The following is a 57,671-nucleotide window of genomic DNA, read 5'->3' on the forward strand; positions in this document are numbered from 1 at the left end:
CTCGGGCTGGTGCTGATGCTGCTGGAACTGCCGGAGCGGCGCCTCGGCGTCAGCGAGGTGCTGGACGCGCTGGATGTCGCCGCCTTCCGGCGTCGTTTCGCCATCGAGGAGGGTGAGCTCGAGCGTCTGCGGCGCTGGCTGGCCGACAGCGGCGTGCGCTGGGGACTCTCCGGCGAGCACCGTGAGCAGCTCGGCTTCATGCCCCTCGACGAGAACAGCTGGCGCTTCGGGCTCGAGCGCATGCTGCTGGGCTACGCCACCGGCTCCCCGGCGGCCGGCTCCCCGGAGGCCGGCGGTCCCGCGCAGGGGGAACTTGGAGATGAGCAAAATGGCGCTCCGATGGACGATCTGATGGACGGCCTTGTCGACATGAACGGCCTGAGCTTCGACGGCGTGGTGCCTTTCGATGAAGTGGCCGGTCTCGAGGCCGAGCTGGCAGGCAAGGTCGGCGAGCTGATCGAGAGCCTGGATCGCTGGCGGCGCTGGCTGGATACCTCGCGCACGCCAGCGGATTGGGCCACCACGCTGCAGCGGCTGTGGGAGGAGAGCCTCAGCCCGGACAGCGCCGAGGAATTCGACATTCTGGCGCGCCTGCAGGCGGCGCTCTCACGCCTCGACAAGGGCTGGCAGCAGGCCGGTTTCGAGGGCTGCCTGTCGCTCAAGGTGGTGCGCGAGGCACTACGCGGCGAGCTGGACAGCGGCGGTCTCGCCCAGCGCTTCCTCGCCGGGCGGGTCAACTTCGCCACCCTGATGCCGATGCGTGCGATCCCCTTCCGCGAAGTGCACCTGCTGGGCATGAACGATGGCGACTACCCGCGGGTGCGCATGCCGCAGGATTTCGACCTGATGGCCAGCCGCCCGCAGGCGGGCGACCGTTCACGCCGCGACGATGATCGCTACCTGTTCCTGGAGGCGCTGCTGGCGGCGCGGGACCGCCTGTCGATCTCGTGGGTCGGGCGTGACCAGCGCGACAACGGCGAGCGGCCGCCCTCGGTTTTGGTCGGTGAACTGCTCGATTACATCGAGCTGGGCTGGGAGCCCGAGCAGCCGCACTCCGCCAAGCGTTCGCGGGAGGCGGCGCTGCGTGAGCGTCTGATCATCGAGCACCCGCTGCAGCCGTTCTCGCGGCGCTATTTCCATGCCTCCCAGGCGGCGGCCGTCGATCTGTTCAGCTATGACGCCAGCTGGTCGAGCCTGTATCGCGCGGCGGGTCAGGCTCAAGTAACTGAAAAGAATCAGGAAAACCCCAGTGAGACCGAGGCGAATTCGGCGGCAGCGACTGCCTTGAGGCAGCTGGTGGAGCAGGCGCCGGAGTCCCATCTGCGCCTCGGTGCCGATTCACTGGCGCGCTTCCTGCGCCGCCCCTGGCAGCTGGGGCTGGACCGCGTCGGCGTGCGCTTCCGCGATGCCGAGGTGCCGGATGAAGACAACGAACCCTTCGCCCCCGACGGGCTGGAGAACTTCACCCTGACCCGCGAGCTGCTGGACGCCGCGCTTGCCGGGCAGTCACTGCCGCTGGCCGCCGAACGTCTGCGCCGGGCCGGGCGGCTGCCGGCGCTAGGCTTTGCCGATGCCTTGATCGAACCGCGCCTCAAGCGCCTCGATCAGCAGTTGGCCAGCTGGCGTGACCAGCTCAGCGATGCCATCTCGCTGCCGCCGCGCACCCTCGAGGTACCGCTGATCATGCAGGATGAGGGCGGTGAGATGCTGCGCGTGACCCTCACCACGCGTCTGGTCAGCCGTCAGCAGCTGCGCGATGACGCCGAGGGCGAAAGCCGCCTGCTGGCCACGCTGGAGGCGACCCACTTCGGTACCCTCAAGCCCGGCAAGGAAGGGCGCTACAAGAAGCTCGGCAAGCCGCATCGGCTGCTGGCCGGCTATCTGGACTGGCTGATGGCCAACGTGCGTCCCGGCCTCGGGGAAGTGGCAGGTGATCAGGGCGCAAGCCGTGAAGGCTATCAGTGGCTTGCGGTGTTCGAGGACCGCTGGCTGCTGTTTCCCGCGCTGCGCATCGAGCAGGCCGAGGCCGCGCTGCGCCATCTCGTCAAGGCCTATGCCCAGGGCTGGCAGGCGCCGCTGGCGGCCGCGCTGGAACTGGCGACCACGCTCTGGGAGGTGGTGGGCGAGGAGGATCGCAATGCCCTGTTCGGTGCGCTCAAGGCGCAGGCCGCTGACGGCAGCGCAAACCTTGAGACGGCGCTCGGGGCCATTCACAAGCCCTGGCTTGGTGAGAGTCTGACGCGCGCCATGGAAACCCGCTTCAGCGAAGACATCTTCAAGGGCCCCCAGGCGCTCAGGCGTCAGGAAGGCGCGCTGGGCGAGCTGTGGCCGGAGTTCGAGGCCTTTGCACAGGCCGGCGGCGTGCTCAACAGCGTGCAGCTCTATCAGCCACTGATCGAGAGCATGATCGGTGTGCGGCAGGGCATTCTCGGCGAACGCGCGGTGGAGCTTGCCACCGGGAAGGCGACGTCATGAGCGATACCAGAGTGGAAGACATGCGCGGTGTGGAGAGTGGCGTGAGGAGTGGCATCGCTCAGGACAAGGAAGCGGCAATGAGTGACGAGATGGATCAAGGCGTGCAGGGCCAGGCCCTCGATATTCCGACGCTGCCGCTGCTCGGTCAGCACCTGATCGAGGCGAGTGCCGGCACCGGCAAGACCTTCACCCTCGCCGCGCTCTACGTGCGGCTGGTGCTCGGGCCCTTGCCCGGCCAGGACGCGGGCGTCTGCTATCCGCGCCCGCTGACGCCGCCGGAGATACTGGTGGTGACCTTCACCGAAGCCGCCACCGCAGAGCTTAGAGACCGCATTCGGGCGCGCCTCAAGCAGGCGCGTGAGGCGCTGCTGGAGCGTGCCAGTCCTGATCCGGTGCTGGCCAAGTTGCTCGCGCCGCTGCTGACACCATCACCCGCCGAGGACGCAGCGCGCCTCAAGGCTGCCGCGGCACGGCGCCTCGATCAGGCCGCGCGCCTGATGGATGACGCCGCCATCTTCACCATCCACGGCTTCTGTCAGCGCATGCTCAGTCGACATGCCTTCGATGCCGGCGGGCGCTTCGGCGCCGAGCTGTTGCAGGACGGCCAGTCGCTGCTGGCGCGCTGCGTCGAGGATTACTGGCGCTGCGAGTTCTATCCGCTGGCCCGCGAATGGCAGGCGTTGATCCGTGGGCGTTGGGCCGGGCCTGACGCTTTGGGAGAAGAGCTGCGTGGCCTGCTGCGGGATGGCACGCCGCGCCCGCTGTACCGCGACGGCGAATGTCTTGAGGCCCCGCATGACCTGAGCGAGCTGCTCGGCAATGCCGAACAGTGGCGTCAGCAGCAGGAGGCCGCTCGGCGCGCCGTCGAGGAAAGTTTCGATGAGGCGGCCATCCGCGCGGTGATGGGTGAGGCCTTCGCCAGCAAGGCCCTCAACGGCAACAGCTACAAGGAGGCCGAACTCGAGCCTCGCCTGGCGGCGACGGCCGCCTGGCTTGCCAGCGGCGAGCACGACTTCGCCGCTGACATGCTCGACAGCAAGAAGCTGTGCTGGCTGAGTCAGGCCAAGCTCGAGAAGGGCACCAAGAAGAACTGCCATACGCCGCGCCATCCCTTCTTCGCGGCGCTGGACATGCTGGCCGAGGTGCCCGCCCCGGACGCCGTGCTGCTGGATCAGGTCGCCGTGCATGCGCGTGACAGCGTCGCCCGCGCCCTGATCTGCGAGAAGCGCCGCCTCGGGCTGTGGGAATTCTCGGACCTGCTCAATGATCTCGATCACGCGCTGGACCCGACGCTCAATGGCGAGGCCAGCCAGCGTCTGGCGCGCCAGATCCGTCAGGAGCTGCCGGTGGCGATGATCGACGAATTCCAGGACACCGACCCGGTCCAGTACCGCATCTTCCGGCGCATCTATCCGCAGACGGCGGGCGATGGCCCGACCGACGACGATGCCTTCAGCAGTGATGTCGGCAACGATGCTGGCGAGGCGCCAAGCACGCTGTTGATGATCGGTGACCCCAAGCAGGCCATCTATGCCTTCCGCGGCGCCGATATCGACACCTATCTGGCGGCGCGCAAGGTCACCAGCTCGCGCTTCACCCTGCCGCGCAACTTCCGCTCCAGCGCCGCGATGGTGTCCGCGGTGAATGCCCTGTTCGCCCAGCATCAGGCGCCCTTCGGCAGTGAGGACATTCCCTTCCAGCCGGTCGAGGCCCAGGGCACGCGCACCCGGCTGGTGCTGCGTCATCCGGATGGCCGCGAAGAGGCCACCTGCGCGCTGAATCTGTGGTGGGCCAGCGGTGAGCGTCTGAGCGCCGATGACCACCGCCGTGCCATGAGTGGTGCCTGTCGCGCCCAGATCCAGGCCTTGCTCGAAGGACAGCAGCGTCTGGCGGCGGGCGAGCCGGGGCTGGTGTTCATGGACGGAGGCGATGCGACGCCACGTGGCGTGGCCGCCAGCGATATCGCCGTGCTGGTGCGCAACGGCCGCGAGGCTGCGGCGGTGCGTGGCGCGCTGGCCGAAGGCGGCATTCGCAGCGTCTATCTGAGCGAGAAGAGCTCGGTATTCGACACGCCGGAGGCCTTCGAACTGCTGCAGCTGTTCGAGGCCGTGGCCCATCCGCGTGATGACCGCCGTCTGCGCGCGGCGCTGGCGACGCGGCTGCTGGCCGAGGATCTCTCGCTGGTCGAACGCCTCGCGGTGGATGAGCTGGCCTGGGAGCGTGAAGTCGAGCGCTTCGATGGCTATCACCGCGACTGGCAGCGGCGCGGCGTGTTGCCGATGCTGCGCGGCGTGATGCGCGACTTCCGGGTCGGGGAGCGGTTGGCGGCGCGTGCCGGGGGCGAGCGCGCCCTGACGGATGTGCTGCACCTTGGCGAGCTGGCCCAGAATGCTGCCCAGCGCCTCGATGGCGAGCAGGCGTTGCTGCGCTGGTGGCATCAGGCGCTGGAATCCGGCCATGAAGCGCTGGACAGCGACAGCCTCAGTCAGCGGCTGGAAAGTGACGAGGGGCTGGTGCGTGTCGTCACCATCCACAAGTCCAAGGGGCTTGAGTATCCCATCGTGCTGCTGCCGTTCATGGCCAGCTTCCGCGCGGCCGAGCCGGACAAAAATTTCGGCCTGCTGACCCTCAAGCAGCGCTGGCTGGCTTCGGCTGACGTGGAAGGTGATGACGAGGGAGGCGATGACGAGGAAGACGATAACGAGGAAGTGCCTGCTCGGAGAGTCGATCAGGAGGATGACGCTCTCGATGACAGTATTCTGGTCAAGAAGCCCTCCAGGGAGGCCATCGCGGCGGCCGATCATGCACGGCTGATGGAAGATGTGCGTCTGCTCTACGTGGCGCTGACGCGTCCCAAGTTCGCCTGCTGGCTGGGGCTGGCGCCCATCGGCAAGGGCGGTTTCAGCAAGCAGCTGAGCCTGCCGTCCACCGCCGTCGGCTACCTGCTCGGCCTGAGTGACACCCCGGATATCGAGGCCAGCGCCATCGAGGCCGCGCTGCACGGCTGGTGTGATCAGCAGTCTGCCGGCCTGGCGCGCGTTTCCGGCCTGCCCGCACCAGTAGGCCATGAATATCAGCCCCCGGCGGAGCGCGATCAGCACTTCCACGGCGCGCGCCACTTCGCGGGCGGTATCGAGGATGACTGGTGGATCGCCTCCTACACTGCCTTGCTCACCGATGCCCGTCAGGTGACGGCGGCGCTGGAAGACACCGCCGATGCCGCGGATGACCGCGTGCCCGAGGGCGCCACCGAGATCGCGCTGGAAGAGGGCGAGCAGGGTCTGACCCGCCCAGACCGCGAGGTGGCGGGGCAGTCCGGCCCGCTGCTGGCCGGTGGCCTGCCGATGACGGTGGGCGAGATCCATCTGCATGATTTCCCGCGCGGACCGCGCCCGGGGACCTTCCTGCATGGTCTGCTGGAGGCGGTGGATCTCGATCGCCTCGGCGCGGATGACTATCGCGGCGAGCTTGAACGGCTGGTGGGCTCACGGCTGCATTTCGGTGGCTTCGATGCCAGTTGGCAGCCGCGCCTCACCGACTGGCTGGAGCAGGCGCTGACCCGCCCGCTGCAGGGCTTCGAGGGCGAGCCTATCCTGCTCAACCGGCTGGAGGCCTGGCTGCCGGAGCTGGAATTCTGGCTGCCGGCCGTGCACGCACGCAGTCTGCCGCTGGATGCCGTGGTCACCGCGCTGGAACCGCTGCCGCGCTCGCGGCCCAGGCTCGCGCCACGCCGCATGCACGGCATGCTCAAGGGCTTCATCGATCTGACCTTCCAGTCCGGCGGCCGCTGGTACGTGCTGGACTGGAAGTCCAACTATCTGGGCGAGCGCCCCGAGGATTATCTTGGCGAGTCGCTGGCCCGCGCCATGGTCGAGCACCGCTACGACCTGCAATACGTGCTCTACACCCTCGCGCTGCATCGTCTGCTCAAGGCGCGCCTCGGTGAGGACTACGATTACGAGCGCTGCATGGGCGGGGTGCTGTATGTCTTCCTGCGTGGCCTGGATGCCGGCGGTGACTCACCCGCGCTTGCGGTGGATGAGGCACATGATCTGGGCAATATGGCGACGCCCGGTGTCTTCCAGCGCCGGCCATCACAGGCGCTGATCGAGGCGCTGGATCTCTGGCTGGGCGGCGACAGCTCCGCACTGGACAGCCTGCTCCTCAACACCACCGATACCTCGCCACTCACCCAAAGCGGCCAGCAGGGGGCCTTCGATGTCTGACACCATGTCTGTGCCAACGCAGCAGCTCAGCGCTGCCCCTGACGCCCCGACTGCCGACACCCTGCTCGCCACGCTCGGCCTGTGGGTGGAGCTGGGCTGGCTGCGGCGCGTCGATGCCCATCTGGTGCGCTTCATGGCGCGCCATGTGCCGGAGGCCCCGGCCAGCGTATTGCTGGCGGCCGCACTGGCCAGCCACCAGCTGGGGCGCGGGCATGTGTGCCTGTCGCTGTCGCGGGCACTGGCCGAGCCACGCGCGACCCTGTCGCTGCCGCCGCTGGAGCAGTCCGAGGCGCATCTGGCCGAGGTCAGCGTGGCCCTGCCGGAGGCCTTCCTGGCGGATCTCGATGCCGGCCGCTGGGCCGAGCAACTGGCGGCATCGCGGCTGGTCAGCGTACTGGCGCAGGCCGACTCCCCAGCAGGCCATCTGCCGCTGCGCCCGCTGGTGCTGGTGGGCGAGCGCCTCTACCTGCGCCGTTACTGGCAGGCCGAGCGTGAGGTCGCGGCGGGGTTGCGTGCGCGGATGGGGCCGAGCGAGGAGGGCGAGACGCGGGTCAGCGATGCGCTGGGCGAACGTCTGCGCGAGCTGTTCGCCAGCAATCAGCCGGACCCGCACGGCGAGCCGGACTGGCAGAAGCTGGCCTGCGCCCTGGCGTTGCGTCAGCGCCTGACGGTGATCTCCGGCGGCCCCGGCACCGGCAAGACCACCACCGTCACGCGCCTGTTGGCGCTGTTGCAGGCTCAGGCGCTGGCGGGTGGCGCTGACGATGCAGAGGGCGAGCTGGAGAGCGAAGAGACAGCCCAATCGCACGAGCGGCGGGCGCTGGATATCCGCCTGGTCGCCCCGACCGGCAAGGCGGCGGCGCGGCTGTCGGAGTCGATCCGGGGGGCGGTGGCGAAGCTCGAGGTGCCAGACGCGGTACGCGCCGCCATCCCGCGCGAGGCAAGCACCGTGCACCGCCTGCTGGGCGCACGGCCGGATTCGCGTCACTTCCGCCATCACGCCGGCAACCCGCTGGCGCTGGATCTGCTGGTGGTGGATGAGGCCTCGATGGTCGATCTCGACCTGATGGCCGCCCTGCTCGGCGCGCTGCCCGCCCACGCCCGCCTGATTCTGCTCGGCGACAAGGACCAGCTGGCCTCGGTGGAAGCCGGCGCCGTGCTGGGCGATCTCTGCGAGCATGCGTTGCCGCCGCGCTACTCACCGGCGCTGTGTGAAGATCTCACTCGCCTGACCGGCGAAACGCTGGAGCAGGCCATCGCCGTGCCTGATGGCCAGGACTTGGAGGAAACATCAGCGACGCGCGGCCGACTCGCCGATCACGTGGTGGTGCTGCAGAAGAGCTATCGCTTCTCTGCCGACAGTGGCATCGGCGCCCTGGCTCGCGCCAGCAACGCCGGGGATCGTCAGGCGCTGCGCGATGTCTGGAAGGCCGGTTATCGCGACATCGCCTGGCTCAAGCTCAGTGGCCCGGAGGACCGCGATCTCGAGAAGCTGGTAGTCAACGGCTACCGCCCGGCGCTGGAGGCCGTGCGTGAGCGGCGCCCGGCGCGTGAGGTGATCGACCTGCTGCTCGAGTTCCAGCTGCTGTGCGCGTTGCGCCGTGGCCCCTACGGCGTCGATGGCCTCAACCAGCGTGTGGCGCGGGTGCTGATGCGGCGCGGCCTGATCGCCGACGAGCGCGGCTGGTACGCCGGTCGCCCGGTGATGGTGACGCGCAACGACCGCGCGCTGGGGCTCTACAACGGCGATGTCGGCATCACCCTGCCGGACCCCGCCGCCGGGGAGCGTCTGCGCGTGTTCTTCCCGGTCGAGGAGGAGGCGACGCCAGACACCGAGCGTGATGGGCAGGACACCGACATCCAGCGCTTCCACCGTGGCGTGCGCGCGGTATTGCCGTCACGCCTCGAGGCGGTGGAGACGGTCTTCGCGATGACGGTCCACAAGTCGCAGGGTTCCGAGTTCCGCCATGTGTTATTCGTGTTGCCTGAGGGCGCCAACCCGATTCTGACCCGCGAGCTGGTCTACACCGGCATCACGCGGGCCAAGTCGCGGGTCACGCTGGCGGGAACCCGCCGCGAGACGCTGGAAGGCGCCATTGAACGACGCGTGGTGAGAGCCAGCGGGCTGGTGCTCTAGGCCGGACACCGACGGATGATCGTCATCTCCGGCTCCGCCGCGCTCGACGGGAGGAGGGGGCATGACGGATGTCAGCAGTCGCGTGAAGGAAAGGGCGCGGCCACAGAGCGAGATGCATGCCGTGGCGCTGGCCACGGCGGCCAGCCAGCTCAAGGACCCGCAGGCGGCGGTGGCTGAGCTTGCCCGAACGCTTGATCTGGCGCTGGGAAGTCGTGAGCGGCTCGGCGGGGTGCTGTTCTTCTGCTCGGCGGATTATCCGCTGGCGGCACTGGGCCAGGCGCTGGCCGCCACCTTCGCCGAGGTGCCGGTGAGCGGTTGCACCACCGCCGGCGAGATCACACCCGCGGGCTATGCGCGCGGCTCCATCACCGCCATCGGCCTTGCGCGCAGTGACTTCGCGCTGGCGCAGGTGCTGATCGATGATCTGAGCGGTTTCGATCTTCCGCGTGCCCAGGCGCTGAGTGATGAGTTGCTGGCGCGCTGTCGCGAGCAGGCCGTGGCGCCGGTGATGGGCAATAGCTTCGCGCTGACGCTGCTCGACGGGCTCTCGAGCAGCGAGGAGCAGGTGCTGGCGACGCTGGATGCGGCGTTAGGCAGCATTCCCGCCTTCGGTGGCTCCGCCGGGGATGACAATCGCCTGTCGCACACCTATGTCTACGCCGATGGTGTCTTCCATGATCAGGCGGCGGTCGTGGTGGTGGTCAATACGCGGCTGCCGTTCGAGGTCATCAGCACCCATCACCTCACGCCGCTGGCCGACAAGCTGGTGGTGACGGCGGTGGACCGTGATTCGCGCCGCGTGCTGGAGCTGAATGCCGAACCCGCCGCCGAGGAGTACGCCCGGCTGGCCGGCGTCGCGCCCGAGGCGCTGGAGGAGGCGGTCTTCGCACGTTGTCCGCTGGCGGTGCGCATCGGCGAGGCGCATTACGTGCGCTCCATCCAGCGCGTGAATGACGATGCCAGCCTGAGTTTCTACTGCGCGGTGGAGACCGGCATCGTGCTCACCGCCATGCAGGCCACGCCGATTCTCGAGCAGCTCGAGCAGCGACTGGCCGAGGTGGAGGCGCGCCTGGGGCCGCCCGCGCTGACCATCGGCTGCGACTGCTTCCTGCGGCGCATGGAGATCGAGGCGCTGGCACTGGAGGATGAGGCCTCGCGCATGCTCAGGCGGCACCGGGTGATCGGCTTCAATACCTACGGTGAGCAGCACCACGGCATGCACATCAACCAGACCTTCACCGGCGTGGTGATCGGCCAGCGCCGCTCGGTTGCCGACGGCACGGGAGGACAGGATGTCGCCTGATACGCCGCTGACCGAACAGGGCTTTCTGAGCGAGCCGGACGCTCTGACTCAGACGGACTCCCTGACTCAGACGGACACCTTGAGCGCCGAACTCGCCGCCCTCAAGGCGCGCAATCGCCAGCTGGAGAAGATCAACGCCGCCCTGATCGAGCGGGTCGAATCCAGCAGTCCTTCACCGAGCGCGCCCTACGCCGCCTTCGAACATGCGGTGCTGCTGGCGGATCAGGTGCGTGAGCGTACCGATGCCCTGCATCGCACCCTCGATGAGCTGGGGGCACTCAATCGACGCCTCACCGCCGCCAAGGCCGCCGCCGAGGCGGCCAACCACTCCAAGACCCGCTTTCTCGCCGCCATCAGCCATGACCTGCTGCAACCCCTGAATGCCGCTCGGCTGTTTGCCAGCGCCCTGGAAGAGCAACTGGCGCGGCTGGCGCTGGATGCTTCCCTGCCGGGTGATGCCATTTCTGACGTCATGCCGAATGATGCTTCGCAGGGCGTCTCCACGCCCGGCGAGCTGGTGGCGCGGCTGGGGCGCTCGCTGGCAGATGTCGAGAGTCTGCTGGGCACGCTGGTCGATATCTCGCGGCTGGATGCCGGCGTGCTGACGGCGGATGTCGCCGTCTTCCCGGTGCGTGAACTGCTGGATGTGCTCGCCGAGGAATATCGTCAGCTGGGCGCTGCCCGTGGGCTCGAGCTGCATTACGTGGCTACCCATTTGAGTATCGAGTCGGACCTGCAATTGCTGGCGCGGGTGGTGCGCAACTTTCTTAGCAATGCGCTGCGCCATGTGCCGGATGGCTCGACGCGCGGGCGGGTGCTGCTGGGGTGTCGGCGTCGCGGTGACTGGCTGGAGATCACCGTGGCCGACAACGGCCCCGGCATTGCCGAGCATCAGCGCGAGGTGGTCTTCCAGGAATTCCGACGCCTGGCGCCGCGCCAGGACAACGAGCAGCGCGGCCTCGGGCTGGGGCTGGCGATCGTCAAGCGCATCACCGGCCTGCTGGAGCACCCCCTGTCGTTGACCAGCACGCCGGGGCGCGGTGCCGCCTTCGCGGTCCGCGTGCCGATTCGACAGCCTGCCAGTGTGGTGGGCCCGGCGGCTGACGCCTCCTCTACTGGCCAGCCTTGCACGTCACCGCTCGCGCAGCCGCTGCTCGATACCGTTATCTGGGTGGTCGAGGATGATCGGGAGGTGTGCGCCGGCATGCAGTCATTGCTCGGGGGCTGGGGCGCGAGTGTTTACTGCGCCGATGATGCCGAGGTGCTGTTGCAGCAGGCCGTGGCCGCGCCGCAGGTCTTGATCGTCGATCATCAGCTGGGCGAAGGGCAGCCCGATGGCCTCAAGCAGGCGCAACGCCTGCGGCAACGCTGGCCGGGCCTGCCGGTGGTGGTGATCAGCGCGGACCACTCGGCGCCGCTCAAGGCCAGGACGCGTGCGCTCGGTTTCGGGTTTCTGCTCAAGCCGGTCAAGCCACTGCGCCTGCGCCAGTTGCTGGTCAATCGTCGCTAGCCGCGCGCAGAAGGGCTGGAAGAGATGCTGGAAGGGGGGAGGGAAAAGGAGCTGGAAACGGGCCTCAAGAAGAGACTGGAAAGGGGAGAAGGCAAGGACAGTGGCAAATAGGCGTCCGCCACGGGGGGGATTGAAGGAGCCTATCGGGCACCACGCTTATTTTTAATGAGAATCAATGGCATTTGGCGTGTATGCTGATCACATAGCCTCCCGCATATTTCTTTATCTGTTCGCGGGTCATTGATCTGGCAGGTTTTCCCCCCATGCTGAATGTCATGTCCGATAAATCCGTACGTCATGCCGCAAGCATGTCACTGGGCAGCGAAGGCGACGCCTCTGCTGCCGGTGGTATGCGCACAGCTTCCCCTGTCCGTCTTGCTGGCCGCCTGCGCCGCGCCTTGCCATTCCTCGGCCCGGCGATGATCGCCGCCGTCGCCTACATCGACCCGGGCAACTTCGCGACCAACATCGAGGCCGGCTCCCGCTATGGCTACACCCTGCTGTGGGTGGTGCTGTGGGCCAACCTGATGGCGATGCTGATCCAGACCCTGTCCGCGCGGCTGGGGCTGGCGACCGGCAAGAATCTGGCCGAGGTCATCCGTGAACGCTTCCCGCGTCCGGTGGTGTGGGCCTTCTGGGTGCAGGCGGAGATCGTCGCCATCGCGACAGATCTGGCCGAATTCCTGGGGGCGGCGCTGGCCTTCAATCTGCTGTTCGGGCTCAGCATGCTGGAAGGGGCGCTGCTGACCGGCGCCATCACCTATGCGGTGCTGGTGATGCAGCGTTTCGGCTTCCGCATGATGGAAATGATCATCGGCGCGATGATTCTGGCGGTCTCGGCGGGCTTCCTGCTCGAGATCATTCTGAGCCGCCCGCCGGTGGAGCCGATCATCTACGGTCTGCTGACCCCGAACTTCCCGGATAGCCACGCCATCTTCCTGGCGGCGGGCATCCTCGGTGCCACCGTGATGCCCCACGTCATCTACCTGCATTCCGCGCTGTCCCAGAATCGCATCCGGGTGCGTGACAGCGGTCAGCGTCGTCGCGTGATGGGCTACTACCGGCTGGATGTCATCATCGGCATGGCGCTGGCGGGGCTGATCAACATGGCGATGCTGGTGCTGGCCGCCAAGGTCTTCCACGGCAACGGCGAGACCGGCGTAGCCTCCATCACCGAGAGCTACAAGCTGCTGTCGCCGCTGATGGGTCAGGATGCGGCGAGTCTCATCTTCGGCTTCACGCTGCTGCTGGCGGGACTGTCCTCGTCCATCGTCGGCACCCTGTCCGGTCAGGTGGTGATGCAGGGCTTCGTCAACTTCCGCATTCCGATGTGGCTGCGCCGCGTGATCACCATGGCACCGGCCATCGCCATCATCCTGATGGAGTTGCCGGAGCAGCAGGTGCTGGTCGCAAGCCAGGTGGTACTCAGCTTCGGGATTCCCTTCGCGCTGGTGCCGCTGTTGATGTTCACCGCCAACCGCCGCCTGATGGGCGACCTGGTCAATCGTCACTGGGTGACGGCCATCGGGGGGCTGGTCGCGGCGATCATCATCCTGCTCAATGGCTATGTGCTGGTCGGCGAGCTGATGTAGGCCCCATGCTTTATGCCCCAGTTCCTATGCCCTTGTGAGAGGTAAAAGCCCTGCCGGTGGCAGGCCCTCGCAACGCCCCGCTGTGTGCCTCATTCGTGAGCGCCCCGGCGGGGCGTTGCGCGTTGTGGGGCGGCAGGGGGCGCGCTGGCGCCTGACACGGCAGGCAGGGCGTGGCTGGCCAGCAGGATCGCCTGTACCCGGCTGGCGACCCCCAGCTTGTGCAGGATGGCGGAGACATGCGACTTGATGGTGGTTTCCGCCACGCCCAGCTGCCAGGCGATCATCTTGTTGGATTCGCCCAGCACCATGCGCTCCAGCACGCCGCGCTGCTTGGTGGTGAGGGTCTGCCAGCGCTGCGCGAATTCCGCCTCGCTGAGGCTCGGCGCAAGTTGTGGCGCTGGCGATGGCACTGGTGCTGAGGCCGATGCCGAGGCTGATGAGGATGAGGAAGCCGCCTGGCTCGCCAGCGCCGGACGCGGAGCGGCGCGCATCAGCCGGGCGGGCACATAGACCTCACCGGCCAGCATGCGCGCGAGCGCCTCGCGCAATACCTCCGCTGAGCTCGACTTGGAGAGATAGCCCACCGCGCCGAGTGCCAAGGCTTCCAGCACCGTCTCGCGCGCTTCGTGGGCGGAGAGAATCGCCACCGGCAGCCAGTCTGCTTCCTGGCGCAAGCGCGTCAGGCCTTCCAGGCCGTGGCTGTCGGGCAGGTCGAGATCCAGCAGCAGCAGGTCGAGGCTATCGGCATGCGCGTCGATGAGGCTGAGCGTCTCGGCGAGACTGGCGGCCTGCAGCAGCTCGTAGGGCGGTGCCGGGGCGTCAGCGACGCTTAGACTCAGGGTACGACTGATGGCATCACGGAACAGCGGATGGTCATCCGCGATCAACAGACGGTACATGGAGGCTCCTGGCCGGTGGCGGGCGATATCCTGAGCATAACGTCATGGCGTGGTGTCGTGCCTTGCGGCCTTCGCGGTATGGCGGCCTTCGCCAGCCTGATTTCCTTCTTGCTCTCTTTTCGCTTTTCTCCTCCCAAGGGATGAGACGGTCTCCGCCCATGGGGGCATGTCGCGATTGGCGCCGGTGGTCAAGACTGTGAGAGTCGCCTGATCAAGTACCGCTTGATAGAGCGGGCAGCGGGTCAACGCCAACGGCGCCACTGCAGTAGAGCCAACACAGGCGTTTCGCTGACACGACAACGATTTTTCAGTAACGACAACGACTGCGCAGCAACGACAACAACAGGCCGTCGATCACGAGCGCCACTCGTGAATCCGGCCAACAGGAGTTCGCCATGATCTACGCCTCCCCGGGCAGCGCCGATGCGCTGGTCACGTTCAAGGACATCTACGGCAACTATATCGGCGGTCGCTTCGTCGAGCCGGTGAAGGGTGAGTACTTCGACAATGTCAGCCCGGTGACGGGCGAGGCCTTCTGCCGTATCCCGCGTTCGAGTGCGGAGGATATCGACCTCGCGCTGGACGCCGCCCACAAGGCAGCCGCTGCCTGGGGCAAGACCTCGGTGCAGGAGCGCTCCAACATCCTGCTCAAGATCGCGGATCGCATCGAGCAGAACCTCGAGATGCTGGCCGTTGCCGAGACCTGGGACAACGGCAAGGCGGTGCGCGAGACGCTGAACGCCGATATTCCGCTGGCGGCGGACCACTTCCGTTACTTCGCCGGTTGCCTGCGCTCCCAGGAAGGCACCGCGGCGGACATCGATGCCAATACCGTCTCCTATCACTTCCATGAGCCGCTGGGTGTGGTCGGGCAGATCATCCCGTGGAACTTCCCGATCCTGATGGCAGCCTGGAAGCTCGGCCCGGCGCTGGCGGCCGGCAACTGCGTGGTGCTCAAGCCGGCGGAACAGACCCCGGCCTCGATTCTGGTGCTCGCGGAGCTGGTCGGTGACCTGCTGCCGGCGGGCGTGCTCAATATCGTCAACGGCTATGGGGCCGAGGCCGGTCAGGCGCTGGCGACCAGCAAGCGCATCGCCAAGATCGCCTTCACCGGCTCCACTCCCGTGGGCTCGCACATTCTCAAGTGCGCCGCCGACAGCATCATCCCCTCCACGGTGGAGCTGGGCGGCAAGTCGCCCAACATCTACTTCGCCGACATCATGAATGCCGAACCCGAGTTCATCGACAAGGCCGCCGAAGGCCTGGTGCTGGCGTTCTTCAATCAGGGCGAGGTGTGCACCTGCCCGTCACGCGCCCTGATCCAGGAAAGCATCTACGACGACTTCATGGCCCGGGTGATGGAGCGCGTGAAGACCATCAAGCGCGGCAACCCGCTGGATACCGACGTGCAGGTCGGCGCCCAGGCTTCCCGCGAGCAGTTCGACAAGATCATGTCCTACATGGATGTCGCCCGCGAGGAAGGCGCCGAGGTGCTCACCGGCGGTAGCAGCGAGCAGCTGGAGAACGAGCTGGCCAACGGCTATTACATCCAGCCGACCCTGCTCAAGGGCAACAACTCGATGCGTGTCTTCCAGGAGGAGATCTTCGGGCCGGTGGTGGCCGTCACCACCTTCCGTGACGAGGCCGAGGCGCTGGCCATCGCCAATGACACTGAATTCGGTCTTGGCGCCGGTGTCTGGAGCCGCGACATGAACGTCGCCTTCCGCATGGGCCGTGGCATCCAGGCCGGCCGCGTGTGGACCAACTGCTACCACCAGTATCCCGCCCATGCCGCCTTCGGTGGCTACAAGAAATCCGGTGTCGGTCGCGAGACCCACAAGATGGCACTGGAGCACTACCAGCAGACCAAGAACCTGCTGGTCAGCTACGACATCAATCCGCTCGGCTTCTTCTAGGCCTGGCATGCAGCGCCACCGCGACCGGTGGTGCTGCATGCCTCCCGCGATTCTCGCTTGAGAAAATGACAACGATGCCCGCGCCAGATCCGATTGCTTGATCTGGCGCAGGGCAGGGAGCGCTGCGTCTGGTTTCAATGGAGAGGCAAGCTTTGCACTGGCTCGGGCGCTGGCGCATGCAGGCGCAAGCCCACACTCTCCGGCGCAACTCTCCGCCGCAACTCTGCTGGTTCGTCTGTCTTGAATGTCCGTCTTTCTTGAATGTTCGTCAGTCTTCAATGGATGAGGAGTAGGTCATGGATAGCAGCATGAAAGCCGCCGTGGTACGTGAATTCGGTGCACCGCTGGTGATCGAGGAGGTCGCGGTACCGCGTCCGGGGCGTGGCGAGATTCTGGTCGAGGTCGCTGCCTCCGGGGTCTGTCATACCGACCTGCACGCCGCGTATGGCGACTGGCCGGTGAAACCCAATCCGCCGTTCATTCCCGGCCATGAAGGCGTCGGCACCATCGCGGCGGTGGGCGAGGGCGTCACCCACGTCAAGGAAGGCGACCGTGTCGGGGTGCCCTGGCTCTACTCGGCCTGCGGCCACTGCGAGCATTGTCTGGGTGGCTGGGAGACGCTGTGCGAGAGCCAGCAGAATACCGGCTACTCGGTGAATGGCGGCTTTGCCCAGTTCACGCTGGCGGACGCAGGCTACGTCGGACGTCTGCCGGACAGCGTGGGCTTCGTGGAGATCGCGCCGGTGCTGTGCGCCGGGGTCACGGTCTACAAGGGCCTCAAGATGACCGACACCCGCCCCGGTCAGTGGGTGGTGATCTCGGGCATCGGCGGGCTGGGACACATGGCGGTGCAGTATGCGCGTGCCATGGGCCTGAACGTGGCGGCGGTGGATGTGGATGATGCCAAGCTGGAACTGGCCCGTCGTCTGGGCGCGACCGTGACCGTCAATGCCATGAAGGAAGACCCGGCGAGCGTCATCAAGCGCGAGATCGGCGGCGCGCATGGGGCGCTGGTGACGGCGGTATCACCCAAGGCCTTCGATCAGGCTCAGAACATGCTGCGCCGTGGCGGCACCCTGGTGCTCAACGGTCTGCCGCCGGGGGACTTCCCGCTGCCGATCTTCTCCACCGTGCTCAATGGCATCACGGTGCGTGGCTCCATCGTCGGCACGCGTCAGGACCTGCAGGAGGCGTTGGACTTCGCCGCGGAAGGCAAGGTCGCCGCCACCGTGCAGACCGGCAAGCTCGAGGACATCAACGACATCTTCGGGCGCATGATCGACGGCAAGATCGAGGGGCGCATCGTGCTCGACATGAAGGCCTGAGGTGTTCGCTGACCTGATCTTGAGCCTTCACCACCGATGACAGGCCTGCTGGAAACGGCAGGCTGCCAGACACGACAACGCCAGCCCGAGGGCTGGCGTTGTCGTGTCTGGCATGGCCGTGCGCGTTAGCTCTTACGCGGGCACTGCAAAGAGTTCTCTCTGACGAGCTTGGGCTTCTGCTTACACCGTGCCGAATTTCTCGTTCTCGCCCATGTCCGGGGTGTGGTCCTTGTCGAGGTTGGCGCGCGCCACCTCGTAGAGCTGATAGGCCTTGCTCTCCTTGGCCTTCCAGTGCTCGCCGGATTGCACCGAGATCTCCAGCAGGGTGACGTCGGGGTCATCCTTGCCTTCCGGGAACCAGGCGGCCACGAACGGATTCCAGAACTTGTCGATCAGGCCCTGATCGCGGTGCAGGTTGGCATGACCGCTCAGCGACACGTAGACGCCATCATCCTGATCGGAAAAGCTCAGGCAGACCTCGCTGTCCTTCCTGGCCTCAAACACCTTCTCGGCGCTGGCGCGGGTGAAGAACCACAGGGTGCCGTCGTAGTCATCCTGCACCAGATGCATCGGGCGGGCGTGGGGCATGCCGTCACCTTGCGTCACCAACATGCCGACCTTCACATCCTTGATCAGCTTCCAGATCTTCTGCTTGTGCTCCGGGCTCGACATCGTGTGTCACTCCTTTGCGTCATGCGAATGAAAATCCGGCTGGCTAGCCGTTGCACAAGACCTTGGAGCGACACCCCACAACTTCAAGGGATACTGGTGAAGCTTTCGCTTGATGAGCCAGCACTTGATGAGTCAGCACTTGATCAATCGGCGCTTGATTCAGGCGCCGAGGCGACTCACTGCGCTGCCGGTGCTTGCCAGGCGTCGCTGCCCCACAACGGCACGCTGCTCAGTGCATGCTTGAAGCTGCCGCTGGTTTCCTTGGTGCTGTAGGCGATATAGAGCAGGCTCTGGGAGTCGCGATCCAGAATGCGGCGAATCTTGAGGCTCTTGAGCAGCACGCTCTTGGACTTGCGATAGACCTCCTCGCCACTCTTGGAGGTGTCGATGTCGGCGATCATCTCCGCCGTGATCGGGCCGGTCTGGCGGCAGGCGATGCTCATGTCGGAGGGATCGGAGAAGTCGAGGTCCGCCTCGATGTTGCTCAGATGGCAGGTCACGCCCGGCACCTTGGGGTCGATCAGGCTCTCGATCTTGATGTCCTTGGTGGTGAACAGGCCCAGCGAGACATCCCCGACCTCGTTGTCATCACAGCCGGCCAGCAGCAGGCCTGAGGCCATCACACCCAGCAGGGCAGCACGAGGGGAAAGGCGGCGCAGTCGCGTCATGGGGGCATCCTTGAGTCAGTGGTGTCAGACGATGATAGCGTGTCAGACCTGCGGTGGGCGTCAACCATCGCCCGGGCATCAAAGCTTGCCGCGGCCTCAATGCTTGCCGCGGCCTCACTCGCTGGCGAAGGCAGCGAGATTCAGCGTATGCGAGTTGCCCAGCCACATCACGCCCTGGGTGTGATCGAAGAGGTCATCGCCGGTGCCGGCGTGCACGAAGATGTCCAGCGAGCCGCGGTTGAGTGCCAGCCATGGGATGATGCGCCCGAATTCCTCAGGCAGGAAGGACAGCTGACAGCTCCACAGCGGGTGCGGGCCGACCGGCTGCTGATGGAAGCGCCCGACCCGCAGCGTGAAGCGCTGCTCGGCCTGGGCCGCCAGTTCGCGAGCGGCGGCCAGGCTCTGCTCATCGGTGTAGTAGAGATGGGCGTGGTAGTAGTTGATGTGGTGTGTCATGGCGTTGTCTCGATCGTTCTCAAGGGGGCTTCCTGCGCTCGGCCTAAAGGGCCGTGGCGAGAGTTTTCAATGGCTGGCGGCAGTGGCCGTCAGGGCGTGATGGGCCTTGTGGCCGTCAGCCCCAGGCCTTGTAGATCAGCTGCACACCCACCAGCGCCATCGCGATGATGATCAGGCGGAAGAACAGCTTCTCGTTGACACGGGATTGCAGCCACAGGCCGCTTCTGACCCCCGCCCAGGCCACCGGCACCAGCAGCAGCGAGGTGGAGAGGCTGGTGAGGTTGATCTCGCCCAGCGCCACGTAGGGGCCCAGTTTCATCAGGTTCATGCCAGCGAAGATGATCACCGTGGTGGCGATGAAGGTCTCCTTGGGGTGCTGGCGCGGAATCATGTACAGGTTGTAGGGCGGGGCGCCGGCGTGGGCGAAGAAGCTGGTGAAACCGGCGGTGGCCCCGGCAGGAATGGCCAGCCAGCGGGGCAGCGGTTTCCTGGCTGTCGGTTTGAACAGCATATAGGCGGCGAACAGCAGCGAGATGACGCCCAGCAGGCCGCGAATCATGTTCTCGTCCAGCTCATCGAACAGCACCACGCCCACCGCGATGCCGATGGCGGCGCTGGACAGGATGATGCGCACCTCCGACCACAGCTGCTTGCCCCACCAGGCGCGGGAGCTCAGAAAGTCCATCACCAGCAACAGCGGCAGCAGGATACCGGCGGCTTCCAGCGGCCCGATGGCCAGCGCCATCAGCGGCACCGAGAGCGAGCCGAAGCCACCGGCGAAGCCGCCCTTGGAGATGCCGGTCAGGTAGGTCGAGAAGATGATCGCGCTCCAGGCCAGCGCAGAGTAATCGGGCAGTGTCAGCAGGGCATCGAGAAAATCGGTCACGGGCATCTCATGTCGAGAGGGCGGGCAAGGTGAGTCGTGAAGGCCCATTGTTGAACAATTCTGCCCGCGCTTCATCCCGACACGCTGCAATGAAGTCTTTCCCTTGGCGCACCAATGCGCTAAAAGGCGCATGTCGCACAGTGTTTTCTTTCGAGACACTGGGCGAGTAGCCTGATCTGGCGGGCATGTCGCAGTGCCTGCCGCTCGTTGGTCGAACAATCTCTGAGGTGGCGATGTCACGCGCTCCATTTGAAATCAGCGGTACCCGCATCGCGCCGGGAACGCGGGCCCAGGTCGATGTGCCTGTCGCCAAGCTCTACACCCATGCGCCGCTGCACATCCCCGTCGAGGTGGTGCATGGCCGTCAGCCCGGCCCGGTGCTGCTGGTGTGCGGTGCCATCCACGGTGACGAGATCAACGGCGTCGAGATCGTGCGGCGGCTGCTCAAGAGTTCCAGTCTGGCGCGGTTGCGCGGCACACTGATCGCGGTGCCCATCGTCAACGTGTTCGGTTTCGTGCAGCACACGCGCTACCTGCCGGACCGCCGTGACCTCAACCGCTGCTTCCCGGGCAGCGAGAGCGGCTCGCTGGGCTCGCGGGTGGCGGCGCTGTTCCGTGAGCAGATCGCCGATCAGGCCACCCACATCATCGACCTGCACACCGGCGCGATTCATCGCACCAACCTGCCGCAGATCCGCGCCACCATGACCGGCAGTGATGCCACGCGTCAGATGGCGGACGCCTTCGGCGCGCCGGTGCTGCTGAATGCCGAGCTGCGCGAGGGCAGTCTGCGTGCCTATGCCAGCGAGCGCGGCGTGCCGGTCATCACCTATGAGGCCGGTGAGGCGCTGCGCTTCGATGAGTGGGCGATTCGCCCCGGCGTCAGCGGCGTGAAGCGCGTGATGCGCTCCATCGGCATGCTGGCCAAGGACCGCGACCGCAAGCCCAGCTCGCGTGCGGTGGAGATGTCCAACGGCTCCAGCTGGGCGCGGGCCTCCATCGATGGCATCGTCCAGAGCCGAGTAGGCCTGGGGGACCGCGTCGAGAAGCATCAGGTGCTGGGCATCGTCGCCGACCCCTTCGGCAACAGCGAAAGTGAGGTGCTGTCACCCGCGGATGGCATCATCATCGGCATGGCCAACCTGCCGCTGGCCAATGAGGGCGAGGCGCTTTATCACGTGGCGCGTTTCCATGCGATCGACGATGCCGAGAGCGCCGTCGACAACTTCCAGCAGCTGTTCGTGCCGGATTCCATCTAGGCGTTTCACGCCCTTTTACGGCCCTGTTGCTGGCAGTGATAACGCAAACGCCCCGCTCATTGAGCGGGGCGTTTGCGTTGCAGCAGTCTGTCGTCTGGTCGATAGCGTCAGCGATAGTCACCGTCACAGAGCACTCAGCCGTGGCTGGTCTGGGTCTCGAGCGGGCCGTCATGACGCGCTTCAGCGCCGTGCATCCAGTCCACCAGCTTGCCGGCGAACACCAGCAACAGCAGGCCGCCGAGCACGCCGGTGATGGCGATGCCGCCGAACACGCTCATGGCACCGGCTTCGCCGACCAGCGAGCCGATCATGCCGGCCAGGTAGTTGGCCAGCGCCACGAAGGCGAACCAGGCGCCCATCATCAGCGCGCCCATGCGCACAGGTGACAGCTTGGTGACCATCGATAGCCCCACCGGCGACAGGCACAGCTCGCCGAGAGTGTGGAAGAAGAAGGCGCCGACCAGCCACATCATCGAGGCGCTGCCTGCGGCTTTCTGCTCCAGCACCGCGCCGATCATGCACACGAAGCCGATGCCGAGGGCGATCAGGCCGAAGGCGAACTTGACCGGCGAGCTGGGCTCACGGTTGTCCATGCGCGTCCACAGACCCGCCAGCAGCGGCGAGAGCAGGATGATGAACAGCGGATTGAGCGACTGGAACCAGGCCGCCGGCACTTCAAAGCCCATCAGCATGCGGTCGGTGTAGTCCTGCGCATACAGCGCCATCAGGCCGCCGCCCTGCTCGAAACCGGCCCAGAACAGGATGGTGAACAGGCCCAGCACCATGATGACCTTGATGCGGTCACGCTCTTCGCGGCTCAGCGGTGTCTTGCGGTTGTTGCTCTTGCTCAGGCGTGCCTCACGGCGGGCGCTGGGTTCGACCCCCAGGTCACCCAGATGGCGCGGCGCGAAGATGAGCTGGATGGCGACCGCCAGCAGCATGCCGATACCGGCCACCAGGAAGCCGGCGTTCCAGCCATAGCCTTCGGCCATGGAGCCCGCGACGATGCCTGACAGCAGCGCACCGATGTTGATGCCCATGTAGAAGATGGTGAAGGCGCCATCACGGCGGTGATCGCCCTGTTGATAGAGGTCGCCGACCATCGTGGAGATGTTGGGCTTGAACAGGCCGTTGCCGACGATCAGCAGGCCGAGACCGACATACAGCAGCATCTCGGGGTCGAGGCCGCTCATGGCCGGCGGCACGGCGAGCACGAATTGCCCGGCCGCCATGATCAGGCCCCCGATCAGGATCGCACGGCGGGCACCCAGCCAGTTGTCGGCCAGCGCTCCGCCGAACATCGGCGTGATGTACACCAGGCCCGTGAAGATGCCGTACAGCTGCAGGGCGTCGCCCTGATTCCAGCCCAGGCCGCCACTGGTGACGGCATCGGTGAGATAGAGCACCAGCAGGGCACGCATGGCGTAATAGGAGAAGCGTTCCCACAGTTCCGTGGAGAACAGCAGATAGAGTCCGGCCGGATGCCCGAACAGCTCACGGCTGTTGGCTCCGGTAGGGGAGTGTGTGGACATGGAACCTCGAAGGAAGTGTCAGCAGAAGCAGCGCAGCCCGGATGACGGGACTGCATGGACCGGCCCACAGGTCTGCAGAGGAGGACTGTGGAGGAATCGCCGATGACGGAGCAGTTGTGTGGCTGACCTCACGCGAGCATGGCGTGACGATGTCGAGACCGGTTGTTGTCCGTATGGTCAGCCATTCTGCGTGAGATGCCTTTGTCAGACAATCAAACGAAAGTCATGCATGTTGTTGGTATTTAAGGGGTTATTAGCTTAGATGGCGACGCAGGGTTGCGTCAGATATCACGCCTGCCAGTGCAGTGTCGTCACTTTGCTGACTGCCGAGACGACGACACCCGGCGCGAGGGCCGGGTGTCGGGGGACGGTCTCTTGAAAGCGCCGCTCTCAAGAGAGAGGGCAGAAGATAGGGGGATGAAGAGAGGGTAGAAGAGACAGGGCAGAAGCGGCGCGAGCAGGCCAGCTCGATCAGGCCTGCTCGACCTGTGCCTCGGGCCGATGCTCCGGCACGCGCGCCATGGCATCATCGATGACCTCGATGCCCGCGCCCGGCTTGTGGGCGTTCTCGGAGACATGACGGCGGAACTGGCGACCGCCCGGCTGACCCTGGAACAGCCCCAGCAGATGGCGGCTAATGTGGTTGAGGCGCACGCCCTCGGCGAGACGCTTCTCGATATAGGGGCGGAAGGCACGCAGCGCATCGTGGCGGCTGGTGTGCGGATTCTCGGCCTCGCCGTACAGCTCGCTGTCCACCGTCGCCAGCAACCAGGGGTTGTGGTACGCCTCACGGCCGACCATCACGCTATCGACGTGCTCCAGCTGCTCGTGCAGCTCGTCCATCAGCTTCAGGCCGCCATTGATACCGATATGCAAGGACGGGTGCGCCTGCTTGAGGCGGTGCACGCGGCCGTAGTTCAGCGGCGGCACATCGCGGTTCTCCTTCGGCGACAGGCCCTGCAGCCACGCCTTGCGCGCATGCACGCTGAAGGTGTCGCAGCCGGCATCGGCCACGGTGGTGATGAAGCGCTCGAGATCGGCGTCCTCATCCTGATCATCGATCCCGATGCGGCACTTCACCGTCACCGGAATCTTCACCTGCGCCTGCATCGCCGCCACGCACCTGGCCACCAGCTCCGGATGGCCCATCAGGCAGGCACCGATCATGTTGTTCTGCACGCGATCGCTCGGGCAGCCGACATTCAGGTTCACCTCGTCATAGCCCCAGCTCTCGGCGATCGCCGCACACTCGGCCAGCGCCTGCGGGTCGCTGCCACCCAGCTGCAACGCCAGCGGATGCTCCGTCTCGTCGTGACCGAGGAAGCGCTCGCGGTCCGGATTGAACAGCAATGCCCCGGTGGTCACCATCTCCGTGTACAGCAGCGTACGACGGCTCAACACGCGCGCGAAGGCGCGGTAGTCACGGGTCGTCCATTCCATCATCGGCGCAACGGAAAAGGTGCGGTCAATCGGTGTCATCGGCATGGCAGTCATATCGGCTGGTGTGGGAGCAGGGATCGGAGCATCAGGTGCAGGCGCTGTCGAGACAAGCGGGCGGTGATTCTAGCAGCTTGTGAGGCGAAGCGCCGAGTCAGAGAGAGCCGCGAGCCAATGTGCCGCTCATGGCTCAATGCGTGTTGTTGACCTTCAGTGCCTCGATATCCTGGGCGATGTCTTCAGCGAGCTGGCGGACGGCTTCGCTTTCGCCTTCACGCTGGGCGTAGGCGCGCAGGCCCATGACTTCGGCTTGCAGGCGACGGCCGAGGCGTTCCGGCTGGTGCGCGGGGCGCTCGGGGTCGATGAGTTCACCGGCGTCGCGGGCGTCCACGAAGGCCTGGCGGAAGCGGGCTTCCATGTTGGCGAGCAGCATCTCGACCTTGTCGCGGGCGGCCTGTTCACGCTCGCCGAGTTCCAGCAGGCTCTTGGCCAGCATGCAGGCGCGGGACGGCACCTCGCAGTCGCGCAGTCCGCCGAGCTTGCGGATATAGGTGGCGAGGGCAGTCAATGGCGAGTCGTGGCTGGCCATCAGGCTTTCCATCTCGCGCAGGCTGCGCGCGGAGTAGCAGTCCAGCGCTTCCTGGAAGAGGCCATCCTTGCTGCCGAAGGTGGCGTAGATGCTGCCGGGACGCATGTCGAGCGCGTGCTCGATATCCTTCAGCGAAGTGGCATGAAAGCCCTTCTGCCAGAAGAGATTGAGCGCCCGTTCGAGGGAATCCTGGCGGTTGTGCAAGGTCGCGCGTGGCATGGCTGTCCTGACGATGGGGCTCGCGAGTGACGCCTGTCTTCACGCAGTATGGCGAAGCGGGCGGTCTGCAAGGAGCAAGGTGTTGAGTGAGTACTCAAGTTTAACTTGAATGATCGCTCAAATCCAGCTAGTGTGTTCCCCGACAACGCAGTGCAGCGGATGGTCAGGCGTTATTTTGAGCGTTTGCTCATATCTTGCCCTGCATCCTCAGGGGCGCTGCTCAAGGCTTCATGCTACTGACTGGCAGCCCGCCCCTGAGACTCCGCGCATCTCGCTCATCATTCCGAAGGAGTTCTCATGACTGATTTCACACTCTATACCGCCGACAATGCCCCGCAGGACAGCAAGCCGCTGCTCGGCAAGTCCGTCGAAGCCTTCGGCATGGTGCCGGGCCTGCACGCCGTGATGGCGGAAGCGCCGGGGCTGCTGGAGGGCTACCAGGTGCTGCACCAGCTGTTCCTCGACAGCAGCTTCGATGATGAAGAGACCACCGTCGTGTGGCAGACCATCAACGTCGAGCACAACTGCCACTACTGTGTGCCGGCGCATACCGGTATCGCCAAGTCGATGAAGGTGGATGACGCCATCATCGAGGCGCTGCGCAACGAGACGCCGCTGCCGACCGAGCGCCTGGAAGCCCTGCGCACCTTCACGCTGGCCGTGGTGCGTGAGCGTGGCTTCGTCGATGACGCCACCGTGCAGACCTTCCTCGATGCCGGTTACACCAAGCGCAATGTGCTGGAAGTGATTCTGGGCCTGTCCCAGAAGGTGATGAGCAACTACACCAATCACCTGGCCGAGACGCCGATCGACGAGCCGTTCAAGAAGTTCGAGTGGCACAAGCAGGGCTGAAACTGAGGCGAGAGTGCACGGCAAGTGCCTGACTCCCCAATGCTAATGAAAATATTTCTCATTAGTGTTGACGTCTGAGCCCGCGGGTCATATTCTGGGGTCATCGCTTCCCCGCCATGGGTAGCGGTGTCCCGGCCAGCGGAGTCAGGCCCCTGTCCGGGAGGCTTCTCATCAGACAGTTTTACGGTCCTTGCCAGCGGCTCATCCTACGGGGTGGGCCGCTTTTTTATGCGCAAAAAAAGACGCCTCCTTCGCTTGCACGAGGGAGGCGTCCGGAAGCGCTTCTCGATTCATTCGCTTTCCGTCTGCCAATGACAGGGAGGAAGGCTTGCGAGTCGAGCGGTGCTTCGTGCTCACCAGATTTGGATGTCAGGTCCCTGGCAAGCGTCTCATCAGGCCAGTCACGACCTTGATATTCTGGCGCCATGATACGTCAGCCGGTGAGGGGAGGCCAGCGGCGCGTGAGATAAACGCTGACTCAATGTTAATGAAAATATTTCTCATTAGTATTGACGGCGTCTGCCGGAGAGCATAATCTGGATTCATCGCTTCCCGCCATGGAATGCGGTAGCCAGAACAGCGGAGTCAGGCCCCTGTTCGGGTTTCTCCTCATCAAGCTAGTCACGGTCTTAGGGCGACTCTCACGGGTCGCCTTTTTTCGTGTCTGGCCGTCAAGCGCTGCTCTGGCGCGCTATCTCCATCACTCGCTCGCTCTCTCGCACGATCACTCGCTCAATCACTCCTGCGGGCGATCTCTCGCACGCGGCCTCGCGCTCATGCCTGATACGCCTCGTCGCTCGGCCTCCGCTGGCGCGCCATCTCGTTTAGAATGACGACATCCTATTCCCACGCCGCCAAGGTGCCCGGGTTTCGCTGCCTTTTCAGACGGTTGGCCATTGCGGCCAGTCATTGTCATCAGTCAGTGCACAGGCGCGACCCGCGGGGCTTTTCGAGGAAGTCATCATGATCACACTCTATCGACTGCACGATGATGGCCGCCTGCGCGGCGAACATATCGTGTTGCCCGACCCGCAGCCCGGCCAGCCCGATGCGCCGCCGCGCCTGGCGGATAGCGCAGAAGAGGCGGCTGCCCTGCATGCCGGGCTGCTGGCCGATGACGAGCTGGCACCGCCGATTCTGGTGCGTAGCGATGTGCTGTGGATCGACCTCTGTGAGCCGGATGAGCAGGAAAAGCGCTGGGTGAGCGAGCAGTTCACGGTGGAGCTGCCTGATGTCGAGGAGCTGGAGGAGATCGAGTCGTCGTCGCGCTTCTATCTGGAAGGCGATGGCATCCACGTCGTCTCGCTGTTTCCGCATCGCAAGGGGCGCGAGCCGCAGACGGCCAACGTCGCCTTCCATCTGCATGGGCGCCAGCTGATCAGCATGCGCCACGAGGATATCGGCCTGCTGCGGCTGTTTCGCAATCACCTGCGTCGCCAGCGACTGAGTCCGGAGGATGGCTGGGAGGTGCTGTTGGCGCTGTTGGCGATGAAGGTCGATTACCTGGCCGATGAGATCGAGGATATCTACCGGGCACTGGAGGCGCTGGGCAAGCAAGCGGTGCACCCCGAGGCGCTGGAGGACACCCTGCACGGCATCCTGTTGCAGGAGCGCTACAACGACAAGGTGCGCCAGTCGCTGCTGGACAGTCAGCGCCTGCTGCGTCAGCTGACGCGCCATCTGCCTTCGGCGCCACGCCAGAAGTCGCGACGTCAGGAGATTCGCGACATGCTGCGCGACATCGACTCGCTCAATCCGCACACCACCTTCATCTTCGACAAGGTCAACTTCCTGCTCGATGCCTCGATCGGTTTCACCAACCTCGATCAGAGCCGCATCATCAAGATCTTCTCGGTGGCGGCGGTGGTCTTCATGCCGCCGACATTGATCGCCAGCATCTACGGCATGAACTTCCACTGGATGCCGGAGCTGGACGAGGACTGGGGCTATCCCTTCGCGCTATGCCTGATGGGGGTGTCGGCGCTCTCGACCTATCTGTTCTTCAAGTGGAAGAAGTGGCTGTAAGTCACTGAAGACAGGCATAAAAAAAGCGCCTGGCGTCGTGAGACGGCCAGGCGCACAAGAAACTTGCATTACAACACTGAAGATCGCCACCGAGGCCCGGGATGGGCCGACAGCGAAACCGCGCGTGGGGGCGTCGCCATGCAGACCAGTCACCGGGAATCGGTGGGATGAGCAGTGCAACTACCTGAGCGCGAACCTGGACGGTCGGGCTGCGCCACGCAGGCCCGGCCGTCGTCGGTCTAGTCCGGAAGCAGGCGGCCGATGCCGCGGCGCGCCTGCTCCCGCATGTTCGTGGCGCACAGTATAGGGTGCCGCGCTTTGGAGAATAAGCGCGTACAATCGAAAACTAGGGTTTCCATATTGGAAACCTGGAAGATTGATGGGCTGTCTGGCCGTGTTCAGGGGGCCATGGCGGTTGCACAGCGAGGGTGAGGGAGACACATGGCGACACTTGATGCACTGCGCGTATTCGTCGAGGTCGTGCGCGCGGCCAGTTTCACGGCGGCGGCACGGCGACTGGGAATTTCCAAGTCGCTGGCGTCCAAGCGGGTGGCGGCACTGGAAGAGCAGCTGGGCGTCAGCCTGATCAATCGCTCGACCCGCAAGCTGCATCTCACCGAGGCGGGGCGCATCTACTACGAGCACGGCCTGCGCATCCGCGAGGAGCTGGAATCCGCCGAGGCCCGCGTGCAGTCCGTCACCTCGCAGCCGATGGGCCAGCTCAAGGTGTCGGCGCAGGTGTCGTTCGGCTTCATGTATCTGGCCGCGCCGACCACCGCCTTCATGCGGCGCTACCCGGATGTCAGCGTCGAGATTCTGCTCGAGGACCAGCGCTTCGAGCCCATCGATGAGTCGGTGGATCTGGCGATTCGCATGGGGCCGCTGCCGGATTCCTCGATGGTCTCGCGCCCGCTGTGCAAGGTGGTCTATGGCCTGTATGCGGCGCCGGACTATCTGGCGCGCGTCAATGCGCCGCCGGTGCAGCCTCAGGACATCCGCGCCTTCGATACCATCTTCTATGGCAATTACGACCTGGGGGCCCATTGGCGCTTCACGCTCAATGGTCAGCCCTTCGATGTGGAGCCGGAGTCGCGGCTGGTGATCAACAATCTGCTCGGCGTGGTGGAGGCGGCCAAGGCCGGCTTCGGTCTCGCCTACCTGCCGACCTTCTCGGCCCGCGCGGCAGTGGAAAGTGGTGAGCTGGTGCCGCTGCTGCAGCCCTACTGGAACGAGCATGGCTCGATGGTGGTGCTGTTCCGCTCACGCAAGTACCTGCCCGACAAGACCCGCGCCTACCTCGACTTCATCACCGAGTGGTTCCAGGAGCATCTGCAGCTCTGAGTCGCCTCTACCGAGAGGGTTACCACTCGATGGCCTGGCCGGCCCAGTCGTAGAAGCCGCCGCTGGCGGTGGACGGGAGCTCGCTGGCGACGCGCAGCAGACGGCGCGCCACGAAGCCCGTGGTGAAAAGTTTGCCCTCGGGCACGCGGGCCTGGAAGGGCGTCGACAGGCCGGTGTCGGTGGTGCCGGGATGCAGCGCGACCAGCAGCGCCTCGGGATTGCGGCGCGCGATCTCGATGGCGGCGGTCTTGAGCAGCATGTTGTGGCTGGCCTTGCTGGCGCGATAGGCATACCAGCCGCCGCTGCGGTTGTCGGAGATCGAGCCGACCCGCGCCGACAGCGAGGCGAAGATCACCGGCGTGCGTCGGCGCAGACGTGGCGCCAGCATTCCCAGCAACAGGGCCGGGGCGAAGGCGTTGACTTGGTGCAGGCGCGTCAGGGCCGCCAGGCTCAAATCCTCCAGGCGCTTCTCCGGCCATAGCTGCTCACGCTCGTCATGTAGCAGGCCCAGCGCGTTGAGTATCAGCGCCGGTGGCTGTCCCGTCTCGCTCTCGCCATCCAGTTGCTGTGCCAGCCACTCCTCGAGGCGCGCGGTGCCTTGCTCGGTGGTCAGGTCGGCTTCCAGCGTCTCGAGCTCGGGATGTGCCGGAAGGCATGAGACATCGCGACTCACCGCCAGCACTTTTCCACAGTGGGGATGGGCGAGCAGCTCAGCGATCAGCGCCCGCCCGATCCCGCCGCTGGCACCGGTGACCAGTGCGCAGAAGCCCTGTGGCAGGCGCGCGAAGGTGTCCGCCGCCAATGGCTGATCTTCCAGTCTGCTGTCTGCCATGCATGTCTCCCTCTGTAGTGGCCGAATGTGACTGTCGTCAGGCAGTGCGCTCCATCAGCCTGGCGAGACGGGAATCGCGGCTCAGCGTGGTCGGGGTGGTGTCTTCCTGCAGGCGGCCGGCTTCCAGCAGCGCCAGACGCGCAAAGCGCTCCAGCCCCAGCGGCTGGTGGGTGATCATGATCAGGCTGCGGCCCTCGCAGGCGGCGAGAATCGCGCTCATCACCTGCTCGGCGCTGGTGCGGTCCAGTCCTTCGCAGGGCTCATCGAGCAGCACGATCGGCGCCGGTGACAGCAGCGCGCGCGCCACACCGAAGCGGCGCAGCTGGCCACCGGACAACGAGCGCCCCCCTTCATCCGGGAAGCCGGCCAGTCCCTGTGGCTGGCGGGCCAGCCAGTCGCCGAGGCCAAGACTTTCCAGCATGCGCGTCAGTGCTTCATCGCTGGCCTCGGGAGCGGCCAGGCGCAGGTTGTCGGCGTAGCTGGCACAGAACAGATGCGTGTCCTGCGGGCAGACCGCGAAGCTTGCGCGCAGCGTGGCCTCATCGAGTGAATCCAGCGCCACGCCGCCCAGCGTGATGTGTCCGGCGCTGGGAATATGGAAGCGACTGAGCACGTCCAGCAGGGTGCTCTTGCCGCTGCCGGACGGGCCGAGCAGTGCCAGATGCTCGCCGGCAGCCAGCGTCAGGGAAAGCTCTGTGAGCACCGGCGTGTCGCCGTGGGTGACGCTCAACTGCTCGATCTCCAATGGATGACCCACCGGCGTGGCAGCCTCGGAGTCACTGGGGAACTGAGCCGCCGGCGTATTGGCCTGCACGCTGTTGAGACGCGCGGCCGCCGACAGGCAGCGACCGAGCCCCTGCCAGGCCAGCGGCAGTGGCGCCAGCGCCTCGAAGGCGCCGAGCACTGCCAGCAGGAACAGTGCCAGCAGGCGACCATCGAGCAGCTCGCCAGAAGGCGTCGTCATGTCGGTGTTCGCATATGGCGCCATCTGCATGACGCCGAGTAGCGCCACCCCGGCCAGCGTCAGCCCCAGCAGACTGTGGCTCAGCCAGCTGGCCAGTGCCTGACGGCGTGCCTGGGCGCGCTCGATGCGGTCCCGCTCGGCCTGTTGCTCGGCCAGGCGCTCAAGTTCTTCATTCCAGCGACCATAGATCACCAGCTCGCCCAGTCCCTGCAGGCGCTCCAGCAGGCGCGCGCGCAGGCGGCTGGCCGAGGACTGATGCCGCATGGCGTCACGGCTGCCGCGCCACCAGGCCAGCCACGGCACCAGTCCGCCGGTCAGTACCAGTCCGATCACCGCCACCAGCGCCAGTGTCGGCGCGAAGATGCCGATTAGCGTGCCGGCGGCGAGGATGGCGCAGATCGCCACCAGCGAGGGAATCAATACGCGTACGTAGAGGCTGTCGAGGGCGTCGACATCCGCGCCCAGGCGCGTCATCAACTCTCCCTGGCCGGCATGCTGCAGGGCGGCGGGGGAGAGTGGCTCGATGGCCTCGAACAGGCGGCGGCGCAAGCTCGCCAGCAGGCGCAGCGTGCCTTCGTGGGTGGTGACGCGCTCACCATAGCGCCCGGCGGTGCGCGCCAGCGCCAGACCGCGCACGCCTGCCGCCGGGGTGAAGAAGTTGAAGGCCTGGGTGGCGGCGACGCTCAAGCCGGCCACGGCGGTGGCGGAGAGAAACCAGCCCGACAGCGCCAGCAGACCGGTGGCGGCCAGCAGGGTGATCAGCGCCAGCAGCGCACCGATGCCCAGCCAGCCGCGATGCTCGCGCATCAGGGCCAGATAGGGCGTCAGTTCACGAAGATGTGGGCGCTGTTCGGCGTGCGACACGGCCAGTGCTGGCTCGCTGGCCGTGACAGCTGCGGGCGTATCAGGCGCGGGTTTGCGGATGGCGCGGCTCATGCGTCACCTCGCGGCGTCGCGAGGGGGAGTGGGCGGTCCTGCACCAGCTGGCCATCGTCCAGGTGAATCAGGCGCTGGCATAGCGTCAGCAGCTCGGGTCGGTGGGTCAGCAGCAGCAGGGTGCGGCCCTCGCCGAGACGCTTGAGCGCGGCGATCACGCGCGCTTCGCTGTCGGCGTCCAGGCTGGCGGTGGGTTCATCCAGCAGCACCAGTGGCGCGTCATGCAAGAAGGCGCGGGCCAGTGACAGGCGGCGTGCCTGACCGCCGGACAGCGCCTGACCGCCCTCGCCAAGGCGCGTCTCGAGCCCACGCGGCAGGTGCTGGTACCAGTCAAGCAGGTCGGCATTGTCCAGCGCCGCTTCGAGCTGTGCGTCGCTGGCGTGAGGCCTGGCCAGACGCAGGTTGTCGGCCAGCGTGCCGGACAGGACCACCGTCTCCTGACCGACCCAGGTCGCCATGCCCGGCGGCAGGCCGTGGCTCAGCGGATGGCCGTTGAGATACAGCAGGCCGTCGCTGGCCTCGACGAAGCCGAGCAGCAGATTGAGCAGCGTCGACTTGCCGGAACCGGAGGCGCCGGTCAGCGCGACGCGTTCGCCCTGGGTGATCCGCAGGGTCAGCGGGCCGAGTGCCGGCGGAGTCAGTGTGCTGGTCTGGCGGTTCCACTGATTGGGATAGCGCACACAGACCTCTTCCAGCATCAGCGAGTGCAACTTGCGGGTCTGAGGGCGCACCGCGGGCAGGTCGCTGATGGCATTGTGCGCCTGTGCGCCAGCCTCGGCCTCTTGCGTGAAGGGGGCACTGCCGACGATGGGGGCGAGGTCACTGGCGGCAGCCTCGGCCTCGGCCTTGGCGTGATAGTGCACGCCCAGCTCGCGCAGCGGCTGATAGAACTCGGGCGCCAGCACCAGAATGAAGAGTGCGGTCTGCAGGGTCAGCGGTGAGTCGCCCCAGGTGCCGAATTGCAGATGGCCGAGGAAATGGAAGCCGAGGTAGACCGCCAGCAGCGCGATGGACACCGCGGTGAAGAATTCCAACACCGTGGAGGACAGGAAGGCCAGGCGCAGCACGCGCATGGTGCGCTTGCGAAAGGCATGGCTGACCGCCTCGACCTGGGGGCCGCGTCTGGCGCTGCCGAACAGCTTCAGGGTCTTGAGGCCGGTGAGCAGGTCCATGAAGTGGCGGCCCATGCGGTCCATCTCCCGGAACTGCTCCTGCGAGCGCTTGCGCGCCGCGATGCCGACCAGAATCATGAAGATCGGCACCAGCGGTGCGGTGGTGGCCAGAATCAGGCCGGCCGCCCAGTTGAGCGGAAACACCACGCACAGCAGCATCAGCGGAATCAGCCCCGCGAGGCGTGTCTGCGGGCGGAAGTCGGCGTAGTAGCCGTGCAGTGACTCGACCTGGTCCCAGGCGCGGTTGGCGAGACTGGCACGATGCTGGCGACGCACCCACAGCGGGCCGAGTTCGGCGAAGCGCTGCAACAGTCGCTCGCGCAGGCGACGGCGGATCTGCTGGCTGGCGCGGGTGCCGGCATAGCCACGCAGGCCAGTGAGCGCGCCGCGCAGCGAGAGACTGGCGGCGAGCACCGCGATGGCCGGCCACAGTGTCGCCAGGCCTTCGTGGTCGATCGCCACGCCCTGGGCCAGACGGGCGATGGCCCAGGCCTGGGCGAGCAGCACCAGTGTCGAGAGCAGGGCGCACAGGATGGCGAGCTGGGGCCAGCGGCCACCGGCACGTGCCAGTGTCTCCAGCCAGCGGCGTGGCACGAATTCTGCCGATGCAGTGGCATCGGTGGGGGAGGGTGAAACATCGGGTGCAGCGGCAGTTCGGGGCATTCATGCTCCTGCCGGTGGTGGCAGAGATAGTTGCAGGGAGGCGCTGGCGTCACGTCTCAAGGCAGAGAATGACGCATCTGGCGCAAGCTTACCGCCGAGAGAGCGTTGGTACACGGCGACGCACTGTCGCACATCTTCACCTTGCGTATAATATGCCCCAGCACTTGCTGCTGAGACAGCAGCGTGATTTCACGCCCCGGCAGTCAGTCATTGCCGAGACGCTTGTTGCCCTCTCTTCTCGAACTACTGGACTCCACATGACCGTTCGTACGCGCATCGCACCGTCGCCGACTGGTGATCCCCACGTCGGCACCGCCTACATCGCCCTGTTCAACCAGTGCTTCGCTCGTCAGCACGGTGGCGAGTTCATTCTGCGTATCGAGGATACCGATCAGACGCGTTCCACCGGTGAATCCGAGCAGATGATCCTCGACTCGCTGCGCTGGCTGGGCATCGAATGGGCCGAAGGCCCGGATGTCGGTGGTCCGCACGGCCCGTACCGTCAGAGTGAGCGTGGCGACATCTATGCCAGGCACTGCCAGCAGCTGATCGATGCCGGCCATGCCTTCAAGTGCTATCGCACCAGTGAAGAGCTGGACGAGCTGCGCGAGTCGCGCAAGGCCGAAGGTCTGCACATGGCGCTCAAGCCGTCCGATCTCGCGCTGCCGGCAGAAGAAGTGGCACGTCGTGAAGCGGCGGGCGCGCCCTTCGTCATCCGCATGAACGTGCCGGAAAGCGGTACCTGTGTGGTCAAGGACATGCTGCGTGGCGAGATCGAGGTCGAGTGGGCCCAGGTCGATGCGCAGATCCTGCTCAAGTCCGATGGCATGCCGACCTACCACCTGGCCAACGTGGTGGATGATCACCTGATGGAGATCACCCACGTGCTGCGTGGCGAGGAGTGGATCAACTCGGCGCCCAAGCATCAGCTGCTGTATGAATACTTCGGCTGGCAGATGCCGGAACTGTGCCACATGCCGCTGCTGCGCAACCCGGACAAGACCAAGCTGTCCAAGCGCAAGAACCCGACGTCGATCCTCTACTACCGTCGCATGGGTTACCTGCCGGCGGCGGTGATCAACTATCTCGGCCGTCTCGGCTGGTCCATGCCGGACGAGCGCGAGAAGTTCACCCTGAGCGAGATGCAGGAGCACTTCGATATCCAGCGTGTCTCGCTGGGTGGCCCGGTATTCGATGTCGAGAAGCTCAGCTGGCTGAACGGTCTCTACATCCGCGATCTGTCCGAGGACGAGCTGCTGAGCGAGCTGCGTCAGTGGGCCTTCAACGAGTCCTACGTCAAGCAGATCCTGCCGGAAGTGAAGCCGCGCATCGAGACGCTGTCCGAGGCGATTCCGCTGGCCGGCCACTTCTTCTCCGGTCTGCCGGCCATCACGCCGGACGACTTCGCCAAGGCGAAGCTGGAAGGCGAAGACCTGGTGCGTCAGATGCAGTTCCTGACCTGGAAGCTTGAAGCCGTGAGCCGCTGGGACAAGGAGCACCTGCTGGCGGAAGTGAAGCTGCTCTCCGAGCACTTCGGGCTCAAGATGAAGGACTTCCTGGCACCGGTGTTCGTGGCGGTGACCGGCTCGGCGACCTCCACCTCGGTGATGGACGCGATGGTCATTCTGGGCTCCGACATGACGCGCGCGCGCCTGCGTCACGCCGTGGCCGTGCTGGGTGGCGTCTCCAAGAAGGCTGCCAAGCGCTTCGAGAAGGAATATCGCGACCTGTAAGAATATCGCGACCTGCAAGAATATCGCGGCCTGCAAGGGTGTCTGCGATGTGCAGATGATGGCCCCCGTGACGTATGTCGTCATGGGGGCCATGTCTTGCAGCGGGACGCTGAACAGCGCTTTCAGTGCTGATCAGCAGCACGATGAGAATTGTGTGAAAAAGAAGTTGACGACCCAGAGGGTTATCAGTAAGATACGCCTCGTTCTTGAGAGACGGGGCCTTAGCTCAGCTGGGAGAGCGCAACACTGGCAGTGTTGAGGTCAGCGGTTCGATCCCGCTAGGCTCCACCAAGTTTCTCAAGCGACTGCGTCCCATTCGTCTAGTGGTCCAGGACACCGCCCTTTCACGGCGGTAACAGGGGTTCGAACCCCCTATGGGACGCCACTCTTCAGACATCTCGAGTCACCTTTCAGGTCTCGTGAAGTCAACAAAAAAGCACACCTTGCGGGGTGTGTTTTTTTTGTCCCTGATTCTGGCTTATGCACAGCCTGTGTGTCGGCAGAAAAGCATGTTATCCCCAAGTCGCCCTTGACAGACCCCGTGTCTTGTCCACTGTTCGCGCGCTGTCACATCTCCCCCTGCATCTCTTCCCAAAGTGCGGCCCCTGCGGCTGGCGCTTACGTCGTGTTACGAAAAATTTCTTTTATATCAATGGTTTATGCGCTGGTTAAATTTTGTGCAATCTGTTGGTAAGCCCGCTGTCATGCTGGTTCGCCGCGCTTGTCTAGGGGTTATCAACGAGGTTATCCACAGGTAGTGTGGAAAAACATCATGAGCGCCGCTGCTGTCTGGGATGTTGCGCTGCGGCATGAAAAAACGCCTCATTCCCGCGTCCATATGGCGTTGGAATGAGGCGTTTTCAGTGCGAGGCCGTGTGATGCGATTCAGCTCGCTCGCGTGTATTCAGACCCGCTTCATCTGGAGAGGCGCTTGAGCAGCGATGAGGTGTCCCAGCGATTGCCGCCCATGGCCTGCACGTCGGCATAGAACTGATCGACCAGCGCGGTCACCGGCAGGCTGGCATCGATGCGGCGTGCTTCCGCCAGACAGATGTCGAGGTCCTTGCGCATCCAGTCGACGGCAAAGCCGTGATCGTACTCGTCCTTGATCATGGTGGCGTGACGATTTTCCATCTGCCAGGAGCCGGCGGCGCCCTTGGAGATCACCTCGATCACCGCCTCACGATCCAGTCCGGCCTGCTCGGCGAAGTGCAGGCCCTCGGAAAGCGCCTGCACCAGCCCGGCAATGCAGATCTGGTTGACCATCTTTGTGGTCTGGCCGGCACCGGTCTCGCCGATGCGCTTCACCATGCGGCCGTAGTGCGTCAGCACCGGCTCGGCACGCGCGTAATCCGCTTCGCTGCCGCCACACATGATGGTCAGCACGCCATTCACGGCGCCTTGCTGGCCGCCGGACACCGGTGCGTCGACGAAGCCGATGTCGGCCTCGCCCGCGGCGGCGGCCAGCTCGCGTGCCAGGTCGGCACTGGCGGTGGTGTGGTCCACCAGCAGGCTGCCGCTCGCCATGCCGGCCAGCACGCCGTCGTCGCCGTAGGTGACGCTGCGCACGTCATCATCATTGCCCACGCACATCAGCACGATATCGGCGCCTTCGGCGGCTTCTCGCGGGGTGGCGTGATGGCTGCCGCCGTACTCCTCGCTCCACTGCTCGGCGCGTGCACGTGTGCGGTTGTAGACCCGCACCTCCAGGCCTGCGCGTTTCAGATGGCCGGCCATGGGGTAACCCATGACGCCGAGTCCGATGAAGGCGGCGGTACGTGGCGTTGTGTGTGTGTCTGACATGCTGGGGGCTCCTTGCCATCAATCAGGAATGAGGTTGCGCCGCTCTCGGTGGGGCGCATGGCGTGCCGGCGCACACAGGGCGTGACGAGGCCGGTACATCAGCACGCTAGCACGTCCGGGGCGGGGATGGGGCGGCTTTGTGGCTTGCGTCTCGACAGGAGGCTGTGCGCTGAGAGGCGCCAGGCCAAAAAAAACCGCCTCCGAAGAGGCGGTCTGTCCTGCAGGCGAATGACCCGATGTTGCCGGGTTGCCTGGTGCTGAGTTAATTGGTGCTGGATTACTTGGCCGGATAGTCGCGCTGCGGGTGGCCGGTGTAGAGCTGACGCGGACGGCCGATACGGTGGCCGCCGGCGATCATCTCGTTCCAGTGGGAGATCCAGCCGATGGTGCGCGACATGGCGAAGATGACCGTGAACATGTTGGTCGGGATGCCGATCGCCTTGAGGATGATGCCGGAGTAGAAGTCGACATTCGGGTACAGCTTGCGCTCGATGAAGTACTCGTCTTCCAGCGCGATCTGCTCCAGACGCTTGGCGATCTTGAGCTGCGGGTCGTCTGCCATGCCCAGCTGCTCCAGCACTTCGTCGCAGGTCTCTTTCATGACCTTGGCGCGCGGATCGAAGTTGCGATAGACGCGGTGACCGAAGCCCATCAGCTTGAACGGGTCTTCCTTGTCCTTGGCCTTGTCGATGAAGCGCTGGATGTTCTCCTCGGACTCTTCACCGATCTCGTCGAGCATGGCCAGCACGGCTTCATTGGCGCCGCCGTGTGCCGGGCCCCACAGTGCCGCGATGCCGGCGCTGATGCAGGCGAACGGGTTGGCCCCGGTGGAGCCGGCCAGACGCACGGTAGAGGTCGAGGCGTTCTGCTCGTGGTCGGCGTGCAGCATGAAGATGGTGTCCATCGCCTTGGCGAACACCGGGTTGATCTTGTACTCCTCGCACGGGTTGCCGAACATCATGTACAGGAAGTTCTCGCCGTAGGAGAGGTCATTGCGCGGGTACATGAACGGCTGACCGATGTTGTACTTGTGGCACATGGCCGCCAGGGTCGGCATCTTGGCGATCAGGCGCACGGCGCTGACGTAGCGTTCCTTCTCGTTGGTGATGTTCAGGTTGTCGTGATAGAAGGCGGCCAGGCCACCGACCACGCCGCACAGGATCGCCATCGGGTGGGCGTCGCGACGGAAGCCCTTGAAGAAGTTGACGATCTGCTCATGCACCATGGTGTGGTTGCTGATCAGCTGGGCGAACTTGTCGTATTCCTCGTCGCTCGGCAGCTCTCCGAACAGCAGCAGGTAGCACAGCTCGATGTAGTTGGAGCTCTTGGCCAGCTGGTCGATGGGGTAGCCGCGATGCAGCAGCACGCCTTTCTGGCCATCGATGAAGGTGATGGATGATTCGCAGGCGGCAGTGGAGACGAAGCCCGGGTCGTAGGTGAACATGCCTTCGGCGGTCAGGCCGCGAACGTCGATGACGTCCTGGCCGAGCGTGCCGGAATAGACCGGGAACTCGATGCTCTTGTCGATACCGTCTACTGTCAATGTCGCTTTCTTGTCAGTCATGCCGACCTCCTCATTATTCGCGTAACTCTTTGACTTGCTTGCCATGCCGGGCTTGCATCAATCCCGCCCACTATAGAAGCCCGCGAAAGATTGTCAATTCGCCACACGGCGTAGAGACGCGCGCCATGCTGCTGTGCGTCAGTTCCCCGACGTTTACGTATCCCGTGGCGTCAGGTCGCGTCCTGTTCACTGCATTTTGTGCAATCCGTGGTTGCGGCCCTGCGACGTCATGCCATTTGTCATGCCAATGGCCAACCCCTATAATCCACCGTCGCGCGACTGGCGGGAAATTCGGCTCGGTACCGTGGATGGCCTGCGCCCGAGACCCTTCCTCAAACCACCGCCCCTGCGGGCTTGCGTCCGTGTTGGGCCAAGAGAGTGTGTAAGAGCCGTGAATAGCAAACGACCCGTAAATCTCGATCTGACGACGATAAAGTTCCCTCTCCCTGCGCTGACTTCAATCACCCACCGTATTACTGGCGTGATTCTGTTCGTGGGCCTGGTATTTGCGCTGTGGGCACTCGATGCCTCGCTGTCCTCCCCGGAAGGGTTCGAGGCAGTGCGCGACACCCTGGCGACCAATTTCCTGGCCAAGATCGTGGCCTGGGGCCTGCTGTCTGCCCTCGGTTTCCACTTCGTGGCTGGCATCAAGCACCTGCTGATGGACATGGATATTGGTGTCGAACTGGAAAGTGCTAATCGCAAGGCGCAGGTCACTGTCGTGATCAGTGCTGTTCTCGTGGTCCTGGCGGGAGTCTGGGTATGGTAAACAACATCACCAATTTCAGCCGCAGCGGTCTGTCCGACTGGGTGCTGCAGCGTGTTTCTGCCGTGATTCTGGCAGTCTATTCCGTGTTCATGGTCGGCTACCTGCTGCTCCATCCGAACCTCGACTACACCACCTGGAGTGGTCTGTTCGAGAACACGGCGATGCGCATCTTCTCTCTGATGGCATTCATCTCGATTGCCGCACACGCCTGGATCGGTCTGTGGACCGTGGCGACCGATTACATGAAGCCGACCGCACTGCGTTTCGGTTTCCAGGTCTTCGTCATCCTTGCGTTGTTCATCTTCTTGGTCTGGGGCGTTCAAGTCCTGTGGGGAGCCTGATACATGTCCACCATGCGTAGCCTGACATTCGACGCGATCATCATCGGCGGCGGCGGCGCTGGCCTGCGTGCCGGTCTCGAACTGTCCCAGTCCGGCAAGAAGACCGCCGTGCTGTCCAAGGTCTTCCCGACCCGCTCGCATACTGTCTCTGCCCAGGGCGGTATCACCTGTGCCATCGCTTCTGCTGATCCGAATGATGATTGGCGCTGGCACATGTATGACACCGTCAAGGGTGGCGATTACATCGCTGATCAGGACGCTGCGGAATATATGTGTACCGAAGGCCCGAAAGCGGTCTTCGAGCTTGAGCACATGGGTCTGCCGTTCTCCCGTTTCGACAACGGCCGCATCTACCAGCGTCCGTTCGGTGGCCAGTCCAAGGACTTCGGCAAGGGCGGCCAGGCGGCTCGTACCTGCGCCGCGGCTGACCGTACCGGTCACGCCCTGCTGCACACTCTGTATCAGGCCAACCTGAAGAACGGCACCGTCTTCCTCGACGAGTGGTACGCCATCGATCTGGTCAAGAATGCCAACGGCGATATCGTCGGCGTGATTGCCCTGTGCATCGAGACCGGCGAGACCGTGGTCGTGAAGTCCAAGGCCACCGTTCTGGCCACTGGCGGTGCGGGCCGTATCTACGCCTCCACCACCAATGCCCTGATCAACACCGGCGACGGTATCGGCATGGCACTGCGTGCCGGCCTGCCGGTCCAGGACATGGAAATGTGGCAGTTCCACCCGACCGGGATCCACGGTGCGGGCGTGCTGGTCACCGAAGGTTGCCGCGGTGAAGGTGGCTACCTGGTCAACAAGGACGGCGAGCGCTTCATGGAGCGTTATGCGCCGAACGCCAAGGACCTCGCGGGCCGTGACGTCGTCGCGCGCTCCATGGTGCTGGAAATCCTCGAAGGCCGTGGCTGTGGCGAGAATGGCGACCACGTCTTCCTGAAGCTGGATCACCTGGGCGAGGAAGTGCTGAACAAGCGCCTGCCGGGTATCTCCGAGCTGTCCAAGACCTTCGCGCACGTCGATCCGACCAACGCGCCGATCCCGGTCGTGCCGACCTGCCACTACATGATGGGTGGCATCGCCACCAACGTGCACGGTCAGGCCATCGCACAGAACGAAGACGGCAGCGACCGCATCGTCAACGGCCTCTATGCCGTGGGTGAAGTGGCCTGTGTGTCGGTTCACGGTGCCAACCGTCTGGGCGGCAACTCGCTGCTGGATCTGGTCGTCTTCGGCCGCGCCGCGGGCAAGTACATCGAAAGCGCGCTCAACGAAGGTGTCGAGTACCTCGAGCCGACGCAGAGCGACATCGATGCAGCCCTGGTGCGCCTGAACCGCTGGAACGAGTCCGAAAGCGGCGAGTCCGTGCCGGAACTCAAGCGCGAACTGCAGCAGATCATGCAGAACTCCTTCGGTGTCTTCCGTCAGGAAGACAAGATGGAAGAGGGCGTCAAGCAGCTGTCCGATCTGCGTGAGCGTATCGCCAAGGCGGGTCTGTCCGACAAGTCTCAGGTCTTCAATACCGCGCGTATCGAAGCTCTCGAGCTGGACAACCTGATGGAAGTGGCGGAAGCCACTGCCATTGCGGCCCTGACCCGCAAGGAAAGCCGTGGTGCTCACTCCCGTTACGACTTCCCGGACCGTGATGACGAGAACTGGCTCAAGCATTCTCTGTTCTTCCCGAACGAGAAGCGTGTCGGCAAGCGTGATGTGAACTTCGCGCCGAAGACCGTCGAGCGTTTCGAGCCGAAGATTCGTACCTACTGAGTCTGAACCCAAGGCGCGCGTCGCGACCCGGTCGGGACGCCGCGCCTTGCTTCAGACCAAGTTCGCACTCGCTCGAGTTCACTCTCGCTTGAGTTCGCCGTGATCGAGGTGCGTGCAGGTCACCGCACGCACCTGACCCGTTTGCCCGGAGGGGAAACCATGCTTCAGGTATCCATATACCGCTACAACCCTGAAACCGATACTGCGCCGTACATGCAGGAGTTTCAGGTCGACACCCAGGGTCGTGACCTGATGGTGTTGAACGTGATGGAAATGCTCAAGGAACAGGACAGCTCGCTGGCCTATCGTCGCAGCTGCCGTGAAGGCGTCTGCGGTTCGGACGGCATGAACATGAACGGCAAGAACGGCCTGACCTGTGTCACCGCGCTGTCCGAAGTCGTCAAGGACAACAAGCTGGTGCTGCGTCCGCTGCCGGGCCTGCCGGTCGTGCGTGACCTGGTCGTCGACATGAGCATCTTCTACAAGCAGTACGAGCGCATCCAGCCGTACCTGCTCAACGACACGCCGGCGCCGGCCATCGAGCGTCTGCAGTCGCCGGAAGACCGTGACAAGCTCGACGGTCTCTACGAGTGCATCCTGTGTGCCTGCTGCTCGACTGCCTGCCCGTCCTTCTGGTGGAACCCGGACAAGTTCGTCGGTCCGAGCGGTCTGCTGCAGGCCTATCGCTTCCTGGCGGACTCGCGTGACACCGCCACCAAGGAGCGTTTGAGCGAGCTGGACGACCCGTTTGCCGTATTCCGTTGTCGCGGAATCATGAATTGTGTCGCGGTTTGCCCCAAGGGTCTGAACCCGACACGTGCCATCGGCAAGATTCGTGAGCTTTTGCTGGCAAACGCCACTTAAAAGCCGCGCCTTAGCTTGCTATGATGCACGTCAGCTGCGGCAGGGTGTCACACCTTGTCGCAGCGCACAGCTTGCTGAAGCCGGTGCCTTGTGCACCGGCTTTTGACGATAAAAGAAGACTCAGATGGTGAAGGCCTCCATGGTTTCGCCATACAGGGCATAATCGAGTGACGCCGACAGCGCTTGTCAGGCGCCTACCCCACCCCATCAGTCAGGGTGACCGAGAGATGCAAGAAGGCACAATGGAGTTGATGTGGCGCACTTCCCATATGAGCGGGGGGAATGTCCACTACGTAGAAGATCTCTACGAGCGTTATCTTGTCGACCCGAATGAGGTTCCCGACGAGTGGCGCAACTACTTTGATACTCTGCCGCGTCATGACGGCAGCCCCTCCCAGGATGTTCCGCTAGCGCCGATCCGTGATCAGTTCTACGAGATGGGTCGCAACAGTCGCCGCCCGGTGGCTGTCTCTGCGGGCGAAAGCAGCGAGAACAAGAAGCAGGTTCGTGTTCTCCAGCTGATCAACGCCTACCGCTTCCGTGGCCACCAGAAGGCGGATATCGATCCCCTCGGTCTGCGCAAGCCGGCACCGGTACCGGACCTCGAACTGTCCTTCCATCAGCTGTCCGCCGCTGACATGGACGTCGAGTTCCAGACCGGCTCGCTGTTCCTCGGAAAGGATGTTGCACCGCTCAAGGAAATCCACGCCGCGCTGGAGCAGACCTACTGCCGCAGCATCGGCGCCGAGTTCATGCACATCGTCAACACGGAAGAGAAGCGCTGGCTGCAGCAGCGTTTCGAGTCCGTACGTTCCAAGCCGAACTTCTCACGCGATGTCCGTCATCACGTGCTGGAACGTCTGACCGCCGCCGAAGGCCTCGAGAGCTATCTCGCCAGCAAGTACCCGGGCACCAAGCGCTTTGGTCTGGAAGGCGGCGAATCCTTCATTCCGATGATGGATGAGCTGATCCAGCGCAGCGGCAAGTACGGTACCAAGGAAGTCGTGATCGGCATGGCCCACCGTGGCCGTCTCAACCTGCTGGTCAACCTGCTGGGCAAGAGCCCGTCAGAGCTGATCGAGGAATTCGATGGCAAGAAGCAGATTGCCAAGGGTTCCGGCGACGTGAAGTACCACCAGGGCTTCAGCTCGAATGTCATGACCCCGGGCGGCGAAGTCCACCTGGCGCTGGCGTTCAACCCGTCGCACCTGGAAATCGTCTCTCCGGTGGTGGAAGGCTCCGTGCGTGCCCGTCAGGACCGTCGCGAAGACAGCGAAGGCGACAGCGTACTGCCGATCTCCATCCACGGTGACGCGGCATTCGCCGGTCAGGGCGTGGTCATGGAAACCTTCCAGATGTCGCAGACCCGTGCCTACAAGACGGGCGGTACCGTGCATGTCGTCATCAACAACCAGGTGGGCTTCACCACCTCGCGTGCCGATGACGCTCGCTCGACTGAATACTGCACCGACATCGCCAAGATGGTTCAGGCGCCGATCATCCACGTCAATGGAGATGATCCGGACGCCGTGCTGCACGCCGCTCAGGTCGCCATCGACTACCGTCAGCAGTTCAAGCGTGACGTCGTGCTCGACCTCGTGTGTTACCGCAAGCGCGGTCACAACGAAGCCGACGAGCCGTCCGGTACCCAGCCGCTGATGTACGCCAAGATCAAGTCCCAGAAGACTGCCCGCGAGAAGTATGCGGATCGTCTGGTCGAGGAAGGCGTGCTCAGCGCGGAAGAGACCAAGCACCTGGTCGACCAGTACCGTGCTGACCTGGATGCCGGCAACCACGTTGCCAATGCGCTGGTGAAGCAACCCAACACCGGTCTGTTCGTCGATTGGACGCCGTACCTGGGCCACGAGTGGACCGGCGTTGCCGATACCTCGATGGACATGAAGCAGCTGCAGGCCCTCGCAAACAAGATGTGCGAAGTGCCGGACGGCATCTCGGTCCAGCGTCAGGTCAACAAGATCTACGAAGACCGTCGCAAGATGGCCGCCGGTGGCATGCCGCTGAACTGGGGCTTCGCCGAGACACTGGCCTACGCCACCCTGGTCGATGCCGACCATCCGGTGCGTATCACCGGTCAGGACGTGGGTCGCGGTACCTTCTCCCACCGTCACGCGGTGGTGCACAACCAGAAGGATGGCGACACCTACGTGCCGCTGCAGCACATCAAGGATGGTCAGGCGACCTTCACCATCCATGACTCCTACCTCTCCGAGGAAGCGGTGCTGGCCTTTGAATATGGCTATGCCACCACCATGCCCAAGGCATTGGTCGTGTGGGAAGCCCAGTTCGGTGACTTCGCCAACGGCGCCCAGGTGGTGATGGACCAGTTCATCTCCTCCGGCGAGAGCAAGTGGGGCCGCCTGTGTGGTCTGACCATGCTGCTGCCGCACGGCTACGAGGGTCAGGGCCCGGAGCACAGCTCCGCACGCCTCGAGCGTTACCTCCAGCTGTGTGCCGAGCACAACATGCAGGTATGCATGCCGACCACGCCGGCGCAGATCTACCATCTGCTGCGTCGTCAGGTCATCCGCTCGCTGCGCAAGCCGCTGGTCGTGCTGTCACCCAAGTCTCTGCTGCGTCACAAGGAAGCGACTTCCACCCTCGACGAGCTGGCCGATGGCCGCTTCGAGATGGTGCTGTCCGACAAGGGCAACCTGGAAGCTTCCAAGGTCAAGCGCGTCGTGCTGTGTGCGGGCAAGGTCTACTATGACCTGGCCGCCTATCGCGCCGAGCAGGGCCGTGAAGATGTTGCCATCATCCGTGTCGAGCAGCTCTATCCCTTCCCGAAGGAAGAGCTCCAGGCCGCCATCGCCGACTACGAGAATCTCGAGCAGGTGATGTGGTGCCAGGAAGAGCCGCTCAACCAGGGTGCCTGGTATCAGAGTCAGCACCATATGCGTCAGGTCGCTGAGCAGCACCGTCAGGGGCTTGGCATGAGCCTGGACTTCGCCGGACGCCCGGCCTCTGCGGCACCTGCCGCGGGCTACATGTCCGTTCATAACGAGCAGCAGCGCCAGCTGGTCGACGACGCCTTCAACAAGTAAAGGCTCGCGACCCGCAAGGGCACCGAGAGAGAATTGAGTTAAGGAACTCCAATGGCTATCGATATCAAAGCGCCGTCTTTTCCGGAATCCGTCGCCGAAGGCACTGTGGCGACCTGGCACAAGCAGCCCGGCGACAGCGTCGAGCGTGACGAGTTGATCGTCGAGATCGAGACCGACAAGGTCGTGCTGGAAGTCGTCGCACCGCAGGACGGCACCCTGGGCGAGATCAAGGTTCAGGAAGGCGACACCTGCGAGTCCGAGCAAGTGCTGGGCTCCATCGGTGATGCAGACGCCGCTGCGTCTTCTGACGCCAAGGACGACTCCGCCGCTGAAGAGAGCAAGGACGACGCCAAGGCCGACAGCAAGCCGGCCGCCGGTGGCGAAGGCAAGACGCTGGAAGTCAAGGCGCCGAGCTTCCCGGAATCCGTTGCCGAAGGCACCGTCGCCACCTGGCACAAGAAGGTTGGTGAAGCCTGTGAGCGCGATGAGCTGATCGTCGAGATCGAGACCGACAAGGTCGTGCTGGAAGTCGTGGCTCCGGCCGACGGCGCCCTGAGCGAGATCAAGGTCGAGGAAGGCGATACCTGCGAGACCGAAGCCGTGCTGGCACTGTTCAGCGCTGGTGCTTCCGGTGGCGCCGCGCCGGCCGCTGAGGCAAGCGACGACAATTCCGGCTCTGACGAAGGTCAGGACGAGAAGGTCGGCGACAAGATCCTCGCCCCGGCAGCACGCAAGATGGTCGCCGAGCACGATCTGGACGTCAGCAAGCTGGTCGGTACCGGCAAGGGCGGTCGCGTGCTGAAGGAAGACGTGGCCAAGGCCGTCAAGGAAGGCACTGCGGCCAAGTCCGCTGCCAAGCCGGCTGCCAAGTCCGGCGCTTCCAAGTCTGATGCCAAGGCCGCGCCGAAGTCTGCACCGACCTTCGAGGGCGAGCGTCCCGAGAAGCGCGTGCCGATGAGCCGCATGCGTCAGACCATCGCCAAGCGTCTGGTCAATGCCCAGCAGACTGCCGCCATGCTCACCACTTACAACGAAGTGGACATGAGCGCGGTGATGGAACTGCGCAAGCAGTACAAGGACACCTTCCAGAAGGTGCACGACACCAAGCTCGGCTTCATGGGCTTCTTCGTCAAGGCGGCCACCGAAGCGCTCAAGCGCTTCCCGGACGTCAATGCCTCCATCGACGGCACCGACATCGTCTACCACGGTTACCAGGACATCGGTGTGGCCGTGTCTTCCGACCGCGGTCTGGTCGTGCCGGTGCTGCGTGATACCGACAGCATGAAGCTCGCCGATGTCGAAAAGACCATCGTCGACTTCGGTCAGCGTGCCCGCGCCGGCAAGCTGGGCATCGATGAGATGCAGGGCGGTACCTTCACGATCACCAACGGCGGCATCTTCGGTTCCCTGATGTCCACCCCGATCCTGAATCCGCCGCAGACCGCCATCCTGGGCATGCACAAGATCCAGGAGCGTCCGATGGCCGTGAACGGTCAGGTCGTCATCCGTCCGATGATGTATCTGGCACTGTCCTACGATCACCGCATGATCGATGGCAAGGATGCAGTCCAGTTCCTCGTCGCCATCAAGGACCTGCTGGAAGATCCGGCTCGTTTCCTGCTCGACGTCTGAGACCGCAATGTCTCACGCCCTTGAGGATCTCGAGGGCGTGAGCGGCCCCGGCGGGTGGCACTGCCACTCGCCGGGTTGCCAACCCGAATCGAACTGCACCAACAGGAAGAGACATGGCCGATAAATTTGATGTGATCGTCATTGGCGCTGGCCCTGGTGGCTATGTTGCCGCTATCCGCGCTGCTCAGCTGGGTCTGAAGACCGCCTGCGTCGAGAAGTGGGTCAACAAGGAAGGCAAGGTCGTTCACGGCGGTACCTGCCTGAACGTCGGCTGCATTCCGTCCAAGGCATTGCTGGAAACCTCGCACAAGTACGTCGAAGCGCGTGATGAATTCGCCGAACTGGGCATCAAGGCCGACGGCGTCGAGATCGACGTGGCCAAGATGATCGAGCGCAAGGCGCAGATCGTGAAGAACCTGACCGGCGGTATCTCCGGTCTGTTCAAGGCCAACGGTGTCACCGCGCTGGAAGGTACCGGCAAGGTGCTGCCGAACAAGCAGGTCGAAGTGACCGATCACGACGGTGGCAAGACGACCTACGAAGCCGAGAACATCGTCATCGCGTCCGGTTCCGTGCCGGTCGAGATTCCGCCGACGCCGCTGACCGAAGGTCTGATCGTCGATTCCACCGGCGCGCTCGAGTTCGACGAAGCGCCGAAGCGTCTGGGTGTCATCGGTGCCGGTGTCATCGGCCTCGAGCTCGGTAGCGTGTGGAGCCGTTGCGGTTCTGAAGTCACCGTGCTGGAAGCGGTCGACAGCTTCCTGCCGATGGTCGATGCGGCCGTCGCCAAGGAAGCCCAGAAGCTGCTCAAGAAGCAGGGTCTGGACATCAAGCTCGGCGCCCGTGTGACCGGTTCCGACATCAAGGACAGCGAAGTCGTCGTCAAGTACACCGACGCCAACGGCGAACAGGAACAGACCTTCGACAAGATCATCGTCGCGGTCGGCCGTCGTCCGTACACCCAGAGCCTGCTCGACAGCGATGTGGGCATCAATCTGGACGAGCGTGGCTTCATCCACGTCGACGACCAGTGCGCGACCAGCGTGCCGGGCGTCTACGCCATCGGCGACGTGGTGCGTGGCCCGATGCTGGCGCACAAGGCCTCTGAAGAGGGCGTGATGGTTGCCGACATCATTGCCGGCCACAAGGCCGAGATGAACTACGACGCCATCCCGAGCATCATCTACACCTTCCCGGAAGTGGCGTGGGTCGGCAAGACCGAACAGCAAGCCAAGTCCGAAGGCATCGAAGTCAAGACCGGCAGCTTCCCGTTCGCGGCAAGCGGTCGTGCCATGGCCAACAATGCCACTGAAGGTCTGGCCAAGATCATTGCCGACGCTGAGACTGATCGCGTCCTGGGCGTTCACATCATCGGCCAGCATGCCGGTGAGCTGATCGCACAGGGTGTGACTGCCCTCGAGTTCGGCGCAAGCGCCGAAGACCTCGCACTGATCTGCACGGCTCACCCGACACTGTCGGAAGCCGTGCACGAAGCCGCGCTGGCCGTTGACGGGCATGCGATTCACATCGCAAACCGCAAGAAGCGCAAGTAAGCGTCCTTCCGAACAAGAGGCGCGTCGCCCCGGCCAGGCCGGGGCGAACGGTGGCAGTGGCATCTTGCGACTGCCGTTCGAGTCTAATGCAACCAATGGCATGACACGATGAACCTTCACGAATATCAGGCAAAACAACTTTTTGCCGACTATGGCCTGCCGGTGTCCAAGGGCTTTGCCGTTGACACCCCGGAAGACGCTGCTGAAGCGTGCAAGAAGATTGGCGGCGACAAGTGGGTCGTCAAGGCACAGGTCCACGCAGGTGGCCGCGGCAAGGCTGGCGGCGTCAAGCTGGTCGACAGCGCACAAGCCGCTTCCGACTTCGCGACCCAGTGGCTGGGCAAGAACCTGGTGACCTACCAGACTGACGAAAACGGTCAGCCGGTCACCAAGATTCTCGTCGAGAACTGCACCGACATCGCCGAAGAGCTGTACCTGGGCGCCGTCGTTGACCGCACCACTCGTCGCATCGTCTTCATGGCTTCCACCGAAGGCGGCGTGGAAATCGAGAAGGTTGCTGAAGAGACGCCGGAAAAGATCCTGAAAGCCGAGATCGATCCGCTGGTCGGCGCACAGCCGTACCAGGCGCGTGAACTGGCCTTCAAGCTGGGTCTGAACCCGACCCAGATCAAGCAGTTCACCAAGATCTTCCTGGGTCTGGCGAAGATGTTCGCCGACAAGGATTTCGCGCTGCTGGAAATCAACCCGCTGGTCATCACCGACGAAGGCAACCTCCACTGCCTCGACGGCAAGATCAACATCGACGCCAACGCCGTCTACCGTCACCCGGACCTGCAGGCGATGCACGATCCGTCTCAGGAAGACGAGCGTGAAGCGCATGCTGCCAAGTTCGAACTGAACTACGTTGCCCTCGACGGCAACATCGGCTGCATGGTCAACGGCGCAGGCCTGGCGATGGGCACCATGGACATCGTCAACCTGTCTGGCGGCAAGCCGGCCAACTTCCTCGACGTGGGTGGCGGTGCTACCAAGGAACGCGTTGCAGAAGCATTCAAGATCATCCTGTCCGACGACAACGTCAAAGCTGTTCTGGTGAACATCTTCGGCGGCATCGTGCGTTGTGACATGATCGCCGAAGGCATCATCGGTGCCGTCGAGCAGGTCGGTGTCAACGTGCCGGTCGTGGTGCGTCTGGAAGGTAACAACGCTGAACTCGGCGCCAAGAAGCTGGCCGAAAGCGGTCTGAACATCATCGCTGCTACCAGCCTGACTGACGCGGCGCAGCAGGTTGTCAAAGCTGCGGAGGGCAAGTAATGAGCATTTTGATCGACAAGAACACCAAGGTGATCTGCCAGGGCTTCACTGGCGGCCAGGGTACCTTCCACTCTGAACAAGCCATCGCCTACGGCACCAAGATGGTCGGTGGCGTGACGCCGGGCAAGGGTGGTCAGACTCACCTGGGCCTGCCGGTGTTCAACACCGTCGCCGAAGCCGTTGCCGAGACTGGCGCTGAAGCGTCCGTCATCTACGTGCCGGCACCGTTCTGCAAGGATTCCATCCTTGAAGCGGCCAATGCAGGCATCAAGCTGATCGTCTGCATCACCGAAGGCGTGCCGACTCTCGACATGCTGGAAGTCAAGGTCAAGTGCGACGAGCTGGGCGCGCGCGTCATCGGTCCGAACTGCCCGGGTGTCATCACTCCGGGTGAGTGCAAGATCGGTATCATGCCGGGTCACATCCACCAGCCGGGCAAGGTCGGTATCGTGTCTCGTTCCGGCACCCTGACCTACGAAGCCGTCAAGCAGACCACTGACCACGGTTTCGGTCAGTCCAGCTGTGTCGGCATCGGCGGCGACCCGATTCCGGGTTCCAACTTCATCGACATCCTCGAGATGTTCGAGAAGGACCCGAAGACCGAAGCCATCGTCATGATCGGCGAGATCGGCGGTTCTGCTGAAGAAGAAGCCGCTGCCTACATCAAGGCGAACGTCACCAAGCCGGTCGTCTCCTACATCGCTGGTGTGACTGCGCCTCCGGGCAAGCGCATGGGCCATGCAGGCGCCATCATCTCCGGCGGCAAGGGTACTGCCGACGAGAAGTTCGCGGCTCTGGAAGCGGCTGGCGTCAAGACTGTGCGTTCACTCGCGCAGATCGGCGATGCCATCAAGGAAGTCACTGGCTGGTAAGCCATTGATCTCCTGACAGCGATCGGCGCCAAGCGGATCGCATGTCACCGAAAGGGCAGGCCCATAGGGCCTGCCCTTTTTTCGTTTCTGGCCCTCACCAGTCTCTCTCTAGTGCATGCCGGCGGGGTTACCTGCGGCCGGTGGCGCAGGCGAGGGGAGAGGTGTTTCGGCTGATGCAGGCGGGGCAGGTGCGTTCATATCAAGCAGTTGCTAATCTGATGACTGTTCATTGGCACCTGACCAAGCGACACGTGCAGATGCCCCACGGCGCAACACGACTCACTGATAAGGATGTTCCATGCTCAAGTCATTCCCCGCCCTTACGCGCTCCGCGCGCCTGCTGGCGTTGCTGTCCCTGCCGTTGGCTGCTGGCATGCCGCTGTCTGCCAGTGCAGATTCCGGCGCGGCGGCAGCCTCCGCCCCTGAAGCTTCAGCGAGCATGCAGGTGCCTGCCAAGGGCATCGAGTCGGTGACCAGTCGTGATGATGTCGCCTCCGTCCAGGCGCGTCTCGAGACGGCGCTCAAGGCCAAGGGGCTGACGCTGTTCAGCGTCATCGATCATGAGGCGGGTGCCGAGAAGGTCGGCATGGAGCTGCCCGCGACGCATACCGTCATCTTCGGCAATCCCAAGGTGGGCACCCTGTTGATGCAGTGCAACGGGGCGGCCGCCCTGGACCTGCCGCAGAAGATGCTGATTCGCGCCGTGGAGGGTGGCAGCGTGATCGAGTGGAATGACCCGCAGTACATGGCCAATCGTCATGATCTGGGCGACTGCAAGCTGCCGCTGGACAAGATTGCCGGGCTGCTCAAGGGGCTGGCCGCCGAAGCGGCGGGTCAATGAAGGCAGCGCTCATCACGTGTCGATGCTGATATCGTGAACTGACAGCGAGCGCTGACGATCAGGCAGGACGAGAAAGCCGGACTCCTCACGGAGTCCGGCTTTTTGATGTTCCCCTGCCAAGGACTGCCTGTCTTGAAGGGCTGCTTACAGAGCATCACCGTGCTGCTTCAGCCACTGTACGGCGCGGTCCGGGTAGTCAGTGAAGACACCATCGACCCTGGCATCGACGAAGAAGACGCGCAGCATGTCGTCGTAATCGCTGGCCCAGTCCGGGATGCGGCCTTCATCGAGGCGGAAGGTGTAGGGCATCACGATCATGCCCTGCGCATGGGCTTTCTCGACCAGCGGCGTGACCTTGATGTCGTCCCGAGTCGAGCTGTCCTCGATCACCATCGGCTTCCACGGCCCGATGCCATCGGCGTAGGTGGCGATGCGCTGCATGCCGCCCTCCTGATACATCCAGTCATAGTCGTAGGGCTCAAGCTTGCCAGCCGCATCCGGCTGGAAGGTCATGTCCCAGCTGGTCTCGCCCATCAGCTGCACCAGACGCAGGTCCATCTCCAGTTCGGGCTGCAGCGTGTCGTGGATGCGCTTGAGGCCATTGGGATCGAAGACCTGCACGACGGCATTGTCATCCTGCGCGACGTAGCCGTAGTGCTTGAGGGTCTCGAGCACGGCTCGCGAGACCTGCTTGCCTTCCGACTGGTGGAACCAGGGCGCCTTGATCTCCACATACAGGCCGACATCGCGTCCGGTGGAGTGATTCAGGCCCTGGATCATCTCGATCTCTTCGCTCAGGGTGTGCAGGCCGAAGTGCGACTTGCCCAGCGGGAAGCGCTCAGGGTAGTCGGCGACCTGCTCGCCATCCTTGACGGTGAAGCCCTCGCTGAACGACAGCTTGCGCAGCTCGTCCAGCGTGAAGTCGATGGCGTAGTAGCGGCCATCATCACGCGCACGCTCGGGGAAGACCTCGGCGACATTGGTCACACGGTCCAGGAAGCGGTCGTGCAGCACCACCAGCTGGTCATCCTTGCTCATCACCACGTCCTGCTCGAGGAAGTCGGCGCCCTGGGCATAGGCCATCGCCTTGGCCGCGAGGGTGTGCTCCGGCAGGTAGCCCGAGGCACCCCGGTGGGCGACCACGACCTTGTCGGTGCCATGGCCGGGGTCGATGCTGCGCAGGGGCCTGTCATCAGCGAGTGCCGCTGAGGTCGAGGTGGCCAGCAGCGAGCCGACCACGCCCATCATGGCCAGCGGGCGGCGAATGCGGGCGGAAGTCGGGTGACGCTGGGAAGGATGCGGCATGTGAGATCACCTTGAGCTGTGGTTATTGTATGGTCGTTCAATAAAGCCGCCTGCCAACATAACAAAGTCTTATTCATATGGCGATGATCAAGTGTTTTTCATGATGATGTCTGAAGCGCTGCTCGGTCGCCCCGTCATGTGGTCGCCGAGCGACGCTTGAGCAAGCTTCCCAGCATGCTGCGTCCCGCCATCACGAAGAACACCGGGGCGCCGGCGATCAGGTAGAAATAGAAGGTCACCGCTCGCCAGATCACCACGGCCGCCGCGGCACTGGCGGCGCCAATCATCGGGCTGAGCAGGGCAGTGGAGGACAGCTCCGCGCCTCCGGCACCGCCGGGCAGCAGCGTCAGCTGGCCCGCTGCCAGCGAGAGCATCTGCACGATGAAGGTCCAGCTCCAGTCGATGTCCTGCCCCAGTCCGGACACGGCCAGATAGAGGATCGAGTAGCGCAGCAGCCAATGGGCACAGCAGAGCAGGAAGATCAGGCTCAGCGTCAGGCGCGGCAGGGCGAGTGTCTCGACCAGCGCATGGCGGAAGTGGATCAGGCCCCGCGCCAGCTTGACGCGTGAGCGATGGCGTACCTTGAGCCAGCGCAGCAGGCGTCCGCTGGTCTTGAGCAGGCGCCGATGATGCTTGCCCAGCGCGGCCAGCAGGCCAAAGCCGATGATCAGCAACAGCGCCGGCACGGCCAGCATCCACCCCAGGCGCAGGTCGATGGTATGCGAGAGGGCGTAGAGCCCGATGCTGGCCAGCGCCGAGAGGAAGAACAGCATGTCGGTGATCTGATCGACCGCGAATACCGCCGTGGCCTGCGCCGGGCGCACCCCCTGACGTGACAGCAGCCCCATCAGGGTAAGCGGACCGCCACTGCCGCCGGGGGTGGCGCTGATGGCGAACTCGGTCGCCATCACCATGCCGACGGCGCGCCGTTGCCCCAGGTGACCGCCACGCCCGGCCAGCAGCAGACGCAACCGGCCGGCGTTCAGGTTCCAGCACATCACGATCATGCCCAGCATCAAGAGGAAGGTGTCGAGGGGGAACTGGCGCAGCTGGCCGCCCAGTCCGCTGCCACCCAGCACCAGCGGTATCGCGATGACCATCACAAGGCCAGCACCCAGTAACCAGAGGGCACGATTCATGGCAGATTCCCGCAACGGGTTGTCACAAGGCCCATACGACGGGACTCATCCAGTGGGTGGGTCTCAGGCAGCACTGTGGGCCGCCTGGTGCGAGTTCAGTTGCGTCGTGTCAGACGTGGCGGGGGCGAGCAGCCCCTGCTGGGTCAGCCAGCCGATCTTGGTCATCGGCAGGCGCCCTTCATCGAGCAGGCGCTCGACCAGCGTCAACCAATACTGGCGTGAGCGTGCATGGCGCATGTCGACCGGATGCAGGCCCAGACGCAACACCGGCGCCTGTTGCTCGCGGCTCAGCTTGCGCTGCGTCACCCACTGCGACATCAGGCGGCGTGGCGCGGAGCGTGCGCTCCACACGAGTCCGGGCGCATCGATGACCGTGAAGTCAGGCAGTCGATAGAGATGCTGGGGGTCACTGGTGTAGCGGAAGTCGAGGGACTTCAGAGCCTGACGAGTGCCGTCACTCATCAGCCAGGCAGGGGCCACGAATCCGTCCAATGGCCAGCCGAGGCGCTTGAAGAGTGCGGCGCCTTCCAGCAGGCGTCGTCTGGCTTCGGCCTCATCGAGGGGGTAGAACTCGCCTTCCCAGGTCAGCACGCGGCGCATCAGGTAATCGCGCGGGGTGCGGGGGGCTGGTGCGTCATCGCAGTGATGGAAGCCATGCAGGGCAAGCTCGTCCCCCTGTTGGCGGCGAGAGTCCAGCAGGGCGATGAATTCCGGAGCGTCTTCCAGGGCGCTGCGATGATGGAAGTCAGGCACCACCAGCCAGGTGATCGGGCAGGGGTGGTTCAGGCGTGCCTGGCAGAGAGCATCCACCTCGGCGACGAAGTCCCGGTAGTCGGACCAGGTCTCGGGCGCGACATCATGCAGGACCAGCAGAAAGTGCTGCTTGGCAGCCGGCGACTCAGCCATGGGTCACCTCCTCGAGTACCGGTTGCATGCGAGTCCCGGTGACCGCGTGATAATGGCCGAGCAAGCCATCCACGACACGGTCCCAGGCATGGTGCTTCTCGACATGTCGCCGCGCCTGGCGACCCAGTGCGGCGGGGTCATTGGCGAAGACTTCCTGCACGGCACGCGCCATGGCATGCGGCGAGTGCGGGTTGCACAGCTGACCGCAGCCCAGTGGCACATTCTCGGCCAGCGCGCCGGCGCGTGCCGCCACCACCGGCGTGCCGCAGGCCATGGCTTCCAGTACCACCAGACCGAAGGTTTCCTGGGTGCCGGCATGCAGCAGCACATCCACTGAGGCCACCAGACGCGCCACTTCGGTGCTGCTGCAGAAATGCCCGGTCACGCTGACATTGTCAGGCAGATGCCGCGGCATGCCCGAGCCGATCAACAGCAGATGGTAGTCGGGGCCGAGCAGGCGAGCGGCCTCCAGCAGCTCATCCAGATTCTTCTCGCGTGAGCCGCGTCCGGCGAAGGCCAGCAGGCGCACGTGGTCTTCCAGGCCAAGCTCGCGGCGCAGGCTCTCATCGCGGCAGTCAGGGTGGAAGGTGGAGAGATCGACACCGAGTGGCTGGATATGGACATTGTCGACGCCGAGCCGGTCGAGCCGGTCGGCCATCACCTGGCTGGGGGCCAGCACGCGATCGAAGTGGCGATAGAGGCGTTTGACGTAGCGATCGACGTTGGCCCCTGACCACTCGCCCAGGCGATTGGTGATCAGGCGCGGCAGGTCCGAGTGATAGAAGCCCAGCACCGGGACATCGAGCTTGCGACCGGCATCGAGTGCCGCCCACGCCGTGACGTAAGGGTCGCCGGCCTCGATGACATCCGGCTGCAGTGCCAGCAGCGTGCTGACCCAGCCGCCCCGGCGCAGGGGGAAGCGATAGCCGTTGCCGAAGGGAATGGGCGGTGCCGGCACGCTATAGAGGTCATCACTGACACTGGTGGTCTCGCCGGGGACCAGCAGGCTGTGACGAACATCGGGCCGCGTCCGCAGACGTCGTCGCTTGGCTTCCAGGTAGGTTCTGACCCCGCCACTGGAGGGGGCATGGAACATGGTCATGTCAGCGATATGCACACGGACTCCTCAAGACCGCTTTACCGGTCGTGCGCGATGAAGATGAATCCCGACGTCACTGCCCGCCATGGCTGCCTTGTCGTGCTTCAGGGTGCTCCCGGGTGCTTGAGAAAGACGCAATCGAGCACGCAGATTCCAGCAAGCCAGTGGCATTGACGAACGAGCCTCTGGTCAAGTCATGGGGGGAACCCGACGTGAAACCAAGGGCAGAGGCATGACATGCGGTGTCGCGCGTGACGAGACGCCTCGCCACGCGATGTTCCACACTGCGGCTGGCAATGACGTTACATCAGGAGATGACTGGTCTGTGTGACAACAGGGAACAATGTTGGTGCGATGCGCGCCCGGTCTCGGTCATTTGTCATCAAGCTCCTGTCATCAGGCTCCTGGCATCAGGCTCCTGGCATCAGGTTCACTGCCAGGGGAGGAGAGAAGTCACGCCATGCTGGCGATGGTCCAGCAGGGAGTGCGGCAGCTGGCCTCTGGTCAGTGCTGCGCAAGAGAAGCCATACGACATGCAAAAAAAGACCCTGTCCGGAGCCACCGGACAGGGCAAGTGCGTGCACTACAGGAATACAGGGGGCGACAGGGGGGAGGGTCGCCGGAGCGGGCATTGCAGGGTCTAGCAGTGGATCGACTCAGTCATGTCTGGCATCCGTGCCTGGTGTTGCATGGGGTCCTGGCATCGTTATCTGTCCTGATGGAGGGAGATCGGGCGTCATCACGCCAGTCCATGCTGGGACAGGTGCAGGGCGCTGGGCATTGCCTGGCCAAGCTCCTGCGAGAAGGCGGCTTCCGGCTCGGCTGGGCGCTGGCTGGCGAGCAGCACAAGGCTCAGCAGCAGGCCGGCGGCCAGCAGCAGGCGGTTGCGGTTGCGGCGGCGATCACGTTCCAGCAGCATCGCGACATGTTCCATCGCTTCACGTTGAATCTCACGCTGGCGCTCCGGAGAGGTGGAGCTGCCATCCGAGCTTCTGCCTGAGCTGCTGTCTGCTGCGGCGTCGACGCGGGCGTAGCTCATGGCCGGGTGACGAACGATGGCGGCATGCTCGGCCAGGTGACGCAGTGAGGTAGCTGCAGTGGAGCGATGAGTTTTCATTTCCGGGTCCTCGCATGGACGAACTTCATCAGGGACAGGCTTCAGTCATTCGCGCTTGGTCAATCCAGTAACGCTGCAGCAGTGAAAGCAGATGTCGTGTGTCGATGTGAGGAGTATAGCGTGAGCTTCTGTTT

Annotated in this window: 41 protein-coding genes and 2 tRNA genes (1 of these 43 running past the window's edge); 25 read left to right on the plus strand and 18 right to left on the minus strand. The window is 64.3% G+C overall.

What is annotated here, in order from left to right:
- The 6 genes from recC to LCW13_RS02515 form a co-directional block, all read left to right on the plus strand.
- On the plus strand, nt 1-2,475 hold the 3' portion of the coding sequence (gene recC, locus LCW13_RS02490; protein ID WP_225347511.1) for an exodeoxyribonuclease V subunit gamma. 1,584 nt of this gene lie to the left of the window's left edge; the window shows 2,475 of its 4,059 coding nt (coding positions 1,585-4,059); the start codon falls outside the window, past its left edge; the stop codon is at nt 2,473-2,475.
- Complete coding sequence (recB, locus tag LCW13_RS02495; protein ID WP_225347512.1) at nt 2,472-6,701, plus strand: exodeoxyribonuclease V subunit beta; 4,230 nt, start codon at nt 2,472-2,474, stop codon at nt 6,699-6,701. The genes recC and recB overlap by 4 nt, the downstream gene beginning before the upstream one ends.
- A gap of 4 nt (nt 6,702-6,705) precedes the next feature.
- Complete coding sequence (gene recD, locus LCW13_RS02500; protein ID WP_225347513.1) at nt 6,706-8,838, plus strand: exodeoxyribonuclease V subunit alpha; 2,133 nt, start codon at nt 6,706-6,708, stop codon at nt 8,836-8,838.
- Nucleotides 8,839-8,950: 112 nt separating this feature from the next.
- Nucleotides 8,951-10,141, plus strand: a complete 1,191-nt coding sequence (nosP, locus tag LCW13_RS02505; protein WP_225348094.1) for a nitric oxide-sensing protein NosP — start codon at nt 8,951-8,953, stop codon at nt 10,139-10,141.
- A complete protein-coding gene (locus LCW13_RS02510; protein WP_225347514.1) occupies nt 10,131-11,651 on the plus strand; it encodes an ATP-binding response regulator in 1,521 nt (506 codons plus the stop codon). Before nosP ends, LCW13_RS02510 begins: the two co-directional genes overlap by 11 nt.
- Nucleotides 11,652-11,926: 275 nt before the next feature.
- Complete coding sequence (locus LCW13_RS02515) at nt 11,927-13,243, plus strand: Nramp family divalent metal transporter (RefSeq protein ID WP_225347515.1); 1,317 nt, start codon at nt 11,927-11,929, stop codon at nt 13,241-13,243.
- Nucleotides 13,244-13,332: 89 nt separating this feature from the next.
- Here LCW13_RS02515 and LCW13_RS02520 read toward each other — a convergent pair whose 3' ends face one another.
- On the minus strand, nt 13,333-14,142 hold the full coding sequence (locus LCW13_RS02520) for a response regulator (RefSeq protein WP_225347516.1): 810 nt from the start codon (nt 14,140-14,142) through the stop codon (nt 13,333-13,335).
- 395 nt (nt 14,143-14,537) lie between these two features.
- Here LCW13_RS02520 and exaC point away from each other — a divergent pair, with 395 nt between their 5' ends.
- Nucleotides 14,538-16,058: an acetaldehyde dehydrogenase ExaC gene (exaC, locus tag LCW13_RS02525; protein WP_054555359.1), complete on the plus strand. Its 1,521-nt coding sequence runs from the start codon at nt 14,538-14,540 to the stop codon at nt 16,056-16,058.
- Between the two features lie 296 nt (nt 16,059-16,354).
- Complete coding sequence (adhP, locus tag LCW13_RS02530; RefSeq protein WP_225347517.1) at nt 16,355-17,383, plus strand: alcohol dehydrogenase AdhP; 1,029 nt, start codon at nt 16,355-16,357, stop codon at nt 17,381-17,383.
- A gap of 180 nt (nt 17,384-17,563) precedes the next feature.
- Here the strand turns inward: adhP and LCW13_RS02535 are convergent, their stop codons facing one another.
- From LCW13_RS02535 to LCW13_RS02550, 4 genes are all read right to left on the minus strand, one after another.
- Nucleotides 17,564-18,055 carry a pyridoxamine 5'-phosphate oxidase family protein gene (locus tag LCW13_RS02535; RefSeq protein WP_043333119.1) on the minus strand — a complete coding sequence of 164 codons (492 nt, stop codon included), beginning with the start codon at nt 18,053-18,055 and terminating at the stop codon, nt 17,564-17,566.
- 176 nt (nt 18,056-18,231) lie between these two features.
- On the minus strand, nt 18,232-18,723 hold the full coding sequence (locus LCW13_RS02540) for a CreA family protein (RefSeq protein WP_107335524.1): 492 nt from the start codon (nt 18,721-18,723) through the stop codon (nt 18,232-18,234).
- Between the two features lie 114 nt (nt 18,724-18,837).
- Complete coding sequence (locus LCW13_RS02545; protein ID WP_225347518.1) at nt 18,838-19,179, minus strand: DOPA 4,5-dioxygenase family protein; 342 nt, start codon at nt 19,177-19,179, stop codon at nt 18,838-18,840.
- A 115-nt stretch (nt 19,180-19,294) separates the two neighbouring features.
- Nucleotides 19,295-20,065 carry a sulfite exporter TauE/SafE family protein gene (locus tag LCW13_RS02550; RefSeq protein ID WP_225347519.1) on the minus strand — a complete coding sequence of 257 codons (771 nt, stop codon included), beginning with the start codon at nt 20,063-20,065 and terminating at the stop codon, nt 19,295-19,297.
- A gap of 233 nt (nt 20,066-20,298) precedes the next feature.
- On the opposite strand from LCW13_RS02550, the gene LCW13_RS02555 reads away from it, so the two are divergent.
- Nucleotides 20,299-21,324, plus strand: a complete 1,026-nt coding sequence (locus tag LCW13_RS02555; protein ID WP_043333116.1) for a succinylglutamate desuccinylase/aspartoacylase family protein — start codon at nt 20,299-20,301, stop codon at nt 21,322-21,324.
- A 134-nt stretch (nt 21,325-21,458) separates the two neighbouring features.
- Here the strand turns inward: LCW13_RS02555 and LCW13_RS02560 are convergent, their stop codons facing one another.
- The 3 genes from LCW13_RS02560 to LCW13_RS02570 form a co-directional block, all read right to left on the minus strand.
- The gene (locus LCW13_RS02560; RefSeq protein WP_225347520.1) at nt 21,459-22,856 is read right to left on the minus strand and encodes a peptide MFS transporter; all 1,398 of its coding nucleotides are present in this window, start codon (nt 22,854-22,856) and stop codon (nt 21,459-21,461) included.
- A gap of 471 nt (nt 22,857-23,327) precedes the next feature.
- Nucleotides 23,328-24,335 carry a tRNA dihydrouridine(20/20a) synthase DusA gene (gene dusA / locus LCW13_RS02565; protein ID WP_192838563.1) on the minus strand — a complete coding sequence of 336 codons (1,008 nt, stop codon included), beginning with the start codon at nt 24,333-24,335 and terminating at the stop codon, nt 23,328-23,330.
- Between the two features lie 148 nt (nt 24,336-24,483).
- Nucleotides 24,484-25,101, minus strand: coding sequence for a TetR/AcrR family transcriptional regulator (locus tag LCW13_RS02570; protein WP_225347521.1), 618 nt, complete (start codon nt 25,099-25,101; stop codon nt 24,484-24,486).
- Between the two features lie 297 nt (nt 25,102-25,398).
- Between LCW13_RS02570 and LCW13_RS02575 the strand changes: the two genes are divergently transcribed.
- The 3 genes from LCW13_RS02575 (at nt 25,399) to LCW13_RS02585 (ending at nt 29,319) form a co-directional block, all read left to right on the plus strand.
- Nucleotides 25,399-25,953, plus strand: coding sequence for a carboxymuconolactone decarboxylase family protein (locus LCW13_RS02575; RefSeq protein ID WP_043333113.1), 555 nt, complete (start codon nt 25,399-25,401; stop codon nt 25,951-25,953).
- A 963-nt stretch (nt 25,954-26,916) separates the two neighbouring features.
- The gene (gene corA / locus LCW13_RS02580) at nt 26,917-27,978 is read left to right on the plus strand and encodes a magnesium/cobalt transporter CorA (protein WP_084589333.1); all 1,062 of its coding nucleotides are present in this window, start codon (nt 26,917-26,919) and stop codon (nt 27,976-27,978) included.
- A gap of 441 nt (nt 27,979-28,419) precedes the next feature.
- Nucleotides 28,420-29,319 carry a LysR family transcriptional regulator gene (locus LCW13_RS02585; protein WP_043333112.1) on the plus strand — a complete coding sequence of 300 codons (900 nt, stop codon included), beginning with the start codon at nt 28,420-28,422 and terminating at the stop codon, nt 29,317-29,319.
- A gap of 19 nt (nt 29,320-29,338) precedes the next feature.
- On the opposite strand, the gene LCW13_RS02590 is transcribed toward LCW13_RS02585, so the two are convergent.
- Genes LCW13_RS02590 through cydD form a run of 3 tightly spaced genes read right to left on the minus strand, consistent with a single transcriptional unit; the run spans nt 29,339 to nt 33,886 of the window.
- Nucleotides 29,339-30,151 (minus strand): SDR family NAD(P)-dependent oxidoreductase, encoded by an 813-nt coding sequence (locus tag LCW13_RS02590; RefSeq protein ID WP_225347522.1) that lies wholly within the window; start codon nt 30,149-30,151, stop codon nt 29,339-29,341.
- 37 nt (nt 30,152-30,188) lie between these two features.
- Nucleotides 30,189-32,051, minus strand: a complete 1,863-nt coding sequence (gene cydC, locus LCW13_RS02595; protein WP_225347523.1) for a thiol reductant ABC exporter subunit CydC — start codon at nt 32,049-32,051, stop codon at nt 30,189-30,191.
- Nucleotides 32,048-33,886, minus strand: coding sequence for a thiol reductant ABC exporter subunit CydD (gene cydD, locus LCW13_RS02600; RefSeq protein WP_225347524.1), 1,839 nt, complete (start codon nt 33,884-33,886; stop codon nt 32,048-32,050). Before cydD ends, cydC begins: the two co-directional genes overlap by 4 nt.
- 257 nt (nt 33,887-34,143) lie before the next feature.
- Between cydD and gltX the strand changes: the two genes are divergently transcribed.
- The 3 genes from gltX to LCW13_RS02615 all read left to right on the plus strand — a co-directional run bounded on the left by gltX (nt 34,144) and on the right by LCW13_RS02615 (nt 36,004).
- Nucleotides 34,144-35,619, plus strand: coding sequence for a glutamate--tRNA ligase (gene gltX / locus LCW13_RS02605; protein WP_043333111.1), 1,476 nt, complete (start codon nt 34,144-34,146; stop codon nt 35,617-35,619).
- A 215-nt stretch (nt 35,620-35,834) separates the two neighbouring features.
- Nucleotides 35,835-35,910: transfer RNA gene (locus LCW13_RS02610), tRNA-Ala, on the plus strand.
- Between the two features lie 18 nt (nt 35,911-35,928).
- A tRNA-Glu gene (locus LCW13_RS02615) sits at nt 35,929-36,004 on the plus strand.
- Between the two features lie 530 nt (nt 36,005-36,534).
- On the opposite strand, the gene LCW13_RS02620 is transcribed toward LCW13_RS02615, so the two are convergent.
- The gene (locus tag LCW13_RS02620) at nt 36,535-37,422 is read right to left on the minus strand and encodes an NAD(P)-dependent oxidoreductase (RefSeq protein ID WP_225347525.1); all 888 of its coding nucleotides are present in this window, start codon (nt 37,420-37,422) and stop codon (nt 36,535-36,537) included.
- Between the two features lie 277 nt (nt 37,423-37,699).
- The gene (gene gltA / locus LCW13_RS02625; RefSeq protein ID WP_043333109.1) at nt 37,700-38,986 is read right to left on the minus strand and encodes a citrate synthase; all 1,287 of its coding nucleotides are present in this window, start codon (nt 38,984-38,986) and stop codon (nt 37,700-37,702) included.
- A gap of 391 nt (nt 38,987-39,377) precedes the next feature.
- Between gltA and sdhC the strand changes: the two genes are divergently transcribed.
- The 10 genes from sdhC (at nt 39,378) to LCW13_RS02675 (ending at nt 51,971) form a co-directional block, all read left to right on the plus strand.
- Nucleotides 39,378-39,755 carry a succinate dehydrogenase, cytochrome b556 subunit gene (gene sdhC / locus LCW13_RS02630; RefSeq protein WP_043333108.1) on the plus strand — a complete coding sequence of 126 codons (378 nt, stop codon included), beginning with the start codon at nt 39,378-39,380 and terminating at the stop codon, nt 39,753-39,755.
- Complete coding sequence (sdhD, locus tag LCW13_RS02635) at nt 39,749-40,096, plus strand: succinate dehydrogenase, hydrophobic membrane anchor protein (RefSeq protein WP_043333107.1); 348 nt, start codon at nt 39,749-39,751, stop codon at nt 40,094-40,096. Before sdhC ends, sdhD begins: the two co-directional genes overlap by 7 nt.
- A 3-nt stretch (nt 40,097-40,099) precedes the next feature.
- Nucleotides 40,100-41,872 carry a succinate dehydrogenase flavoprotein subunit gene (gene sdhA / locus LCW13_RS02640; protein WP_043333106.1) on the plus strand — a complete coding sequence of 591 codons (1,773 nt, stop codon included), beginning with the start codon at nt 40,100-40,102 and terminating at the stop codon, nt 41,870-41,872.
- A 159-nt stretch (nt 41,873-42,031) separates the two neighbouring features.
- The gene (locus LCW13_RS02645) at nt 42,032-42,736 is read left to right on the plus strand and encodes a succinate dehydrogenase iron-sulfur subunit (RefSeq protein ID WP_043333105.1); all 705 of its coding nucleotides are present in this window, start codon (nt 42,032-42,034) and stop codon (nt 42,734-42,736) included.
- Between the two features lie 227 nt (nt 42,737-42,963).
- Entirely contained in the window at nt 42,964-45,798 is a 2,835-nt protein-coding gene (locus LCW13_RS02650; protein WP_054555372.1) for a 2-oxoglutarate dehydrogenase E1 component, read from the plus strand.
- Between the two features lie 51 nt (nt 45,799-45,849).
- Nucleotides 45,850-47,430, plus strand: a complete 1,581-nt coding sequence (odhB, locus tag LCW13_RS02655) for a 2-oxoglutarate dehydrogenase complex dihydrolipoyllysine-residue succinyltransferase (RefSeq protein ID WP_225347526.1) — start codon at nt 45,850-45,852, stop codon at nt 47,428-47,430.
- A gap of 113 nt (nt 47,431-47,543) precedes the next feature.
- Nucleotides 47,544-48,983, plus strand: coding sequence for a dihydrolipoyl dehydrogenase (gene lpdA, locus LCW13_RS02660; RefSeq protein ID WP_166019835.1), 1,440 nt, complete (start codon nt 47,544-47,546; stop codon nt 48,981-48,983).
- A gap of 108 nt (nt 48,984-49,091) precedes the next feature.
- Entirely contained in the window at nt 49,092-50,258 is a 1,167-nt protein-coding gene (sucC, locus tag LCW13_RS02665) for an ADP-forming succinate--CoA ligase subunit beta (RefSeq protein ID WP_043333999.1), read from the plus strand.
- Nucleotides 50,258-51,130 (plus strand): succinate--CoA ligase subunit alpha, encoded by an 873-nt coding sequence (gene sucD / locus LCW13_RS02670; RefSeq protein WP_043333998.1) that lies wholly within the window; start codon nt 50,258-50,260, stop codon nt 51,128-51,130. Before sucC ends, sucD begins: the two co-directional genes overlap by 1 nt.
- Nucleotides 51,131-51,428: 298 nt before the next feature.
- A complete protein-coding gene (locus LCW13_RS02675) occupies nt 51,429-51,971 on the plus strand; it encodes a DUF302 domain-containing protein (protein WP_107335512.1) in 543 nt (180 codons plus the stop codon).
- Between the two features lie 144 nt (nt 51,972-52,115).
- Here the strand turns inward: LCW13_RS02675 and glpQ are convergent, their stop codons facing one another.
- The 5 genes from glpQ to LCW13_RS02700 form a co-directional block, all read right to left on the minus strand.
- Nucleotides 52,116-53,276 (minus strand): glycerophosphodiester phosphodiesterase, encoded by a 1,161-nt coding sequence (gene glpQ, locus LCW13_RS02680; RefSeq protein WP_225347527.1) that lies wholly within the window; start codon nt 53,274-53,276, stop codon nt 52,116-52,118.
- 134 nt (nt 53,277-53,410) lie between these two features.
- Nucleotides 53,411-54,415 carry a lysylphosphatidylglycerol synthase transmembrane domain-containing protein gene (locus tag LCW13_RS02685; protein WP_043333997.1) on the minus strand — a complete coding sequence of 335 codons (1,005 nt, stop codon included), beginning with the start codon at nt 54,413-54,415 and terminating at the stop codon, nt 53,411-53,413.
- 63 nt (nt 54,416-54,478) lie between these two features.
- Nucleotides 54,479-55,321 carry a DUF2334 domain-containing protein gene (locus LCW13_RS02690; RefSeq protein WP_225347528.1) on the minus strand — a complete coding sequence of 281 codons (843 nt, stop codon included), beginning with the start codon at nt 55,319-55,321 and terminating at the stop codon, nt 54,479-54,481.
- On the minus strand, nt 55,314-56,438 hold the full coding sequence (locus LCW13_RS02695; protein ID WP_043333996.1) for a glycosyltransferase family 4 protein: 1,125 nt from the start codon (nt 56,436-56,438) through the stop codon (nt 55,314-55,316). Before LCW13_RS02695 ends, LCW13_RS02690 begins: the two co-directional genes overlap by 8 nt.
- 721 nt (nt 56,439-57,159) lie before the next feature.
- On the minus strand, nt 57,160-57,537 hold the full coding sequence (locus LCW13_RS02700; RefSeq protein WP_225347529.1) for a hypothetical protein: 378 nt from the start codon (nt 57,535-57,537) through the stop codon (nt 57,160-57,162).
- Between the last annotated feature and the right edge of the window lie 134 nt (nt 57,538-57,671).

Origin of the sequence: Cobetia amphilecti (assembly GCF_020217465.1) — a bacterium.
Lineage (GTDB): Bacteria > Pseudomonadota > Gammaproteobacteria > Pseudomonadales > Halomonadaceae > Cobetia > Cobetia amphilecti.

Excerpts from the sequence above, each read along its gene's own strand:
- recB (WP_225347512.1), top strand. The coding sequence starts at position 2,472 with ATGAGCGATACCAGAGTGGAAGACATGCGCGGTGTGGAGAGTGGCGTG.
- recD (WP_225347513.1), top strand. The coding sequence starts at position 6,706 with ATGTCTGTGCCAACGCAGCAGCTCAGCGCTGCCCCTGACGCCCCGACT.
- nosP (WP_225348094.1), top strand. The coding sequence starts at position 8,951 with ATGCATGCCGTGGCGCTGGCCACGGCGGCCAGCCAGCTCAAGGACCCG.
- LCW13_RS02510 (WP_225347514.1), top strand. The coding sequence starts at position 10,131 with ATGTCGCCTGATACGCCGCTGACCGAACAGGGCTTTCTGAGCGAGCCG.
- LCW13_RS02515 (WP_225347515.1), top strand. The coding sequence starts at position 11,927 with ATGTCCGATAAATCCGTACGTCATGCCGCAAGCATGTCACTGGGCAGC.
- LCW13_RS02520 (WP_225347516.1), bottom strand. The coding sequence starts at position 14,142 with ATGTACCGTCTGTTGATCGCGGATGACCATCCGCTGTTCCGTGATGCC.
- exaC (WP_054555359.1), top strand. The coding sequence starts at position 14,538 with ATGATCTACGCCTCCCCGGGCAGCGCCGATGCGCTGGTCACGTTCAAG.
- adhP (WP_225347517.1), top strand. The coding sequence starts at position 16,355 with ATGGATAGCAGCATGAAAGCCGCCGTGGTACGTGAATTCGGTGCACCG.
- LCW13_RS02535 (WP_043333119.1), bottom strand. The coding sequence starts at position 18,055 with ATGTCGAGCCCGGAGCACAAGCAGAAGATCTGGAAGCTGATCAAGGAT.
- LCW13_RS02540 (WP_107335524.1), bottom strand. The coding sequence starts at position 18,723 with ATGACGCGACTGCGCCGCCTTTCCCCTCGTGCTGCCCTGCTGGGTGTG.
- LCW13_RS02545 (WP_225347518.1), bottom strand. The coding sequence starts at position 19,179 with ATGACACACCACATCAACTACTACCACGCCCATCTCTACTACACCGAT.
- LCW13_RS02555 (WP_043333116.1), top strand. The coding sequence starts at position 20,299 with ATGTCACGCGCTCCATTTGAAATCAGCGGTACCCGCATCGCGCCGGGA.
- LCW13_RS02560 (WP_225347520.1), bottom strand. The coding sequence starts at position 22,856 with ATGTCCACACACTCCCCTACCGGAGCCAACAGCCGTGAGCTGTTCGGG.
- dusA (WP_192838563.1), bottom strand. The coding sequence starts at position 24,335 with ATGACACCGATTGACCGCACCTTTTCCGTTGCGCCGATGATGGAATGG.
- LCW13_RS02570 (WP_225347521.1), bottom strand. The coding sequence starts at position 25,101 with ATGCCACGCGCGACCTTGCACAACCGCCAGGATTCCCTCGAACGGGCG.
- LCW13_RS02575 (WP_043333113.1), top strand. The coding sequence starts at position 25,399 with ATGACTGATTTCACACTCTATACCGCCGACAATGCCCCGCAGGACAGC.
- corA (WP_084589333.1), top strand. The coding sequence starts at position 26,917 with ATGATCACACTCTATCGACTGCACGATGATGGCCGCCTGCGCGGCGAA.
- LCW13_RS02585 (WP_043333112.1), top strand. The coding sequence starts at position 28,420 with ATGGCGACACTTGATGCACTGCGCGTATTCGTCGAGGTCGTGCGCGCG.
- LCW13_RS02590 (WP_225347522.1), bottom strand. The coding sequence starts at position 30,151 with ATGGCAGACAGCAGACTGGAAGATCAGCCATTGGCGGCGGACACCTTC.
- cydC (WP_225347523.1), bottom strand. The coding sequence starts at position 32,051 with ATGAGCCGCGCCATCCGCAAACCCGCGCCTGATACGCCCGCAGCTGTC.
- cydD (WP_225347524.1), bottom strand. The coding sequence starts at position 33,886 with ATGCCCCGAACTGCCGCTGCACCCGATGTTTCACCCTCCCCCACCGAT.
- gltX (WP_043333111.1), top strand. The coding sequence starts at position 34,144 with ATGACCGTTCGTACGCGCATCGCACCGTCGCCGACTGGTGATCCCCAC.
- LCW13_RS02620 (WP_225347525.1), bottom strand. The coding sequence starts at position 37,422 with ATGTCAGACACACACACAACGCCACGTACCGCCGCCTTCATCGGACTC.
- gltA (WP_043333109.1), bottom strand. The coding sequence starts at position 38,986 with ATGACTGACAAGAAAGCGACATTGACAGTAGACGGTATCGACAAGAGC.
- sdhD (WP_043333107.1), top strand. The coding sequence starts at position 39,749 with ATGGTAAACAACATCACCAATTTCAGCCGCAGCGGTCTGTCCGACTGG.
- sdhA (WP_043333106.1), top strand. The coding sequence starts at position 40,100 with ATGTCCACCATGCGTAGCCTGACATTCGACGCGATCATCATCGGCGGC.
- LCW13_RS02645 (WP_043333105.1), top strand. The coding sequence starts at position 42,032 with ATGCTTCAGGTATCCATATACCGCTACAACCCTGAAACCGATACTGCG.
- LCW13_RS02650 (WP_054555372.1), top strand. The coding sequence starts at position 42,964 with ATGCAAGAAGGCACAATGGAGTTGATGTGGCGCACTTCCCATATGAGC.
- odhB (WP_225347526.1), top strand. The coding sequence starts at position 45,850 with ATGGCTATCGATATCAAAGCGCCGTCTTTTCCGGAATCCGTCGCCGAA.
- lpdA (WP_166019835.1), top strand. The coding sequence starts at position 47,544 with ATGGCCGATAAATTTGATGTGATCGTCATTGGCGCTGGCCCTGGTGGC.
- sucC (WP_043333999.1), top strand. The coding sequence starts at position 49,092 with ATGAACCTTCACGAATATCAGGCAAAACAACTTTTTGCCGACTATGGC.
- sucD (WP_043333998.1), top strand. The coding sequence starts at position 50,258 with ATGAGCATTTTGATCGACAAGAACACCAAGGTGATCTGCCAGGGCTTC.
- LCW13_RS02675 (WP_107335512.1), top strand. The coding sequence starts at position 51,429 with ATGCTCAAGTCATTCCCCGCCCTTACGCGCTCCGCGCGCCTGCTGGCG.
- glpQ (WP_225347527.1), bottom strand. The coding sequence starts at position 53,276 with ATGCCGCATCCTTCCCAGCGTCACCCGACTTCCGCCCGCATTCGCCGC.
- LCW13_RS02685 (WP_043333997.1), bottom strand. The coding sequence starts at position 54,415 with ATGAATCGTGCCCTCTGGTTACTGGGTGCTGGCCTTGTGATGGTCATC.
- LCW13_RS02690 (WP_225347528.1), bottom strand. The coding sequence starts at position 55,321 with ATGGCTGAGTCGCCGGCTGCCAAGCAGCACTTTCTGCTGGTCCTGCAT.
- LCW13_RS02700 (WP_225347529.1), bottom strand. The coding sequence starts at position 57,537 with ATGAAAACTCATCGCTCCACTGCAGCTACCTCACTGCGTCACCTGGCC.